44 protein-coding genes and 3 tRNA genes (2 of these 47 running past the window's edge) are annotated in these 57,671 nt (G+C 63.0%); 22 read left to right on the top strand and 25 right to left on the bottom strand.

Translation table 11 applies throughout. From position 1 onward, the window contains the following. From ABIB36_RS05620 to ABIB36_RS05570, 11 genes are all read left to right on the top strand, one after another. Positions 1-320 carry the 3' portion of a DUF721 family protein gene (locus ABIB36_RS05620; RefSeq protein ID WP_084348340.1) on the top strand. The gene continues 235 nt to the left of window position 1, outside the view, so only the last 320 of its 555 coding nucleotides appear in the window; its start codon lies beyond the left edge, outside the window; it ends in the stop codon at positions 318-320. 156 nt (positions 321-476) lie between these two features. Beyond that, complete coding sequence (locus ABIB36_RS05615; protein ID WP_502944903.1) at positions 477-1,421, top strand: metal-dependent hydrolase; 945 nt, start codon at positions 477-479, stop codon at positions 1,419-1,421. Positions 1,422-1,453: 32 nt separating this feature from the next. Beyond that, complete coding sequence (locus ABIB36_RS05610) at positions 1,454-2,551, top strand: PDR/VanB family oxidoreductase (protein ID WP_354560358.1); 1,098 nt, start codon at positions 1,454-1,456, stop codon at positions 2,549-2,551. Positions 2,552-2,860: 309 nt separating this feature from the next. Next, positions 2,861-4,900, top strand: coding sequence for a DNA topoisomerase (ATP-hydrolyzing) subunit B (gene gyrB / locus ABIB36_RS05605; protein ID WP_084348250.1), 2,040 nt, complete (start codon positions 2,861-2,863; stop codon positions 4,898-4,900). A gap of 69 nt (positions 4,901-4,969) precedes the next feature. Then, positions 4,970-7,513 (top strand): DNA gyrase subunit A, encoded by a 2,544-nt coding sequence (gene gyrA, locus ABIB36_RS05600; protein ID WP_084348249.1) that lies wholly within the window; start codon positions 4,970-4,972, stop codon positions 7,511-7,513. 485 nt (positions 7,514-7,998) lie between these two features. After that, positions 7,999-8,910 carry a DUF3566 domain-containing protein gene (locus ABIB36_RS05595; RefSeq protein ID WP_354560360.1) on the top strand — a complete coding sequence of 304 codons (912 nt, stop codon included), beginning with the start codon at positions 7,999-8,001 and terminating at the stop codon, positions 8,908-8,910. Between the two features lie 124 nt (positions 8,911-9,034). Next, positions 9,035-9,108 (top strand) — tRNA-Ile (locus ABIB36_RS05590). A 19-nt stretch (positions 9,109-9,127) separates the two neighbouring features. Further along, positions 9,128-9,247 carry a DLW-39 family protein gene (locus tag ABIB36_RS05585; RefSeq protein ID WP_354560361.1) on the top strand — a complete coding sequence of 40 codons (120 nt, stop codon included), beginning with the start codon at positions 9,128-9,130 and terminating at the stop codon, positions 9,245-9,247. 94 nt (positions 9,248-9,341) lie between these two features. Further along, a tRNA-Ala gene (locus ABIB36_RS05580) sits at positions 9,342-9,414 on the top strand. Positions 9,415-9,709: 295 nt separating this feature from the next. Beyond that, positions 9,710-10,711 carry a GGDEF domain-containing protein gene (locus ABIB36_RS05575; RefSeq protein ID WP_256895843.1) on the top strand — a complete coding sequence of 334 codons (1,002 nt, stop codon included), beginning with the start codon at positions 9,710-9,712 and terminating at the stop codon, positions 10,709-10,711. Between the two features lie 127 nt (positions 10,712-10,838). Further along, positions 10,839-12,479: an alpha/beta hydrolase gene (locus ABIB36_RS05570; RefSeq protein ID WP_084348247.1), complete on the top strand. Its 1,641-nt coding sequence runs from the start codon at positions 10,839-10,841 to the stop codon at positions 12,477-12,479. A 23-nt stretch (positions 12,480-12,502) separates the two neighbouring features. On the opposite strand, the gene ABIB36_RS05565 is transcribed toward ABIB36_RS05570, so the two are convergent. Further along, positions 12,503-12,892: a hypothetical protein gene (locus tag ABIB36_RS05565; protein WP_084348246.1), complete on the bottom strand. Its 390-nt coding sequence runs from the start codon at positions 12,890-12,892 to the stop codon at positions 12,503-12,505. 97 nt (positions 12,893-12,989) lie between these two features. Between ABIB36_RS05565 and ABIB36_RS05560 the strand changes: the two genes are divergently transcribed. Both ABIB36_RS05560 and ABIB36_RS05555 read left to right on the top strand, forming a co-directional pair. Continuing rightward, positions 12,990-13,517: a peptidylprolyl isomerase gene (locus tag ABIB36_RS05560; protein ID WP_084348245.1), complete on the top strand. Its 528-nt coding sequence runs from the start codon at positions 12,990-12,992 to the stop codon at positions 13,515-13,517. A gap of 73 nt (positions 13,518-13,590) precedes the next feature. Then, positions 13,591-14,490, top strand: a complete 900-nt coding sequence (locus ABIB36_RS05555; RefSeq protein WP_354560365.1) for a rhomboid family intramembrane serine protease — start codon at positions 13,591-13,593, stop codon at positions 14,488-14,490. A 38-nt stretch (positions 14,491-14,528) separates the two neighbouring features. On the opposite strand, the gene ABIB36_RS05550 is transcribed toward ABIB36_RS05555, so the two are convergent. Both ABIB36_RS05550 and crgA read right to left on the bottom strand, forming a co-directional pair. Then, positions 14,529-15,008 carry a PH domain-containing protein gene (locus tag ABIB36_RS05550; RefSeq protein ID WP_354560367.1) on the bottom strand — a complete coding sequence of 160 codons (480 nt, stop codon included), beginning with the start codon at positions 15,006-15,008 and terminating at the stop codon, positions 14,529-14,531. A 45-nt stretch (positions 15,009-15,053) separates the two neighbouring features. Next, positions 15,054-15,317, bottom strand: coding sequence for a cell division protein CrgA (gene crgA, locus ABIB36_RS05545; protein WP_084348242.1), 264 nt, complete (start codon positions 15,315-15,317; stop codon positions 15,054-15,056). A 250-nt stretch (positions 15,318-15,567) separates the two neighbouring features. Here crgA and ABIB36_RS05540 point away from each other — a divergent pair, with 250 nt between their 5' ends. The 3 genes from ABIB36_RS05540 (at position 15,568) to ABIB36_RS05530 (ending at position 18,315) form a co-directional block, all read left to right on the top strand. Continuing rightward, on the top strand, positions 15,568-16,326 hold the full coding sequence (locus tag ABIB36_RS05540; protein WP_354560369.1) for a DUF881 domain-containing protein: 759 nt from the start codon (positions 15,568-15,570) through the stop codon (positions 16,324-16,326). Positions 16,327-16,554: 228 nt separating this feature from the next. After that, complete coding sequence (locus ABIB36_RS05535) at positions 16,555-17,610, top strand: zinc-dependent alcohol dehydrogenase family protein (protein ID WP_354560371.1); 1,056 nt, start codon at positions 16,555-16,557, stop codon at positions 17,608-17,610. Positions 17,611-17,673: 63 nt separating this feature from the next. Then, the gene (locus ABIB36_RS05530) at positions 17,674-18,315 is read left to right on the top strand and encodes an aminodeoxychorismate/anthranilate synthase component II (protein WP_354560372.1); all 642 of its coding nucleotides are present in this window, start codon (positions 17,674-17,676) and stop codon (positions 18,313-18,315) included. 13 nt (positions 18,316-18,328) lie between these two features. Here the strand turns inward: ABIB36_RS05530 and pknB are convergent, their stop codons facing one another. The 7 genes from pknB to ABIB36_RS05495 form a co-directional block, all read right to left on the bottom strand. Then, on the bottom strand, positions 18,329-20,254 hold the full coding sequence (gene pknB / locus ABIB36_RS05525; RefSeq protein WP_084348238.1) for a Stk1 family PASTA domain-containing Ser/Thr kinase: 1,926 nt from the start codon (positions 20,252-20,254) through the stop codon (positions 18,329-18,331). Next, positions 20,251-21,705, bottom strand: a complete 1,455-nt coding sequence (locus ABIB36_RS05520; protein ID WP_084348237.1) for a protein kinase domain-containing protein — start codon at positions 21,703-21,705, stop codon at positions 20,251-20,253. The genes pknB and ABIB36_RS05520 overlap by 4 nt, the downstream gene beginning before the upstream one ends. Before the next feature lie 9 nt (positions 21,706-21,714). Further along, on the bottom strand, positions 21,715-23,202 hold the full coding sequence (locus ABIB36_RS05515; protein WP_084348236.1) for a peptidoglycan D,D-transpeptidase FtsI family protein: 1,488 nt from the start codon (positions 23,200-23,202) through the stop codon (positions 21,715-21,717). Continuing rightward, complete coding sequence (locus tag ABIB36_RS05510) at positions 23,199-24,656, bottom strand: FtsW/RodA/SpoVE family cell cycle protein (protein ID WP_084348235.1); 1,458 nt, start codon at positions 24,654-24,656, stop codon at positions 23,199-23,201. Before ABIB36_RS05510 ends, ABIB36_RS05515 begins: the two co-directional genes overlap by 4 nt. Then, entirely contained in the window at positions 24,656-26,083 is a 1,428-nt protein-coding gene (locus ABIB36_RS05505; RefSeq protein ID WP_354560376.1) for a PP2C family protein-serine/threonine phosphatase, read from the bottom strand. The genes ABIB36_RS05510 and ABIB36_RS05505 overlap by 1 nt, the downstream gene beginning before the upstream one ends. Continuing rightward, positions 26,080-26,544 carry an FHA domain-containing protein FhaB/FipA gene (locus ABIB36_RS05500; protein WP_084348233.1) on the bottom strand — a complete coding sequence of 155 codons (465 nt, stop codon included), beginning with the start codon at positions 26,542-26,544 and terminating at the stop codon, positions 26,080-26,082. Before ABIB36_RS05500 ends, ABIB36_RS05505 begins: the two co-directional genes overlap by 4 nt. Positions 26,545-26,693: 149 nt before the next feature. Further along, positions 26,694-28,103, bottom strand: coding sequence for an FhaA domain-containing protein (locus ABIB36_RS05495; protein WP_084348337.1), 1,410 nt, complete (start codon positions 28,101-28,103; stop codon positions 26,694-26,696). Positions 28,104-28,322: 219 nt separating this feature from the next. Between ABIB36_RS05495 and ABIB36_RS05490 the strand changes: the two genes are divergently transcribed. After that, positions 28,323-28,405 (top strand) — tRNA-Leu (locus ABIB36_RS05490). 123 nt (positions 28,406-28,528) lie between these two features. Here the strand turns inward: ABIB36_RS05490 and ABIB36_RS05485 are convergent. The 3 genes from ABIB36_RS05485 to betT are packed head-to-tail and all read right to left on the bottom strand — an operon-like array spanning position 28,529 to position 33,716. After that, positions 28,529-30,082 (bottom strand): GMC family oxidoreductase, encoded by a 1,554-nt coding sequence (locus ABIB36_RS05485; protein ID WP_084348232.1) that lies wholly within the window; start codon positions 30,080-30,082, stop codon positions 28,529-28,531. Positions 30,083-30,137: 55 nt separating this feature from the next. Further along, positions 30,138-31,610, bottom strand: a complete 1,473-nt coding sequence (locus tag ABIB36_RS05480; RefSeq protein ID WP_084348231.1) for an aldehyde dehydrogenase family protein — start codon at positions 31,608-31,610, stop codon at positions 30,138-30,140. A 60-nt stretch (positions 31,611-31,670) separates the two neighbouring features. Beyond that, positions 31,671-33,716, bottom strand: a complete 2,046-nt coding sequence (betT, locus tag ABIB36_RS05475) for a choline BCCT transporter BetT (protein WP_084348230.1) — start codon at positions 33,714-33,716, stop codon at positions 31,671-31,673. Between the two features lie 784 nt (positions 33,717-34,500). On the opposite strand from betT, the gene gltB reads away from it, so the two are divergent. The 3 genes from gltB to ABIB36_RS05460 all read left to right on the top strand — a co-directional run bounded on the left by gltB (position 34,501) and on the right by ABIB36_RS05460 (position 41,637). Further along, on the top strand, positions 34,501-39,090 hold the full coding sequence (gene gltB / locus ABIB36_RS05470; RefSeq protein ID WP_354560380.1) for a glutamate synthase large subunit: 4,590 nt from the start codon (positions 34,501-34,503) through the stop codon (positions 39,088-39,090). Then, the gene (locus tag ABIB36_RS05465; RefSeq protein ID WP_084348228.1) at positions 39,083-40,534 is read left to right on the top strand and encodes a glutamate synthase subunit beta; all 1,452 of its coding nucleotides are present in this window, start codon (positions 39,083-39,085) and stop codon (positions 40,532-40,534) included. The genes gltB and ABIB36_RS05465 overlap by 8 nt, the downstream gene beginning before the upstream one ends. 191 nt (positions 40,535-40,725) lie before the next feature. Continuing rightward, positions 40,726-41,637 (top strand): cutinase family protein, encoded by a 912-nt coding sequence (locus ABIB36_RS05460; protein WP_354560382.1) that lies wholly within the window; start codon positions 40,726-40,728, stop codon positions 41,635-41,637. Here the strand turns inward: ABIB36_RS05460 and ABIB36_RS05455 are convergent. Further along, positions 41,628-43,166, bottom strand: a complete 1,539-nt coding sequence (locus tag ABIB36_RS05455; protein ID WP_354560384.1) for an MFS transporter — start codon at positions 43,164-43,166, stop codon at positions 41,628-41,630. The genes ABIB36_RS05460 and ABIB36_RS05455 overlap by 10 nt on opposite strands. Before the next feature lie 121 nt (positions 43,167-43,287). Between ABIB36_RS05455 and ABIB36_RS05450 the strand changes: the two genes are divergently transcribed. Beyond that, on the top strand, positions 43,288-43,584 hold the full coding sequence (locus ABIB36_RS05450; protein WP_084348225.1) for a putative quinol monooxygenase: 297 nt from the start codon (positions 43,288-43,290) through the stop codon (positions 43,582-43,584). Here ABIB36_RS05450 and ABIB36_RS05445 read toward each other — a convergent pair. From ABIB36_RS05445 to ABIB36_RS05435, 3 genes are all read right to left on the bottom strand, one after another. Beyond that, complete coding sequence (locus tag ABIB36_RS05445; RefSeq protein ID WP_354560386.1) at positions 43,567-45,048, bottom strand: phage infection protein; 1,482 nt, start codon at positions 45,046-45,048, stop codon at positions 43,567-43,569. The genes ABIB36_RS05450 and ABIB36_RS05445 overlap by 18 nt on opposite strands. Positions 45,049-45,135: 87 nt before the next feature. Next, on the bottom strand, positions 45,136-45,762 hold the full coding sequence (locus ABIB36_RS05440) for a histidine phosphatase family protein (protein WP_354560388.1): 627 nt from the start codon (positions 45,760-45,762) through the stop codon (positions 45,136-45,138). 55 nt (positions 45,763-45,817) lie between these two features. Then, positions 45,818-46,720, bottom strand: a complete 903-nt coding sequence (locus ABIB36_RS05435; RefSeq protein ID WP_354560390.1) for a LysR family transcriptional regulator — start codon at positions 46,718-46,720, stop codon at positions 45,818-45,820. An 83-nt stretch (positions 46,721-46,803) separates the two neighbouring features. Between ABIB36_RS05435 and ABIB36_RS05430 the strand changes: the two genes are divergently transcribed. Next, complete coding sequence (locus ABIB36_RS05430; RefSeq protein WP_354560392.1) at positions 46,804-48,066, top strand: MFS transporter; 1,263 nt, start codon at positions 46,804-46,806, stop codon at positions 48,064-48,066. Here ABIB36_RS05430 and ABIB36_RS05425 read toward each other — a convergent pair. The 8 genes from ABIB36_RS05425 to ABIB36_RS05390 form a co-directional block, all read right to left on the bottom strand. Further along, positions 48,050-48,232, bottom strand: a complete 183-nt coding sequence (locus ABIB36_RS05425; RefSeq protein WP_084348221.1) for a hypothetical protein — start codon at positions 48,230-48,232, stop codon at positions 48,050-48,052. The two genes, ABIB36_RS05430 and ABIB36_RS05425, sit on opposite strands and share 17 nt — an antisense overlap. Positions 48,233-48,234: 2 nt before the next feature. Continuing rightward, positions 48,235-48,639, bottom strand: a complete 405-nt coding sequence (locus ABIB36_RS05420; RefSeq protein ID WP_084348220.1) for a PPOX class F420-dependent oxidoreductase — start codon at positions 48,637-48,639, stop codon at positions 48,235-48,237. Positions 48,640-48,715: 76 nt separating this feature from the next. After that, a complete protein-coding gene (locus ABIB36_RS05415; RefSeq protein ID WP_354560395.1) occupies positions 48,716-49,723 on the bottom strand; it encodes a beta-ketoacyl-ACP synthase III in 1,008 nt (335 codons plus the stop codon). Between the two features lie 98 nt (positions 49,724-49,821). Continuing rightward, positions 49,822-50,691 carry an alpha/beta fold hydrolase gene (locus ABIB36_RS05410; RefSeq protein ID WP_354560397.1) on the bottom strand — a complete coding sequence of 290 codons (870 nt, stop codon included), beginning with the start codon at positions 50,689-50,691 and terminating at the stop codon, positions 49,822-49,824. Between the two features lie 13 nt (positions 50,692-50,704). Beyond that, positions 50,705-53,944, bottom strand: coding sequence for a bifunctional lysylphosphatidylglycerol synthetase/lysine--tRNA ligase LysX (gene lysX / locus ABIB36_RS05405; RefSeq protein ID WP_256895882.1), 3,240 nt, complete (start codon positions 53,942-53,944; stop codon positions 50,705-50,707). Between the two features lie 197 nt (positions 53,945-54,141). Continuing rightward, positions 54,142-54,555 (bottom strand): TIGR03668 family PPOX class F420-dependent oxidoreductase, encoded by a 414-nt coding sequence (locus tag ABIB36_RS05400; protein ID WP_084348335.1) that lies wholly within the window; start codon positions 54,553-54,555, stop codon positions 54,142-54,144. 23 nt (positions 54,556-54,578) lie between these two features. Further along, a complete protein-coding gene (locus tag ABIB36_RS05395) occupies positions 54,579-56,660 on the bottom strand; it encodes a putative bifunctional diguanylate cyclase/phosphodiesterase (RefSeq protein ID WP_256895824.1) in 2,082 nt (693 codons plus the stop codon). A gap of 131 nt (positions 56,661-56,791) precedes the next feature. Next, positions 56,792-57,671, bottom strand: the 3' end of a protein-coding gene (locus tag ABIB36_RS05390) for an anthranilate synthase family protein (protein WP_354560400.1). Its footprint extends 971 nt past the window's final position; the window shows 880 of its 1,851 coding nt (coding positions 972-1,851); its start codon lies beyond the right edge, outside the window — the gene reads right to left on this strand; its stop codon occupies positions 56,792-56,794.

Genomic DNA, 57,671 nt, shown 5'->3' with positions numbered 1-57,671 from the left:
CGATTGCAAAGAACCGTGGATGGTCCGACAAAGTGGCAGAGGGCACGGTGATGGGGCGTTGGCCCACCGTCGTCGGCGAGGACATTGCGGCACACGCTGTCCCTGTCAAGCTCGAGGACAGCGTTTTGAGCATATCGGCGGAGTCGACGGCGTGGGCTACTCAACTTCGGTTGATGCAGGCACAGATTCTGGCCAAGATCGCCGCCGCAGTCGGCCACGGGATCGTGAAGTCGCTGAAGATCACCGGACCCACCACGAAAAGCTGGCGTAAGGGTGATCGCCACGTCAAGGGTAGGGGTCCCCGAGACACGTATGGGTAAATCCTCCTATTCGTGATATTTCTAGAGTGGGATTATCACAACTTCGCCGGTGATTCAAGGGTATTGTGGGTGATTGGCCGTTTTCGGATGCGTATCCACTCGGTTCCACCAAGGCTGTTGGCTCGGGGCAGCCGACGCAGTCGACGAAGGGATGCAGTGTTACCCAAGAATTTTCGATCTTCGGACCGTAACGGGCACTCGACCGTCGCGGTTACGCACAATGTCGACGCGCCTACGCCGGATGACAGGGTCATTCTGCAGGCCAGGAATGTCTCGTTCGACTGGGGCTCGTTGCCGCTGCATTATGTGGACGCCGACCCGCTGGCGACCCATCTGTTCAACGTGATGCATCTTCTTCTGCCCGAGGGCGAAGAGTGGTTCGTCCGTACTTTCAAAGAAGCTCTGCCTTTGATCCATGACGAGCAGCTCAAAGAGGACGTCATCGGATTCATCGGGCAGGAAGCAATGCACGCTCAGGCCCACACGCAGGTCCTCGACCAGCTCACCGCCTACGGGATCGATGTCGAGCCGTACGTCGAGCAAATGCGATTTCTGTTCGGCCGTGCGCTGGGAAACAGGTCCGGGCATACGCGCAACAGCCTGGTGGAGCGCATTGCGCTGATCGCAGCGGTCGAGCATTTGACGGCTTTTCTCGGGGACTGGGTTCTCAATGCCCGGCAGCTCGACGTCGTCGAGTTCGACCCGACCATGTTGGACCTGTTGAGGTGGCACGGGGCTGAAGAAGTCGAGCACCGATCGGTGGCTTTCGAGGTCATGCAGTACTTCGACGTACGACCGGCACGACGGCTGCGAACTTACATTGCCATCGCGCCGACCATGGTGTGGTTCTGGACGCGCGGGGTGCGGTTCTTGATGGATCAGGACCCGACGTTGGCAGCTTTGCCACCGAAAAAACGCCGCCCCTCCTTGCGTGACTATCGCCGGGTTGCTGCTCGAGGGCTCTTTCCGAGTCCGAAGTCGTTATGGAAAGCATCGCTGCGCTATCTGCGGTCCGACTACCACCCGTCACAGGAAGGATCCACCGCGCAGGCGGTGCAATATCTCGCCACTTCCCCTGCTGCACGCGCAGCTGCACGGTGAGTGCCTTGGGTTTTCGGCGCAAGTGGGCAAATATGACGCGATCGGTCGAGGCCTTCCGCGTGGGCCGAGTCATTCCGGGTGATCTGTACGGGCGGACCGCGTCGGACCAGACGGTGTCGATCGTCACCGATGCCCTGGACAAGTGGTTCGCCCTTCTCGACGACGGATCGTATTCCGGTGAGTACGCTGCGCCGGAAATGGTGCGTACCGTTTCACTCACTCTCGACCGAAGAGAGATCCTCTGCGTCGATCAGTGCGTGGCTCAGCTGACTTTCCGGTCTTCCGACGGGGCGCCGTTGCCGGCCTGGGCGCCGGGAATGCACCTGGACTTCCACTTGCCTTCGGGACGTCGTAGGCAGTACTCGTTGTGCGGTGATCCTGCCGACCTCGACAGTTACACCGTTGCGGTGCGGTACATCCCGGACGGCGGCGGTGGCTCACAGGAAATGCATGCCCTCGAGGAGGGAGCTGAACTTGTGGTTCGCGGACCACGCAACGGGTTTCCTTTCGTACCGAGCGGGCAGGCGGTGTTCGTTGCCGGTGGAATCGGGATCACTGCGATCATTCCGATGGTGCGTGCCGCTCGCGAAGTGGGTATGGATTGGCATCTCGTCTACTGCGGGCGTTCCCGCGAATCGATGCCGTTTCTCGACGAGATAGTGACGTGGGATTCCGACCGCGTGACGGTACGCACCGACGATGTCGAAGGTGTGCCGTCCGGCCCGACACTGCTCGAGCCCGTTGTCGGCGGTGCTGTCTATTGCTGCGGTCCACCGCCGATGATCGAGGGTGTGCGGACGGCGTTCGACGCGTTCCCTGCCACACACCTTTATTTCGAACGGTTCTCTGCGCCACCGGTGCGCGGCGGAGTGGAGTTCGAGATTCAGCTGGTGAATTCCGGAACAGTGGTCACCGTCCCGGCGGACAAGACTGTGCTGGAGGCGATTCGGGAGATTCGGCCCGATGTCAGCTACTCCTGCCAGCAGGGATTCTGTGGGACGTGCCGCGTGCGGGTTCTCAGTGGGAAGCCCGAACACCGCGAACACAGGCTGACCTCGGACGAGCAGGAGCAGGAAATGCTGATCTGCGTGTCCCGCTCGAGCGGCGACCGGATCGTGTTGGATCTCTGACCCTCGAGGGTGGATCTACCGTCCATCTTTGTCGTCGCACTCCGAGAAAATGCGTCTGTGAGCCATTCAGGGGCTAGTTTGGGGTGTCATTGGCCCCATGCCGGCAGGGTGTGCCAGTAGTATAGGGCGGTAACGTAAAGAAGCCCTTCGGATCGACTCTGCCGAACAAGGACGTCCACCGCGAAAGCGGCAGACGTCCATGACGGTGTGTCGCTTCCGTGCCGGAGCACCACGAGTGTGTTTTCGATGCGGCAGCACCGTGTGGTGCGAGGGGGAGTCGAAGATACGTAGAAGGAGAACAACCCAACCGTGACTGCCCAAAAGTCAGGTAAGAGCGATAACAAGGATTACGGCGCTTCGTCGATCACGGTTCTCGAGGGGCTCGAAGCAGTCCGTAAGAGACCCGGTATGTATATCGGTTCGACCGGTGAGCGAGGCCTGCACCACCTGATTTGGGAGGTTGTGGACAACTCCGTCGATGAAGCGATGGCCGGATACGCATCGACTGTCGACGTCACGATCCACGATGACGGCAGCGTCGAGGTCGCTGACGACGGTCGAGGAATGCCCGTCGACACCCACTCCTCCGGTGTTCCCGCCGTCGAGGTCGTCATGACCCAGCTGCATGCAGGCGGAAAATTCGATTCGGACTCGTACGCGGTCTCCGGTGGTCTGCACGGCGTCGGTATTTCCGTGGTCAACGCACTGTCCACGAAGGTCGAGCTCACGATCTCCCGCGACGGGCATCGCTACACCCAGACGTACGATTACGCCAAACCCGGTCCGCTCGAGACCGTCGGCGATACCAGCGACACCGGCACCAGGACGCGCTTCTGGCCGGACGGCAAAATATTCGAGACCCTCGATTTCAACTTCGAGACCGTGCATCGCCGTCTGCAGGAAATGGCCTTCCTCAACAAGGGTCTGACCATCAACTTCGCAGACGAGCGCATTGCCGTCGCCGAAGTAACCGAAGACGAGTTGGGCGAAACTGCGCTTGCCCCGAAGTCTGCTACCGAGGAACAGGCCGAAGCCGCCGTTGCCAAGCCCCCGAAGGCACGGAAGCGGACGTATCACTACCCGGATGGCCTGGTCGACTTCGTCAAGCACATCAATGCGAAGAAGACCCCGATCCATACCTCTGTCGTCGGATTCACCGGTAAGGGCACGGGCCACGAGGTCGAGGTCGCGATGCAGTGGAACGCCGGTTACTCAGAGTCGGTTCACACCTTCGCCAACACCATCAACACCCATGAGGGTGGAACCCACGAAGAAGGTTTTCGCACGGCGTTGACGGCGACGGTGAACAAGTACGCCAAAGAAAAGAAGCTCGTCAAGGAGAAGGACGGGAATCTCACCGGCGACGACATCCGTGAGGGATTGGCCGCTGTTCTCTCGGTTCGCGTGGCCGAGCCGCAGTTCGAGGGCCAGACGAAGACGAAACTCGGCAACACCGAGGTTCGCTCGTTCGTTCTCAAGGCCTGCAACGAGCATCTCTCGCACTGGTTCGAGTCGAACCCGGCCGACGCCAAAACCATCATCAACAAGGCTGTGTCTTCGGCGCAGGCTCGTATGGCTGCGCGCAAGGCGCGAGAAATGGTGCGGCGCAAGAGCGCAACCGATATCGGTGGACTGCCGGGCAAGCTAGCCGACTGCCGTTCCAACGACCCCAGCAAGTCCGAGATCTACATCGTGGAGGGCGACTCCGCCGGCGGCTCGGCCAAATCCGGCCGAGACTCGATGTTCCAGGCGATCCTGCCGCTTCGCGGAAAGATCATCAACGTCGAAAAAGCCCGCATCGACCGCGTGCTCAAGAACAACGAAGTCCAGGCGATCATCACCGCATTCGGTACCGGTATTCACGACGAGTTCGACATCACCAAGCTGCGGTACCACAAGATCGTGCTGATGGCCGACGCCGACGTCGACGGCCAGCACATCTCCACGCTGCTGATGACTTTGCTGTTCCGTTTCATGCGGCCCTTGATCGAGCATGGCCACGTCTACCTCGCGATGCCGCCGCTGTACAAACTCAAGTGGAGCCGCGGCGAACCCGATTTCGCGTACTCCGATCTCGAGCGAGACGGTTTGCTCGAGGCCGGTCTGGCCAACAAGCGCAAGATCAACGTCGAGGACGGTGTGCAGCGCTACAAAGGTCTCGGTGAGATGAATCCCAAGGAACTGTGGGAAACGACGATGGATCCGTCGGTGCGCGTCTTGCGTTTGATCACTCTCGACGACGCTGCAGCTGCAGACGAACTCTTCAGCGTTTTGATGGGCGAGGACGTGCCCGCTCGTCGCAGTTTCATCGCCCGCAACGCCAAAGATGTTCGCTTTCTTGACGTTTAGTTGATGTCCGTAGGTCAGCCCGGCTCTGTCGTGCTGACCTACGGTGACTTTCTCTAGGAGAAAAGCCTTATGTCCGATATCACCGAACCACCAGTAGGACCGCCTCCGGGTTCGACCACCAACGCCGAGGGTGGAGACCGGATCGATCCGGTCGACATTCAAGAGGAAATGCAGCGTAGTTACATCGACTACGCGATGAGCGTCATCGTCGGCCGTGCGCTACCCGAGGTCAGAGACGGCTTGAAGCCGGTCCACCGCCGGGTGCTCTACGCCATGTACGACTCGGGTTTCCGTCCCGACCGCAGCTACGTCAAATCCGCACGCCCCGTTGCCGAAACGATGGGTAACTACCATCCGCACGGCGACAGCTCGATCTACGACGCGTTGGTCCGTTTGGCTCAGCCATGGTCGATGCGATACCCGTTGGTCGACGGTCAGGGCAACTTCGGATCACGCGGCAACGACGGTGCCGCCGCAATGCGTTACACCGAGGCACGTCTGACCCCGCTCGCGATGGAGATGCTGCGCGACATCGACGAGGAAACCGTCGATTTCATTCCCAACTACGACGGCAAAACCCAAGAGCCGACGGTACTTCCGTCGCGGGTGCCCAACTTGTTGATGAACGGATCCAACGGAATCGCCGTCGGTATGGCCACGAACATTCCGCCGCACAACCTGCGCGAGCTCGGTGAAGCAGTGTTCTGGGCCCTCGACAATTTCGAGGCGGACGAGGAAGCCACCTTGGCCGCGTGCATGGAACGCGTCAAGGGCCCGGACTTCCCGACACACGGACTCATCGTCGGTGGCCAGGGAATCCAGGATGCTTACTCCACGGGCCGCGGATCCATCCGGATGCGCGGCGTCGTGGAGATCGAAGAAGATACCAACGGTCGCGCGACGATCGTGATCACCGAGCTGCCCTATCAGGTCAACCCGGACAACATGATCACTTCGATCGCCGAGCAGGTGCGCGACGGCAAGCTCGGTGGCATCTCGAAGATCGACGACGAGTCTTCGGACCGCGTCGGCCTGCGCATCGTCGTCACCATCAAGCGCGATGCCGTCGCGAAGGTGGTGCTGAACAACCTTTATAAGCACTCCCAGCTCCAGACGAGCTTCGGGGCGAACATGCTCTCGATCGTCGACGGCGTCCCGCGTACGTTGCGTCTCGACCAGATGATCCGCTATTACGTGGCTCACCAGCTCGAAGTGATCGTCCGTCGTACGCGATACCGACTGCGTAAGGCGGAGGAGCGCGCACACATCTTGCGTGGACTGGTCAAGGCGCTCGACGCGCTCGACGAGGTCATTGCTTTGATCCGCCGCTCTCCCGACGTCGATTCCGCCCGCACGGGCCTCATCGACTTGCTCGAGGTCGACACGATTCAGGCCGACGCGATCCTCGCGATGCAGCTCCGGCGGCTTGCTGCCCTCGAGCGTCAGAAGATCATCGACGAGTTGGCAGAGATCGAAATCGAGATCGCCGAGCTCGAGGACATCCTTGCCAAGCCCGAGCGTCAACGCCAGATCGTGCGCGACGAACTCGCCGAGATCGTCGAGAAATTCGGCGACGACCGGCGCACCCGGATCATCGCTTCCGACGGAGACGTCAACGACGAGGATCTGATCGCCCGTGAGAACGTCGTGGTCACCATCACCGAGACGGGCTACGCGAAACGCACCAGGACCGATCTCTACCGTTCGCAGAAGCGCGGCGGCAAGGGTGTTCAGGGTGCGGGGCTCAAGCAGGACGACATCGTCAGCAAGTTCTTCGTCTGCTCGACGCACGACTGGATTCTGTTTTTCACCACCAAGGGCCGCGTCTACCGCGCGAAGGCTTACGAGCTGCCGGAAGCCAACCGCACCGCGCGTGGTCAGCACGTTGCCAATCTGCTCGCCTTCCAGCCGGACGAGCGGATAGCTCAGGTCATTCAGATCCAGACCTACGAAGATGCGCCCTACCTGGTCCTCGCGACCAAGGGTGGTCTGGTCAAGAAGTCCAAGCTCACCGACTTCGACTCCAACCGAAGCGGCGGCATCGTGGCGGTCAACCTTCGTGGTGAAGACGAATTGGTCGGCGCAGTGTTGGCGTCCTCGGACGACGACCTGCTTCTCGTCTCCGCGCAGGGCCAGTCCATCCGTTTCTCGGCTACGGACGAAGTGCTGCGTCCGATGGGTCGGGCGACATCCGGTGTACAGGGCATGCGATTCAACGGTGAAGATCGGCTACTGTCCCTCAATGTCGTCCGCGAAGGCAAGTACCTTTTGGTCGCAACTTCGGGTGGCTACTCGAAGCGGACTGCGATGGAGGACTACCCGCAGCAGGGCCGAGGCGGAAAGGGCGTGCTGACGATTCAGTACGATCCGAAGCGTGGCACGCTGGTGGGGGCTCTTATCGTCGACGATGATGACGAGCTGTATGCCATCACATCCGGGGGCGGCGTCATTCGTACCGCGGCTAAGCAGGTCCGGAAAGCCGGCCGACAGACGAAGGGCGTTCGGTTGATGAATCTCGGTGAAGGCGACACACTGCTCGCTATTGCCCGCAATGCCGATGAGCCCGAGTTGGGCGCTGAGGGCACCGAAGAAGATGCACCGAAGGAGTCGTAGTGAGTACTCCCAACAGGCCCGGTAGCAGGCCGGCCCCGCAGGGCGAACAAGGCGATGCTGCCGCGCGACCGCAACCGGCCGCACGGCCTCCTTCCGCACCGGAGCCCGGACGTACCCCGCCGCAGCAGGCACCACTGAGGCCGGCCGCGGCAGGATCGCCGACGCCGCAGGGCGGTACACGCCCTCCGGCACGGCCGACGCAGGGGCCACAGACCCAGGCGCCAGGCCGCCCACCGCAAGGGCCGCCGGCTCAGAGCGCCCCACAGCAGGGACCCCCACAGCAGGGAGCTCCCGGTCAACGAACCGACCCTGCAGCTTCGGCTCCAACCGAACAGCGTGCACAGCAGCCCGCCCCGCAGCGGCCGCAGAATCCACCGGGGGCCCCAACTTCACCGGGTGTCCAGCCTCCGTCAGGGGTGCAGCCTGCACCTCGACCGACCGCGGCGGAGCCACCGCCCACTCAGGCTTCACCTACGGTGAAAAGTGTGCCCGAGCGTCCGCGTGAGAAGCCTTCGGCGGCGATGCCTGCTGCAGCGCCGGAATCGGCGTCGGCTCCACTGGATCCGCTGAGGGCCGGAAGTCAGCAACCTCCGACGACTGCTTTGCCGAAAGAGCGCACCGATTCTGCGGGTGCGCCGGACGGTGCGGGGGCCAACCGGTCTGCGCAGGGATCGCCACCGTGGCAACGGGGTCAGGTTCAGGGTCAGCACGAGACCGCGAATCGTGCGCAGAACCAGCCGCAGACCAATCTGTCGACTCGAACTGGCGCGTTGCCGGCCGGATCGCCTGCCGATGGGCCAGTCACTCCCACCGCGCAAGCTCGTGGCGAAAGTCCTCGTGGCGAAAGTCAGGGGGCGAAAGCTCAGCGGCGGGAAGATGCCAAGTCGAAAGCCGCCGTCATAGACGGTCCGACTCGTCATATCGAACGCAAGGATCTGGCGAAGGACATGCCGGACTTGTCCTCGGTTCGACATCCGGCGCCCAGTAGCGAGGCACAGAAGGCTCCTGCCCCGGTTGCGGTTGCTGCGCGGGTAGAGGGCGAGCCGCTCCGGGCCACGATTCAGATCCGGAAGATCGATCCGTGGTCGACGCTGAAGATCTCGTTGGTGATCGCGGTGTCCTTGTTCTTCGTCTGGATGGTGGCAGTCGGGCTTCTGTATGCCGTTCTGGACGGCATGGGTGTGTGGGACCGACTGAACAGCGCCTTCACCGAGATCGTCAACGAGGACGGCGGTGGCGGACTGGTGAGTGCAGGTCAGGTGTTCGGCTACGCAGCTGTCATCGGAATCCTCAATGTGGTGTTGTTCACTGCACTGACGACGATCGGATCGTTCATCTACAACTTGTCGTCGGACCTGGTCGGGGGCGTCGAAGTGACGCTCGCGGATCGGGACTGACACGGCGTAAGACGGCACCGCGTCGAGCCGTTTTGGAGTACAGCGGCTCGATGCGGTAACCTCACTCCTCGGTTCGAGGAGAATAATTTCCTCGAATTAAATGGTCCCTGTGACCGAGGTTCGAGGGCCTATAGCTCAGGCGGTTAGAGCGCTTCCCTGATAAGGAAGAGGTCGGAGGTTCAAGTCCTCCTAGGCCCACAACCAGAAGGCGGAGAGGATGAGATTCGTGAAGATTCTCGTCCTCGCCGGTGCGGTTGTGACAGTGATCCTGACAGTGATGAAGCTGCGAGCAGTGCGTAGCGGAGACGGTGTCTGGCACGAAGTCACCGCTGCCTGAACGTCCTATGGTGAGGTGAAACCGGTTGTCAGAGACCGGTTGTTGCAAAAGGTAAGTGAACATGTAACGTGTTGTTCGCTCGCCGGATAGACCCGGGGCCTTAGCTCAGTTGGTAGAGCGCTGCCTTTGCAAGGCAGATGTCAGGAGTTCGAATCTCCTAGGCTCCACAGTTTCACGAAGACACAAGATGACGCCCAGCACCAGCTGGGCGTCATCTTTTTTGTCTGCCGGTTCCGGTGGATATTCGAGCTGATCGCCTCGGCGCACCGATCTCGAGAGTGATTTCTCCGGCGACTCATCTACCGGATCGAGTGTCGTCTGTAAGTGTTAGGGTCCGGCACGTAGAGCGCGTCTGCCTACGTTCACATGACGCGACCATGGGAGGTGGGCCATGCCGAATCGAAGTCGACGGAACAGGCATCTGGGACGCCTCCGCGTGTACCCGTGCGGGGCCATTCGCGAGTGAGAAAACTCGAGCTCGATGAAGCGGCCCTGACACTGCTGGTTTTCGTCGTGGGAACGACGCTTCTTTCCATCGCTGGTGGAAGCGCATCGTGGGGCCAACTGGGGGTGACGGGTCGGCTCGCAGTTCTCGCGGCGTCGGCTCTCGGTATCGCGTCTGCGGTAGCGCTTCTGAGATCGAAGCAGCCGAGCCCGAAGCGCACCATCGGCAGTGTCACGTTCATGGCTACCCTCGCTCTGGCGTTGACGTCGTCTGTCAGTACCGCCCTGCCGACCCTTCTCGTCAGCGTGCAGTCCGCGATGTTCCTGGGCATGCACGTCGGCGCGTTCTGGTCCGAGCGTAATGCGGGCATATGGGCTGCGTTCGTCGCGCTTTCGACGGTAGCGGGTACCGCTGTGGCGCCATACGACGCGCCGTTCATCGCGTACATCCTCATTGCGCTCGGAGTAGTCGGCTCCACCGAAGTATTCGGTACCTTCGCCCGACGTATGCGCTATTCGGCGACACACGACGTCCTGACGGGGCTCCTCAACCGCTTCGGATTCGAATCCAAGATAGACAAGGTGCTCCCGGCCTGTGCTGCTCGCGGGCTGTCGGTCAGCGTGGCGGTGCTCGATCTGGACAACTTCAAGCAGATCAACGATGAGTACGGGCACATCGCAGGCGACGTGTTGCTCTCACGCCTGTCGAAGGCGTGGAAAGCCGAACTCACGCGGCGAGACGTGCTCGGCCGACTCGGGGGCGACGAGTTCGTCCTGTTCATGCCGGGCGTTCACGAGGCAGAGGCCTGGCACATCATCGAGCGGCTTCGGCGCGCACATCGTGCCGAGTGGAGTGTCGGACTGGTCTGCATGCCCGCTACGTGTCGCTGGGCGGAGATATACCGGGCGGCCGACGCCGATCTGTATCGCGCCAAGCGCAGCAGACCGATAGCGCAAAGGCAGCCTGGCGCTGCTGACACCGACTCCACCGGTGAACCGGACTGGAGAATACAGCGCTGAGTTCCCGCCCCCCGCATTCATCCACAGCCTGTGGATAGATTCGGCCCGGCGAGCTGAAAAAAGTGTTGACTGTGTTCTCACGTCGACCGACCGGACGGCGATCGGGTAGTCGACGGGGGATGGTTGCATGGTTACCTGGAGTGACGTTCGGCAATGGGACCCGGAAAAGATTGGGCTGCTTGCGCGCGCACTGGTCCGCACGTCGGACGGGTTGATGGACGATATGGCCACGCTCGAGCGATTGTCCGAGACCCTCGAGTGGACAGGGGTAGCCGCAGATGCAGCGCGCACAGAAATTCACAGCCTTCGTGACGGGTATGTGCGCGGCGCCGATCAGCTGATGTCGATCGGAACCTGTGTCGAGGATCTTGCGTATGCGATGTACCCGCTCGTGGCTTCGGTTCGCGACTGCGACCGCGAAGCCCAGGACAGTGATGTCGACATCACCGACGACGGCGGGGTTGTGGATCGAATGCCGCTGTACTCCAGCGCGTCCGAAGATGCATGGAGCCTCGGTCGCGATCGGCTCAGGCGAATACGCGACCTGCGGGAACGAGCTACCGAACTTCTGACGCGTGCTCGATACCTCGACTCGGAGGGCGCCGCGACTCTGCGGACACTCTCAGATTCGGTATCGGCGACAGGAGCGGACGTCTCCACGATCCCCGCTGCTGCAACAGAATTCAGAACAGCAGTTCCGACCGAGACAGCAGTATCTATGGGAAGGAGTGCGCCCGCAAACGCCGCATTCTGGGATTCGCTCACGATGGCTGAGCGGACCCGACTACTCGTAGATCGACCCGATCTGATCGGAAACCTGGACGGGATTCCGGCGATGGTCCGGGATTCGGCAAACCGTCGGATGCTCGTCCGCGAAAGAACCCGCCTCGATAAAGTTGCCGCCGACCTTCAGAATCGCTTGAACAACAACATCTTCGGTGGGATGTTGGACAATGCCGATGCTGGGTTGGCACAGACACGCAAGCGTTTGGCCGCGCTCGATGCGATCACGGCCACCCTCGATCAGGGGGATCGCCAATTGCTGGTCCTGGACAATCGGAGTGGCGAGGACACCCTGGCTGCGATCGCGGTGGGCAATGTCGACACCGCTACTCACGTGGCGGTGTTCGTGCCCGGCCTCGACTCGGATGTCCAAGGGGACTTGGGACGATACGACGGTGATATGGATTCATTGAAAATGACTGTCGAACAACTACTTCCAAAGAATCCGCCGGAGACCGCCGCGTGCGTGACATGGATGAACTACGAGGCTCCGCACCTCGGGTGGAACCTGTTGAACCCGGACCGCTCCGTCGTCTCCGGCTCAGCGGCGATCGCCGGCGGAGAGCGGTTGTCGACATTTCTCGACGGACTCGATGCCGCGCGTGCCGAGGACCCACATCTGTCTTTGCTCGGTCATTCCTACGGTTCGCTCACCGCCGCGTATGCGGTCCGCGGTGCCGACGACACGGGCGTCGACGACTTGGTTGTTCTCGGGTCGCCAGGACTGGGAACCGGGACCGTCGCGGAGCTGTCCATACCGCCAGGTCACGTATTCGTCGGTGAAGCGGCCGACGACAAGGTCGCGGACCTCGGGGCCTTCGGCACCGATCCGAGCCATCTCGACGGCACGGAAAAGCTCCATACCGAAGGTTCGGGATACCTACCGGCCGAGGGACATGGTGGGTATTTCACCGAGGGCACCACAGCGCAGCACAACAGCGCGCTGGTCGTTGCCGGGCGCGCCTCCGAATCAGGCGGAGGCTGACCGGCATCGACCGACGGTCCTCGCTAGGGGTGCTCGGGGGCGCCGGGCTGCCCGTCGGCAGCGTGGGAGACCTCCGACTCGTAGTCGGCGAGACTGGGCGGCGCGTCCGCGGGCGGCTGGAAGGTGTTGCGACGTCGAGTGGCGAGAACTGTGACGCCGGCGACTGCCCCGAACAACGCTCCGAATACCAAGATCCGCTTCGTACGAGGTGAGACGCGAGGCCCGCCTTTTCGCTGGGCTCCGCTCTGCTTACGTCGGGCAATTTCGCGTCGCGCAAGCTTCAGTCCCCGGGTGGAGAGCTGGAGTCCGACGCCCGCTGCACCGCCACCGAAAACTTTCGCAGCCTGCACGGCAGAGCCACCAGTGGTCACCGCAATTCCACGAATCCGACCGGATTTCGATGTGCTCGTCATGCCTTCACTGTTCCATATGCAGGCGTAGAGCCAGGAATGAACACATCGAAGGACCGTTGCCGACCGCTCGGTAGCGCGTCAATGGCACGATGGAGGGGTGACTTCACCAAACAAGACCTCCACTGCCACGTTGCACACCAACCACGGCGACATCATCATCGATCTTTTCGGCAACCATGCGCCGAAGACGGTCGAGAATTTCGTCGGGCTCGCGGACGGATCGAAGGACTACACCTCGACGAACGCGTCCGGCGGAAAGACCGGACCGTTCTACGACGGCGCCGTCTTCCACCGTGTCATCGACGGCTTCATGATCCAGGGCGGAGACCCGACCGGAACGGGTTCGGGTGGACCGGGCTACAAGTTCGGCGACGAGTTCCACCCCGAGCTCTCGTTCGACCGCCCCTACCTGCTGGCCATGGCCAACGCGGGTCCCGGAACGAACGGATCGCAGTTCTTCATCACCACCGGCAAGACCCCGCACCTGAACCGCAAGCACTCCATCTTCGGTGAAGTGACGGACGAGGCGTCGAAGAAGGTAGTCGATTCCATCTCCGGAACTGCTGTCGGCCGCGGCGATCGTCCCGTCGAGGATGTCGTCATCACCAGCGTCACCATTGCGTGATCGCTCTCTCCTGAGAATCGTTCACATCACCAATTTCAGTGCTCGAAAAAATTCACCGTAGAGGAACTACACCATGACCGACCCCGGCTGGGGTGGCGCGCCCGGCGATCAGCCAACCCCACCCCAGTCGAGGTGCGTCCGGCATCCCGACCGAGCTACCGGATTGGCGTGCTCGCGATGCGGACGCCCCGCGTGCCCCGAATGTCTACGACCCGCAGCAGTCGGACAGCACTGCGTCGACTGCGTGCGTGACGCCAACGCTTCGGTCAGGCCGATCCGTACGGTCGCCGGTGCGCGGGCGGGATCGACGTACGGACTCGTCACGTACATCCTCATGGCCCTCAACGTCCTCGTCTTCGCGGTGACGGCGATGCAATCCCGCGATGTGATGGGCAATACCGCCGCGTCGCCGCTGTTCGATGCCTGGGCGCTGGTTCCACCACTGGTAGCTACCGGTGACGTAGAGCGCCTCATCGGCAGCGGCTTCCTGCACATCGGGCCGATCCACCTACTCGTCAACATGTTCGCGTTGTACATCATCGGCCGCGAGGTCGAAATGATTCTCGGTCGAAGCCGGTACCTGGCGGTTTACTTCGTCTCGCTACTGGGCGGCAGTGCCTCGGTCATGGTCCTCGAGGCCCCGCTCAGCATCACCGCGGGAGCTTCGGGCGCGATCTTCGGACTGCTGGGCGCGCAAGCGGTCATTCTGCTGAAGCTTCGCCGCAGCCCTACGCCGATTCTTGTGGTGATCGGCCTCAATATCTTCATCAGTATCTCGATCCCCGGAATTTCGCTCTGGGGACACATGGGTGGCCTCGTCGCCGGTGCCGCCGCGACCGCCGGCATCGTGTTTCTGCCCAGCCGCCTGCGGACACCGAACATCGGGTGGATCTCCGTCGGTGCCGTCGCAGCCGTATGCGTCGCAGTCATCGCAGTTCGTGCGCTGTCGCTTCGCTCGATGATGGGTCTGTAAGAACCCTCCAGCACCGTTGGAACAACCCGCCCGGCTCGTCAGCCCGCGGGTACGAACCCGTGCCGGACGAGCTCGTCGAATACTGTCTCCGGGCTGGTTCCGAGATCCCAGCGACCGAAGATGATCAGCCGATCCTCGGTGTCTCCCGCGCGTTGGACGTCGATTTCGATCATCGGCACTCGCCGCCCGAGTCGGGGGTATCGAGCGAGCTTGATTCGCACGATCTCGCTCGGGGCGTATGCCTGCACTCCCGACAGGCGCTTCATCGACAGTGTTCCGTCGACGATCGCCAGTCTCGGCCGCTGCAGGGCAGCGAGTCCCGCGATCGTCCACAGGCCGATAGCCGCGATCGAGATGAGAAGTCGGCCCGTGGCGTCGGTACCGGTCAACAATGCCGCTCCGAACAGTGCGAATCCACCCAAGATCATGGCGATGACAGCCGAAAGAGGCGTCGCCCAGCTCAATCTATCCACAGGCTGTGGAGACTCGGAAAAGTTATCCACAGGCTTTATCCACATTGGGGATGAATAACACGCGTGTAACTAGGTGTCTACGGGACCTTGTCATCGCCACTTCATGGTCATGACGAGACCGACAACCATGAAGCCGAAACCGATCAGAAAGTTCCACGCACCGAGGTTGTTCATCCACGAGATATTGTCGGCAGCCAAGTAGTACACGATGAGCCATAGCAGCCCTACCAGCATGAACCCGAGCATCACCGCCACGAAAAGTGGGCTCGACGGGCCGGCCTTCAGCGCTCCGGCGGATCTGGTGCCGGGTGCGATGGTGTAGTCCTTCTTCTTCCGAACCTTCGATTTCGGCATGTTCAACCCTTCGTAGTGTGCTGACGCTCGTACAGGCGACTTACCGGTACACGACCCGTCGACCTGTGGATAACGGTTGTGGACAACCGCAACAGGTAGCGTCCTCGCTAGTAGAGTTTCGCACTGTTATCGCCCCAACACTGCTTTGCCTGGCGTTGTTATCCACAGGCCCGGTTTTTTTCGGACCGGTCACCATATGCCCATACACGCTAGCTCAGCGCAATCTCACGAGAGAGCATCGGATGAAACCATGATCGAGGAATCGACCACCAGAGAGCGCGTCGCGACGCGTGGCTGGCAGATCCTGGTTCTCGTCGTGTGCCTTGTTGTCGGGGTCCTCCTGGCGACCACCAGGGTCGTATCGCAAGGTGACGAAATCCGTCGAAGCGACACCACCAGGTTGTCGGATCTGGTCGGAGCTGCCCAGAGCAGCAGTGACGACGCCGAGTCGATCAGAAACGACCTGGCCCGCCAGGTCGACGACCTGCAGCGCACCGCGGGTTCCTCCGACGTCGAAGTGGGACGTGCGCTTGCCGCGGCTGATCCGCTCGCCGCCCAGGCGGGGGTCGAGCCGGCATCGGGATCAGGTGTGGTCGTTTCGTTGACCGATGCGGCCCGGGGTCCGGACGGGCGGTACGCATCGGACGCGTCGCCGGACGACCTCGTCGTGCATCAACAGGACGTGCAAAGTGTTCTCAATGCACTGTGGACCGGCGGCGCGTCGGCAATGGCCATGCAGGATCAACGGATCACGAGCCAGGTCGCGCCGCGGTGTATCGGTAACACGCTTCTGCTGGGTGGGCGTACGTACAGTCCGCCCTATGTGGTGACGGCCTTGGGAGACCCCGAGCGACTCTCTGCGGCCCTCGCCAACAATCCGGGGGTTCGAGTGTTTCGGCAGTATGCGCTTCGTTACGGGCTGGGTTTCGAAGAAACACGTTCCGACTCCCTGACCGTGCCCGGCTACACCGGACCGATACGGATTGGATTCGCACAGCCTGCTCGGTGAGCGCCTCGGCACAGCAAGGGAACCGAGCCCCATCGTCCCGGCTTCACGAATGCCTCCAGCTCGCGCCCTCCGAGCCGGAGGACAGCACCTGACAATAGGGCATTCACGCCCGGCCGGAATGTGACAGTGTGGTTCGGACCACGGCTACCACGGACACAAGGTGCTGGTCCCGGCCTATTTGCGTGGGTTGTCGATCGACAACGCGCCATTGACACCAGGAGTCCTACAGTGAAGGCACTCGTCTACCACGGTCCCGGCAAGAAGGTGTGGGAAGAGGTCCCGAATCCGCAGATCATCAACGCCACCGATGTCATAGTCCAGATCGATACGACCACCATCTGCGGTACCGACCTTCACATTCTCGCGGGGGACGTCCCAGCGGTGACAGAAGGCCGAATCCTCGGGCACGAAGGGGTCGGCACCATCACTGAGATCGGCTCTGCTGTAAGCAGACTCGCCGTCGGCGATCGGGTCGTCATCTCCTGCGTCTCGTCTTGTGGCTCCTGCTCGTACTGCCGTCAAAGGTTGCCTTCGCACTGTTTGGCCGCAGAGGGTGCAGAGGGTGTCGGCTGGATTTTCGGGCACCTGATCAACGGCACTCAAGCTGAGTACGTGCGTGTTCCTTTCGCCGAGAACTCGCTGCACCCATTGCCTGAGAGTGTGAGCGATGAGGCGGGCATCATGCTGTCCGACATCCTCCCGACCGGCTTTGAAATCGGGGTGCGCAACGGTCGCGTGAAACCTGGTGACGTCGTTGCAGTCATCGGCGCCGGCCCCGTGGGCCTGGCAGCGATAATGACCGCCGGCCTGTACGGCGCTTCCCGGGTTATCGCCATCGACTTGGACGACAACCGCCTCGAGCAGGCCAAACGCTTCGGCGCGACGGACTCCGTCAACAACGGCGCGGCAGACTGGAAGGAGCAAGTCCTGGCTATGACCGACGGTCTGGGTGTGGACACCTCGATGGAGGCTGTCGGCATTCCGGCGACGTTCACGGCTGCTCTCGACATCGTGCGTCCCGGCGGCACGATCGCGAACATCGGCGTGCACGGCGCCTCGGTCGAACTGGCCCTCCAGGACCTGTGGATCAAAGACATCACGATCACTACAGGTCTGGTCTCGGCGACGACCACACCGATGCTGCTCAAGCTTGTCGCGCAGGGCAAACTCGAGCCCGAGCACTTCGTCACGCACCGGTTCGAGCTCGATGACATCATGGCTGCGTACGACACATTCGAGCGTGCCGCGGAGACCAAGGCGATGAAGATCGCTATCAGCCGCTGAGCGCACGTCATAAGCACGACATCGGGCGTCCGAAGCTCGCGGGCGCTCACCTATCCTTGTCTCATGCGCATTCTGGTCGTCGACAACTACGACAGCTTCGTTTTCAACCTCGTCCAGTACCTGGGCCAACTGGGAGTGGACGCGACCGTCTGGCGTAACGACGACGACAGGTTGACCGACCGGGCCGCCGTCGTTGCGGACTTCGACGGCATTCTGCTCAGCCCAGGGCCGGGGACACCGCACCGAGCGGGAGCCACGATGGATCTCGTGACCGCAGCCGCTGCGTCCGGCACTCCACTGCTCGGGGTGTGTTTGGGACACCAGGCCATCGGTGCGGCCTTCGGTGCGACCGTCGACCGCGCGCCCGAACTGCTGCACGGAAAGACCAGCAGTATCCATCACACGGGCGTCGGCGTCCTCGAGGGACTACCCGAGCCGTTCACTGCCACTCGATACCACTCGCTCACCGTCGTCGAGGACACAATTCCCGATGAACTCGAGGTGACCGGACGCACCGACTCCGGCCTCGTGATGAGCATGCGCCATCGGACGTTGCCGATACACGGCGTCCAGTTCCACCCCGAGTCGATTCTCACTCAGGGTGGGCACCGGATGCTGTCCAACTGGCTCGCCGTCTGCGGACTCGAGCAGGACGAGCGCCTCGTGGTCGAGCTCGAGGCGCAGGTCGCACTCGCGTTCAGCTGACGCGACGCTCGGCTTACCGGGGCGGAATTCCCAACGTCCCCACGTTCACGTTGAGCGACTGGGACTTGGTGATTTCCGATCCGGCGGGTTCGGCCTGATTGACGATCCGCCCGACCAGGGTCGGGTCGAGCTGGCTCTGCGGGGTCGAGGTGATGTTGGCTGACGTACCCGTCCATCCGGCTGCCTCGAGTGCCGAGAGCGCTTGCGCAGGCGTCATCCCGACAAGATCGGGCATGGGGATCTTGTCGCCGTTCGAGACGCGCAGTGTCACGGTGTCACCTTCGGCGGCGTTCGATCCACCCGCCGGGCTCGTCGAGACAACCTCACCTACGGTCTGGCCCGAGTCGATGTTCTCGATCTGAACCTTGAATCCGGCCGCCTCGATGTTGAGACGCGCAACGTCGACCTGCTGGCCAGTGACGTCGGGAACACGGATCTGCGACGGGCCACTACCCAACGTGATCTTGACGGCCGAGCCGACGGTGATGCCGACACCGGTCGACGGATTCTGTTCGACCACCTTGTCGAGATTCTCCGGTGTCGAAGCCGCTCGTGCCACGGAAGTGTCGAGTTCGAGACCGATCGCGGACAATGCCTGAGTTGCCTGTTGAGCAGTCTTGCCGGCCAACGCCGGAACCTGCACCTGCTCCGGACCGGTCGAGATATCGAGGTCGACCGTGCTCGGCGAATCGACCTGCGTTCCGGCGGGCGGCTGCGACGCGATGACTCTGCCCGCGGCGATCGTGGGATCGGGCTTCTCGCGGGTCTGGACTCGAAGTCCGAGGTCTGCAAGAGCGGAAGTAGCCTCCGCGGTCGTGAGATTTGCGACGGTGGGGATGGCGACTCGTTCCGGTGAGGAATCGCTGCCGAGAGACAACAGGAACGCGGTGATGATGCCGACCACGACTACCGCTGCCAGCGCGATCACTGCTATCCGCAGTCCTCGCCGCTTCGAGGTGCTGTCTTCACCGCGCCCGGCCGGGGCCTGCTCGGCCGGGCGGTCGGCGTCGCCTGATCGGTACTGCGGTTCCCGCGAATCCATCGAGCCGAGGATCGTGGTGCGGTCCTCGTCGTTCATGACGGTGGGCGCCGAGGGGCGCTGCCCACCGAGCACTCGCACCAAATCGGTGCGCATGTCTGCGGCCGACTGGTAGCGGTTGGCCGGGTTCTTGGCCATGGCCTTGAGAATGATCGAGTCGAGTTCCCGCGGGATCGCAGAATTGACCGAGGACGGTAGTTGCGGATCTTCCCGCACATGCTGATACGCGACGGCCACGGGTGAGTCACCCTTGAACGGGGGTTCACCGGTCAGGACCTCGAACAGAACGCAACCGAGCGAATACACGTCCGAGCGGGCGTCCACCTGCTCGCCTCTGGCCTGTTCGGGGGACAGGTATTGAGCTGTGCCGATCACTGCGGCGGTCTGCGTCATCGGACTCGAGCTGTCGGCAATCGCGCGGGCGATACCGAAGTCCATCACCTTGACTGCACCGGCGTTGTTGATCATGACGTTCGCTGGTTTGACGTCGCGATGCACGATTCCGTTGCGATGACTGAAGTCGAGAGCCGCGCAGACGTCGGCGATGACCTCCATCGCGTGGCGCGGTGTCATCGGACCGTCGGCGCGGACGATGTCACGCAAGGTATTGCCGTCGACGTACTCCATGACGATGAACGGCAGCGGACCGGCTTCGGTCTCGGCCTCACCGGTGTCGTAGACCGCCACGATCGCTGGATGGTTGAGAGCCGCGGCGTTCTGCGCCTCACGTCGGAACCGAAGATAGAACGTGGGATCGCGAGCGAGATCCGCTCGCAACACCTTGATGGCTACATCACGGTCGAGTCGACTGTCGCGCGCAAGGTGGACCTCGGACATGCCACCGAAGCCGAGAATCTCACCCAACTCGTAGCGGGAGGAGAGATTGCGGGGAGTCGTCATGGTTGTCCTTGTCGATCAGGTCCGAGTTGAGGTTTGGAGGCGCCGCCGGGCGCGGTGTCACCGGAATCTTCTTCGTCACCGGCACCGGGCAGCGACGGGAGAGTCAACTGCGGCAAGGTGAACCCGCTGCTCGTCGTCGTCGCCGCTGGGGCCGTCGTCGTGGTCGTCGGCGGCGCGGTGGTCGTGGTCGGCGGTTCCGTCGTGGTGGTCGTCGGTGGCGGCGTGGTTGTGGTGGTCGTTTCTCGGGTGGTGGTCGGTTCCGTGGTGGTCGGTTCCGTGGTGGTGGTGGTCGTCGTGGTCGGGGCAGGCTTCGTCGTCGGCGGCGTGAACGGCGCCTGTGACCCCTGTCCTCCCGTCAGCAGCACGTAGCCACCGATGATGACCGCCAGCACCAGAAGACCAGCGCCACCCCAAGCAAGGGCCTTCTGGGCAGAAGTCATCCCCGTCGGTTCCGGCGTGGCGGGAACCGCAGCGCCCGTGGACGGCCCGGTGTATCGGTTCTGGGACGTCGGCATCATTTGAGTGCTGTTGGGATTGGTGCCGGCAGCAGCTACGACACCAGGCATCAGAACGCGGCCGGTACCCGGACCCCGACCGTTGCCGGGAGCTGGTGGTCGTCGACCGGCACGCACTGCGGCAACAGCGTCCGCGAACTCACCGCCGTTCGCGTACCGGGCCGCGGGATCCTTGGCCATCGTGATCTCGATGAGCTCGCGCACCGATGGCGGCAAATCTGCGGGCAACGGTGCAGGCATCTCGCGGACGTGTTTCATCGCGACGGTGAGCGCACCGTCGCCGACGAACGGCCGCGTGCCCGAGAGCACTTCGTAGCCCACGACACCGAGGGAGTAGACGTCGCTCGCCGAGGTAGCTTCGTCGCCGAGAGCCTGCTCGGGAGCGATGTACTGTGCGGTCCCCATGACCATGCCGGTCTTGGTTACCGGGGAGGCGTCGACGGCTTTGGCGATGCCGAAGTCGGTGATCTTCACCTGACCTGCGGGGGTGATCAGAATGTTGCCCGGCTTGACGTCGCGGTGAACGACACCTGCCGTGTGCGCGATCTGAAGCGATCGGCCGGTCTGCTCGAGCATGTCGAGGGCATGCCCGAGTGGCAGCTTCCCGATCCGTCCGAGCACAGCGTTGAGCGGTTCACCGTTGACGAGTTCCATGACGAGATAGGCCAGGGACTCGCCTGCTTCGTCGCGCGTCTCGCCGTAGTCGTAGACCCCGGCGATTCCGGGGTGGTTGAGCTGCGCTGTTGTTCGCGCCTCGAAACGGAAGCGCGCCAAGAACTCCGGATCCTCGGAGAACTCGGCTTTGAGAACCTTGACGGCAACCTTGCGGTCGAGGCGATTGTCCATCGCCTCCCACACCTGACCCATACCGCCCGTGGCGATCAGCCGTAGGAGGCGATAGCGCTGTGCGATGACGGCACCATTTTTCAGTGGCATGTTCTCAGGTCACCTCCCTTGCAATCCGGCAGCGATGACCGCGCGCCCGATCGGTGCGGCCACCGAACCACCGGTGGCTGCAAGTGCACGGTCGCCACCGTCCTCGACGAGTACGGCGATGGCAATCTTCGGTGCCTCGGCCGGTGCGAAAGCGATGTACCACGCGTGCGGTGGTGTGTTTCGAGGATCGGTCCCGTGTTCGGCCGTGCCGGTCTTCGACGCGATCTGCACGCCGGGAATCTTGCCCTGTGATCCGGCATTGTTCTCGGCACCGATCATCAAATCGGTCAGAGTCGAAGCGACCTCCGTGCTGATGGCCTGGCCTTCCGATTGTGGCTTGGTGGTCGACAGGTCCGACAGATCCGGTGCCTGCAGCTGACTGATCAAGTGCGGCGCCATCCGAACTCCGTTGTTCGCCACTGTTGCTGCGATCACGGCATTCTGTAGCGGCGTCAGCGCAACATCTCGCTGACCGATGCTCGTCTGGCCCAGCGCGGCGTCATCGGGGATGGATCCGATCGTGCTGTCGGCGACGGGGAGCTGCAAGGACGTCGTGTCTTCCCCGATGCCGAACGCGCTCGCGGTATCTCGGAGCGCATCGGCACCGGTCTTGATGCCGAGTTCGACGAAGGCGGTGTTACAGGATCGAGCGAACGCCTCACGTAACGACGCCGTCGCCCCGCCACCGCACGTGCTGCCGTTGTAGTTCTCGAGGGTGGTCTGGGTGCCGGGAAGGGTGATGTTCGACGCTGCCGTCAGCTGATCGTCGGGTGTGGCACCGTTCTCGAGGGCCGCTGCCGTGTCGAGGACCTTGAAGGTCGATCCCGGCGGGTAGGTCGCCGATATCGCGCGATTCAGCAACGGCTTGTCGGGATCGGCGTTCAGTGCATCCCACGCCTCGGTGGTCTGTTGTCCGTCGTGGCTCGCCAACGAATTGGGGTCGTAGCTCGGTGTACTCGCCATCGCCAGGATATTGCCCGTCGAGGGTTCGATCGCGACGACGGATCCGGTGTAGCCCTTGGACGTGAGCTGGTCGTATGCCACCTGCTGAACGACGGGGTCGATGGTGGTCACCACGTTGCCCCCGCGCGGGTCGCGTCCGGAAATCAGATCGAAGAGGCGACGACCGAACAGGCGATCGTCCGAACCGTTGAGCACCTGATCTTCGGTGCGCTCGAGGCCACTGCTCGAGTAGAGCATCGAGTAGAACCCGGTGACCGGCGCATTCGCCAACGGGCTCGACGTCGCCGCCGGATTCGACGGGTAGGTGCGTAGGTACTTGTATCGGTCGTCGGTGGCGAGTGATGCGGCAAGAACCTGGCCCCCTGCCGAAATCTGTCCGCGCTGGCGGGAGTACTCGTCGAGTAGTACACGCGAGTTACGCGGGTCGGTCCGCAGATCGTCCGCCTTGATCACCTGCAGGTAGGTCGCATTGGCGAGAAGGGCCACGATCATGACCATGACGGCGATGGAGACCCGTCGAAGTGGAGTGTTCACGGGCGTTTCACCATTTCGGTCGGCGCTTCCGCGATCGGCGTCGCCACCACAGGCTTCTTGTTCGGAACGGCGGGTTCACGCGCGGCGTCGGAGATCTTGATCAACAACGCCAGCAGTAGATAGTTCGCTAGCAGCGAGGACCCGCCGTACGACATGTACGGGGTGGTGAGTCCAGTGAGAGGAATCAGCTTGGTTACCCCACCCACCACGACGAACAACTGAATGGCGATGGTGAACGCGAGCCCGGCGGCGAGAAGTTTGCCGAAGCTGTCACGAACGGCGAGCGCGGTGCGCAGGCCTCGGATGATGAAGACCAGGTATAGGACCAGGACTGCGGTGAGTCCGATGAGTCCGAGCTCCTCACCGACCGTCGCAATGATGAAGTCGGTCTTTGCGAACGGGACCTGCGACGGACGCCCACTGCCCAGCCCGGTCCCCGCGAGGCCGCCTGTGGCGAAACTGAACATCGACTGGACGATCTGGTAACCGGTGTCGTTGTAGTCCTCGAACGGATGCAGCCAGGTATCGGTGCGAATCTTGACGTGTCCGAAGACTTGATAGGCGAACAGGAAGCCGATCAACAGCAGCGCGAATCCGATGATGAGCCAGCCGACGCGTTCGGTGGCGATGTAGATCATCACTAGCACGGTGCCGAAGATCAGCAGCGAAGTACCGAGGTCCTTCTCGAACACGAGAACAGCGACCGAGACGATCCACACCAGCAGAATCGGACCGAGATCGCGCGCACGGGGGAAGTCCATCCCGAGTACATGTTTGCCGGCAGTGGTGAACAGTTCACGCTTGGCGACAAGGAGTGAGGCGAAGAAGATCAGCAACAGGATCTTCGCGAACTCGCCGGGCTGAAGGCTGAAGCCGGGCAGCCGAATCCAGATCTTCGATCCGTTGACCTCGGAGAACGCCGACGGCAGCAGTGCGGGAATGGCGAGCAGCACCAGACCTGCAAGACCGACGGTGTAGCTGTAGCGCGCCAGCGTGCGGTAATCCCGCAACAGGACCAGCACTGCAATGAATCCGGCGATCGCAAGGGTCGTCCAGAGCACCTGCTGATTGGCGTCCGGCGACGGGATTTCCTGACCCAGGTATGCGGCCGACTGTTGGTCGGCGAGATCGAGACGATGGATCAGCACGAGGCCGAGACCGTTCAACAGCGCCACGATCGGCAGCAGCAGCGGGTCCGCGTGCGGGGCGAACCTGCGGACCGCGAGATGCGCCACCGTGACCAATGCCAGATACGCCAGCGAGTACTTGACGAGATCGAGGGTGATGGTTTGTTCTTGGCTGGCCTCTACCAACACCAAGGACATCGTGGTGATCACCACCGCTATCCCGAGCAACAACAACTCGACGTTACGTCGGTTCGACTGAACGGGTGCCGGAGCAAATCCTTCCGGCGGACTCGGAAAGGATGCCCCCGCAGACGAATTGGAGCTCATCAAATACCGGCCCTACAGTTCTGACCTGCTACTTGCGGTGCTGACGGTGCTGGGGTGGGCGTTGGTTCGGGCAGGACCGGTGGCGGGGCATCGGGCGCCGGAGGCAATGCCGGGGCACCTGGTGGCGGTGGCACCGGCGTCGTGATAGCCGGGGTCGCAGGCTCGGGTTCGCACAGCGGCAACAGATCACCGGAGGCGAGCTGCTTCATCTGTCCGTTCGCGTCGTCGAGCTTGCCCGACGGAAGTCCGGCTCGTACCTGTTCTCGAGCGGCGGGCACCAGATCGTCGACCTCGAAGACGTCACACGTGCTCGAGGCGGAATCCGGGCCGCGCAGGGTGAGCGTGCCGTCTGCGTCGAGGCAGCCGACGGAGTGGACCGTCTGAAGCGAGTAACCCAGGATCGAACCCGGAACTCCGCGCATGACGGCGACGCGGTTGTTCTCCTCGCCGACGTAGTAGTTGTTGCGGATCGCCGCGTTGGCAACGAAGGCGCCGCCGACCAGCAATGCGATGAGCGTCAGCGCGACCAGCGACCAGCGCAGCTTGTGCGACTTCTTCTCGGGTTCCGGTGCGGGAGTAGCGATTCGCTTCGGTGTCGACCTCGGCGGCCGCATTGCCGCAGCACGACCGGCGGCGGTGTTGAGCGGCGGTGAGTACTCTTCTTCCTCGGTACTTGCCGCGCCCCCGACAATCGGGTGACTCTGGCCGTAGTCGAGGTCGATGACGTCCGCGACGACGACGGTGACGTTGTCCGGTCCGCCGCTTCGCAGAGCAAGCTCGATGAGGCGGTCGGCGCTCTCTGCGCAGTCGCCCTCGTTCATGGTGTTCTCGATGGTTTCGTCGCTCACGACGTCGGACAGACCGTCCGAGCAGAGCAGGTAACGATCACCCGCACGAACCTCGCGGACGGTCAGCGTCGGTTCGATCTCGTTACCGGTCAATGCCCGCATGATGAGAGAGCGCTGGGGGTGGGTGTGCGCCTGTTCGGGTGTGATCCGGCCTTCGTCTACGAGCGACTGAACGAAGGTGTCGTCGCGAGTGATCTGCGAGAGCTTGGTGTCGCGAAGCATGTATGCCCGCGAATCGCCGATGTGAACGAGGCCGATCTTCTTGCCTGCGAAGAGAATTGCGGTGAGCGTCGTGCCCATCCCGTCGAGTTCGGGTTCGTCTTCGACCTGATCGGCGATGGAAGCATTGCCCTCGCGGGTCGCAGCTTCCAGCTTGCCGAGCAGGTCGTCACCGGGCTCGTCGTCATCGAGGTGCGCCAGGGCGGCGATCATCAACTGCGAAGCGACCTCGCCCGCGGCATGTCCGCCCATCCCGTCGGCGAGCGCGAGGAGTCGCGCTCCTGCGTAGACGGAGTCTTCGTTGTTCGATCGCACGAGTCCGCGGTCACTGCGGGCCGCATAACGCAGTACAAGAGTCACGGGCGCAACTCGATCACGGTTTTGCCCACACGCACCGGAGTGCCGAGCGGGACGCGGACGGCAGTGGTCACCTTGGCCCGGTCGAGGTAGGTGCCATTGGTCGAACCGAGATCTTCGACGTACCAGTCACCCCCGCGTGGGGAGATCCGTGCATGCCTGGTCGACGCGTAGTCGTCGGTCAGCACGAGTGTCGAGTCGTCGGCGCGGCCGATGAGAACCGGTTGCGTGCCGAGGGAGATGCGAGTTCCGGCGAGACCGCCCTGTGTTACCACTAGATTCTTGGCAACCTTCTGTTTGTTGAACGAGGGAAGAACCTTCGAGCCTCGGGAATAGCGTGCAGGCATACGCATGCCGGACGCGGCATATATGTCGCTACGTAGGGTTCGCAGGACGGCCCAGACGAAGAACCAGAGCAAGAGTAGAAAACCCGCTCGGGTCAGCTGCAGAATCAATCCCTGCACAGCCGTCCACCTCCTTTGCCACATCTGTGTCGACCAGCGTGGAGAACACGCCGGTTACTTCCCCCATGCACGCACCACGTGCAGACGTTTTCACACACAGCATCCTAGATAGAAGCTGTGTGTGTCGATCACCATACTGGCGGGGTGCGCTAAACGATGCGGACCAATATTTCGGAGTGTCCTGCGCGGATGACGTCGCCGTCTGCCAACTGCCAATCCTGAACGGATGCGCCGTTGACGGTGGTGCCGTTGGTCGAACCTAGATCAGACAACATCGCGACGCGTCCATCCCACCGAATTTCGACGTGTCGCCTCGATACTCCGGTGTCCGGGAGCCGGAACTGGGCATCTTGGCCACGGCCGATGATGTTCTGGCCTTCGCGAAGCTGGAAGTAGCGGCCGCTGCCGTCCTCGAGCTGCAATGTCGCGGCCAGACTCTGAGCGTCGTTGTACGCGGGCTCGGCGTAGCCGTAGTCGGGCTGTTGATACCCGGCTTGCTGGTAGCCGCCCTGCTGGGACTGATAGTCGTAGGCCGGCTGCTGATAGGACGCAGGCTGCTGATACGACGCAGGCTGTTGGGCGGGCTCGGCGTAGCGCTGGTCCCCGTAGGCCTGCTGGGGCTCCCCGTAGGCCTGCTGTTCGCCGTAAGCGGGCTCGGCGTACGCCTGCTGGCCATACGACTGCTGGTCCGAGTAGCCCTGCTGATCCCGATAGCCTTGCTGGTCCGAGTAGGCCTGTTCGGGTGGCGGCTGAGCCGAGTACCCCTGCGCGTAACCACCCTGCTCGTAACCCTGATCCGAATACGCTTGCTGGTCGTACCCTTGATCGCTGTAGGCCTGCTGTTCGTAGCCCTGGTTGTACTGATCGCCTCGGGGCTGACCCTGCTGCTGGGGAGCATCGGAATCGGCACCGTAAGCGCCGTTCGCATATGGAGCGCCGTTGCTACGCGCGTCATATCCGTTCTGGTCGCGGGCCTGCGCATAACGCGGATCTTGGCCGGGAGCCGGATACCCGTTGCGGGCGCGCGGATCGGGGCGAGAGCCGTCGGCGGGTTCGCGTTGCGGGTCGTAGCCTGGGTTCTGCGTCATGGGGCCGGCTCCTGATGTCGACTTAGGTGGGGCTGACGGTCGCGGGGGGCGTTGGCCGGCCGCCGAGGCGTTTCCGGTTGCAGTCGACGATCGTCCCACATCGGGATCGACCGAACCACTGGCCCGGAACTGACCGGTGTGCAAGGTGGGCGACGGTTCGAATCGAACCACGACATCCCCGTACGTCTGCCAGCCCTGATCACGAATGTAGTCACCGAGGTGGCGCGAAAAAGCCTTCACGGTCAGATCGTGATCTGCGGCGAGTCCGTCATGGTCGGAACTGTTGATGGTGATCACATAGCTGTTCGGTGCGAGGTAGTGGCCCCCGTCGAGCGGACGGACCAGATCCGACGCTTCCTGCTGAAGCGCTGCCTCGACTTCCTGCGGAACCACTCCGCCACCGAATACGCGGGCGAATACGTCACCGACCGCGCCTTGCAGCTTTCGCTCGAAACGCTGGACAATTCCCATGGTGACCTCTCCTCCCATCTAGTGCTCGGGTCTGCATTGTTCCTGCTCGAGGAACGAACTTCGAGTAGGAACCGAACGCGTGACCGCGAGCGCGTGTCGGCTCGAGGTCTTCGTCCATGCATGATATACGTTGCGGGTCGGTAAGCACCCGTGCGCTGAAGGGTCGACATCTCGATTTCTTCGTCGCCGGATGTGCATGTTAACGTTCACCGGTCACCCGGGCGGGTGGCGGAATGGCAGACGCGCTGGCTTCAGGTGCCAGTGTCCTTCGGGACGTGGGGGTTCAAGTCCCCCTCCGCCCACAACACTGGTCGCAGCTGATTCGTTCGCTGCGGCCAGTGGTTTATTTACGACCGAGATGTCGCGATGAGCACAAAGAAGGCCCGGCCGAATTCATTCGGCCGGGCCTTCTTTTGTGGGCCTGCTCAGATCCCCTTCTTGATCATCTCCGCGCACTTTTCACCGATCATCATCGTGGTGATGTTGGGGTTGACGGCCACGATCTTCGGCATGATGGACGCGTCTGCCACGCGCAAGTTGCGGACGCCCTTGACTCGTAATTGCGGATCCAGGGGTGCGTCGGGGTTATCGGCCGCGCCCATCGATACCGAGCCCGTGGGATGGTAGACGGTGTTGTGGGTGCGGGTGATGTAGTCGGCGATCTCGTCGTCGGTGCGCACTTGCTCACCGGGGAACAACTCCATTCCCGCCCATTCGGCCATAGCCGGTTTCCCGACGATCTCGCGGGCCAGCTTGATCCCGTAGGTCATGATCTGCATGTCGTACGGGTCCGAGAAGTACTTCGGATCGACACGCGGCTTGTCGCGGAAGTCTCGGCTGCGCAGACGGACCGTGCCGCGCGAACGTGCGTCCGTGACATTCGGGGTCAGACAGAACGCGTTCTCCGAGGTGGGATAGCCCTGGCGCAACGTGTGCATGTCGAACGGGGTGTTGCCGAAGTGGAACATCAGGTCCGGTCGGTCGCGTCCCTTGTCGATGCGAGTGAAGATGCCGATTTCCCACCACTGCAACGACTCGGTGACCATCGGCTTCTTCGCGTCCCACGAGATGACGCCCTCTGGGTGATCCTGCATGTGCGAGCCGACGCCGGGTGAGTCCACCACTACCTCGACGCCGATGTCGCGCAGGTGGTCGGCGGGCCCGATACCGGAGAGCATGAGCAACTTGGGGGAGTCGATCGCGCCGGCCGAGACGATGACCTCGCGATCGGCGTGGATGGTGTCGGTGTGTACCAAGTCCGGGTTCAAAACCTGTACGCCCGTGCATCGTTTGTCCGCGTCGATGATCAGCTTCTTGACCCAGAGTCCGGTGAGGACCTCGAGGTTGGTGCGCGTATTCATGATCGGGTGTAGATAGGACACCGACGACGAGGACCGAACGCCGTCCTCCAGGGCGTTCACCTGGAAGAACCCTGCGCCCTCGACAACCGTGCCGTTGTTGAACTGCACGGTAGGGATACCGGCTTGCTCACACGCTTCGAGAATCGCCACCCCTGCCGGGTCCACAGCTTCGATGTTCCGGATGCGTACCGGCCCGTCGTGACCGTGGTGCGTGCCCGGCTGGTCGTTGTTCTCGAGCTTTCGAAGCAGCGGCAGCATCTGCTCGGAATCCCAGCCGACGGCGCCGTACTTGCCGGCCCACTCGTCGAGATCCTCGGCAGGCGGCCAGAAAGCGATGCACGAGTTGTGTGAGGAACAACCGCCCAGCACCTTCGCCCGAGACTGGCGCATGAACGAGTTACCGTGCTCCTGCGGTTCGATCAGATAGTCCCAGTCGAAACCTGATCCGAGCAGTGCAGGCCAGCGGGTGAGCTGGAGGACGGCGTCGACGCCGACGTCGCTGGGGCCGGCCTCGATCAACGCGACGGTGACGGACGAGTCCTCACTGAGACGTGCCGCCACGGCAGCGCCGGCGCTGCCGCCGCCGACGACCACGTAATCGAATCGCTTTTCGGACATGTTCTTGCGCCTCTCCTCGAACCGAACCGAACCGAACAGACAATCGGTGGTGTGTTCAGTGCTGCGGGAACCAGCCGGTGACTGCGGGCCGGAGGTTCTGGTAGATGTGCTTGATCTCCTGGTATTCGGCCAGACCGGTCGGACCCAGTTCGCGGCCGTTGCCCGACATGCCGAATCCACCCCACTCGGCCTGTGGCAGGTAGGGGTGGAAGTCGTTGATCCAGACGGTGCCGTGGCGTAACCGCGCAGCCACGCGCTCGGTCTTTCCGGCGTCCTGGCTCCAAACGCCCGCGGCGAGCCCGTACCGAGTGTCGTTGCCGATGGCGACGGCCTCTTCTTCCGTGCGGAAGGTCTCCACGGTGACGACGGGACCGAAGCCCTCTTCCTGCACCACCGACATTGCGGTGTTGCAGCCGTCGAGGACCGTCGGCAGATAGTAGAAGCCCGCCTCGAGTTCACCGGTGCCCCATTCGGCGCCGCAGCCGACGACGGCCCCTTCCGCGATGCCTGCGTCGACGTAGGCGGTGACCTTGTCACGATGGTCGGCGGAGATGAGCGGACCTGTCTCGGCCGCTTCGTCGAACGGCCCGCCCAAGCGAATCTGCTTGGCGCGACGGATCAACTCCTGAACGAAGCGGTCATGGATGGACTCCTCGACGATGAGACGCGCTCCTGCCGAGCACACCTGGCCGCTGTGTACGAAGGCTGCGTTGAGGGCATTGTCGACGGCCGCATCGAAGTCGGCGTCGGCGAAGACGACGTTGGGGTTCTTCCCGCCGAGTTCGAGTGCCACTTTTTTGACCGTCTGCACTGCCGCTGCGGCGACCACGCGGCCCGTCGCGAGTCCGCCGGTGAACGAGACCATGTCGACATCGGGATGTTCCGACAGCGGCGCGCCCGCGGTGGCACCGGCGCCGAGCACGAGGTTCGCCACGCCCGCCGGTAGTCCGAGCCCATCGAGTACATCCATCAGAAGCATCGCAGTGTGCGGGGTGAGTTCGCTGGGCTTGAGCACGAAGGTGTTGCCCGCTGCGAGAGCAGGCGCCACCTTCCACGCCACCTGCAGCAGCGGGTAGTTCCAGGGGGTGATCATTCCGCAGACACCGATGGGCTCGTAGACGACCTTGCTCACGACGTCGGGCATGCCCGGGTCCACCACCCGACCTGCCTGCTGCCCGGCGAGCACGCCGAAATAGCGGAAGCTGGCAGTGATGTCGTCCATGTCGATTTCGCTCTCCACGAGGCGCTTGCCCGTATCGAGTGACTCGGCGCGGGCGAACTCGTCCTTACGTTGTTGGATCGCATCAGCGACCCGTAACAACAACGCGCCCCGTTCGGTCGCCGGAGTGGAACTCCATACTCCTGCGTCGAATGCACGTCGGGCGGCGGCGATGGCCGCTGCGGTATCGGCACCATCTGCCTCGTCGACGGTGCCGACGAGCTCGCCGTTCGCCGGGCAGTGGATCTCTCGAGTTCCGCCGTTGACCGCGGAGGTCCACTCACCATCGATAAACAACGTCTTGGGCATGAGGCTGGTCTCCTAGCTGCGTGGGTTGTGCTGTTTGGGCTGTCCGTGCGGGTGGAGCGGTCAGGAACCGCCGCTGTTCTCCTCGAGCTGGAGGAAAGTCAGGTGCCCTTCGTAATGGTCCAGGATATCTTCGATGACCTGGTCTTTCGTATATCCCATGATGTCGTATCCCTGACCGGAACCACCGTCCAGATAGACCTCCATCCGGTAGTACTCGTCCTCGGTGCGAGGCAGTGTCAGCCCGAAGGACGGGACGGCGACCTTGCGTCGCCACACCTGATATCGGAACGGATGAGCGTGGTCTGCACCGACCTCGAGTTCGTACATGTCCTCGGTGTCGTCGACGGGACCGCATCGGGCATCGATCCCTTGCGCCCGCATTTCTTCGACGACCTCGTTGAAACTCGGCAACACCACCTCGCGTCCGAACTCTCGCACTCGGTCCTCGCCGGGGAATCTGAGAACCCGACTGAGTCGGTGGCGCCAGGACCAGTCGACTCCGCGGTTTCCTCCGGTGCGGACCGAGAGCGAGCCCGGCAAACTCTGCTCGACGCTTTCGATTCGGAACGTCTCCACTCTCAGCGACCGGTAGAGCCCGATCATGACGAGGATGATGACGAAGGCGAAGGGCAAGCCCATGATGACCGCAGCATTCTGCAAAGCTCCGACGCCGCCTACGACGAGCATGGCCACGGTCAGACCGCCTGTCGCCAGCGCCCAGAAGATGCGAAGCGGCGCGTTCCCGTCGTGTTGCGGGCTCGGCAGGTGCGAGGAGAGGTTGGCCATCACCAGCGCGGCCGAGTCCGCGGACGTGACGTAGAAGAGAAGAGCGGTGAAGGTGGCGAGGGCGGCGATGAAGATGAATGCCGGGTAGTCCCTCAGGAGTTCGTAGAACGCGCCCTCCGGGTTGAGGATTGCTTGTTCGCCGAATTCGTTGTCACCGCCGCGAACCCGCTGGAGGGCAGAGTTTCCGTAGACCGAGGCCCACATGAGTATGTAGAGAAAGGGGATCGTCAAGGTCCCGAGTACGAACTGGCGGATGGTGCGGCCTCGGGATATCCGCGCGAGGAACAGGCCGACGAACGAGGCCCACGCGATCCACCAGGCCCAGAAGAACAGTGTCCAGTCGGTCATCCACGTGCCGGTGTCCTCGAACGCGAAGGTCTGACCGACCATGTTGGGGAACAGTCGAACGAAGTCGCTGACATTCAGAACGAGGGCGTCGAGTAGGAACTGGGTTTGGCCCATGACGAGCACCCAGATCGACAGTGCGAACGCCAGAAACACGTTGAGAAGCGAGAGAATTTTGATTCCCTTGTCCACGCCCGAGGTGGCCGAAAGTGTGGCAATGGCAACACCGACGGCGACGATGCCGATTTCGACACCGGTGCTGACCTCCAGCCCGAAAACTATGTTCAGTCCCACGTTGATCATCACCACGCCGATTCCCAGCGAGGTTGCTACGCCGAAGATCGTCCCGAGTAGTGCAGCGAAGTCGACTGTGTCGCCCAGCACACCCTTGACGCGTTTGCCGAAGATGGGCGCGAGTGCCGAGCGGATCGCCAACGGCTGGTTCTTCCGATATGCGAAGTACGCCAACGCAATCCCCATCAGGGCGTAGAGGCCCCATCCACTGATTCCGTAGTGGAAGAGCGTCCATACGGTCGCCTCACGGGCAGCTTCCACCGAACCGGCTTCGGTGCTCGGCGGTTGGAGGTACTGCGTCACCGGCTCGGAGACGGCGAAGTACATCAGGTCGGTGCTGATTCCGGCGGCGAAGAGCATGGACGCCCATGACAGCAACCCGAACTCGGGTTGTGAGTGAGCCGGCCCGAGCTTGATATTGCCGAATCCCGAGAATGCCAGGTAAACAACGAAGACGAGCACGATCGCGACCAGCGCAACGTAGAACCACCCGAACCAGTCCGACGTCCACATCACTGCGCTGCCGAGCACACTCTCTGCGTTCTCCGGTGCGATCAGCGCCCAGATCGTAATCGCAAGAGTGAACAGCGCAGCGGGTACGAAGACCCGCCAGTTCACTCGCGATCGAGCCTCCGGTTCGTCGGCCACATCAGGCTTGGATTCCTCGACCGAAGAACTCACAAATCTGTTCCCTTCTGTTACCTGCACCCGGATGGCGGCGTCAGCACTGTGCTCACAAACACAGCAAGACACTGGAGGTGACGCTTCCGTCGTCCTCACCCTAGTCCCGCAGACGCCTGGCTTTGGGCCCTTCGAGCTGCGAAAATTCGACTTGGCAGAGTTGGTCGGCCCGGTTCGAGGCGCACGGTTTCGGTCGACTGCAGCATCGCGGTCGACTCACTGCGAGGGACGGATCCGCCGCTGCCGGGTCGGACCGTCGATGCCCAATGCACTGTTCGCCGAGTGCAATCCGGCTTTCGACCGGACTGTGATCAACCGTCCTGCGCTTAGCGGGCGCACGTCCGGCAAGCGCAGGTGGCGAATTACGCCGATGTTGTTTCCCGATGTCCTTCGGTGACACCCGGATTGTGAGCCCGACGTGAATTCTGGGCATTGCCTCTCTCGAGTTGCTTCTCGCGTGCAAAAGCGGAGCGCAGGGGTCGATATGGTCTCGTAAAATTTTTTGTGAACCCCCAGCTCGAGGGCGTTAATAGGTTAACCTTATTTGCAGTGTTACCTGGGTACTGATTTATCGTTTGTCATTGGACCGGCGTACAAACGGCCGATCCACCCGAACGAGGCTTGCGTGTGCCCCCGAGCTGATCTGCTCGACGGTAGGCAAGGCCCGACGCTCGGGGGTGCTGCTTCAACGGCGAACGGCACCCAACAGCCGTCCGCGACGGCCGGCGATCTGTGCCGAGCCGCTCTGGCGTATTTGAAAGCTGGACTTATCCGAAGGCTAGGTATGAAGCACACTCCGGGCCCGCAAGGCCTCTACGATCCCCGTAACGAGCATGACTCCTGTGGAGTGGCGTTCGTGGTGGACATTCACGGTCGCCGTAGCCGTGACATCGTCGAAAAGGCCATCACTGCGCTGGTCAATCTCGAGCATCGGGGCGCCGCCGGCTCCGAACCCAACACCGGTGACGGCGCTGGAATCCTCATCCAGGTACCGGACGCATTCTTCCGAGCCGTTGTCGATTTCGAACTGCCCGCCGCGGGGGCGTATGCCACCGGAATCGCTTTTCTGCCGCAAGGCAAAGTCGATGCCGCTCGTGCGTGCGAGGACGTCGAAAAGATCGTCGAGAACGAGGGCCTGACCGTCCTGGGCTGGCGTGATGTTCCCACCGACGACTCCTCTCTCGGGGCGCTCGCGCGGGATGCGATGCCCACGTTCCGTCAGTTGTTCTTCGGCTCTTCCGATTCCTCCGTTACGGATATGGATCTCGAGCGCCGCGCATTCGTCATCCGCAAGCGCGTCGAGCACGAGCTCGGCGAACAGGGACCCGGCAAGGGCGGCCCCGGCCGCGAGACCGTGTACTTCCCGTCCCTTTCCTCGCAGACTTTCGTCTACAAGGGCATGTTGACGACCCCTCAGCTCAAGGGCTTCTACATCGATCTGCAGGATGAACGTGTCGAAAGCGCACTCGGGCTCGTGCACTCACGATTCTCGACCAACACGTTCCCGTCGTGGCCGCTGGCGCACCCGTTCCGTCGCGTCGCGCACAACGGCGAGATCAACACCGCGACCGGCAACGAGAACTGGATGCGTGCCCGCGAGGCTCTCATCACCTCCGACGTCTTCGGTGGTCCCGACGCGCTGAAGAAGATCTTCCCCGTCGTCACCCACGGTGCAAGTGACACCGCTCGTTTCGACGAAGTACTCGAACTGTTGCACCTCGGCGGCCGCAGTCTTCCGCATGCTGTGCTCATGATGATCCCGGAGGCATGGGAGCGTCACGAGAGCATGGACCCCGCCCGTCGTGCGTTCTACCAGTACCACTCTTCGCTGATGGAGCCCTGGGACGGACCGGCCTCGGTGTGCTTCACCGACGGCACCCTCATCGGAGCAGTGCTGGACCGCAACGGTCTGCGCCCGAGCCGGCTGTGGGTCACCGACGACGGCCTCGTCATCATGGCGTCCGAGGTCGGCGTGCTCGACATCGATCCGGCGAAGGTCATCAGCAAGGTTCGGCTCCAGCCCGGACGGATGTTTCTCGTGGACACCGCTCAGGGTCGCATCGTCTCCGACGACGAGATCAAGGACGAGCTCGCTGCCGAGCACCCGTACCAGCAATGGCTCGACGACGGTCTCACCGAGATCGACGATCTGCCCGACCGCCCGCATGTGCACATGCCGCACGATCGCGTTCTGATCCGTCAGCAGATCTTCGGGTACACCACCGAGGAGCTGAGCGTTCTGCTCTCGCCGATGGCGAAGAGCGGAGCCGAGGCCATCGGCTCGATGGGTACCGACACTCCGATCGCGGTTCTCTCTGCCCGCCCGCGGATGCTGTTCGACTACTTCTCGCAGCTGTTCGCGCAGGTCACCAACCCGCCGCTCGACGCGATCCGCGAAGAGATCGTCACGAGCCTCGGCGGCACCATCGGACCCGAGGGCGACCTGCTCGACCCGGGCGCCGACGCGTGCAAGCAGATCGTGCTCCCGACGCCGATCCTGCACAACGACGACCTGTCCAAGCTGATCCACATCAACGACGACGGGACGCAGGAAGGCCTGCGTTCGGTGGTCGTGCGCGGTCTGTATCCGGTGGCCGAGGGCGGCGAGGGGCTTCGACACTCGCTCGAGGCCATTCGGGCACAGGTGTCTGCGGCGATTTCCGGTGGAGCGCGCATCGTCGTGCTCTCCGATCGTGAATCCAGTGAGAAGCTCGCGCCGATCCCGTCGCTGCTACTGACCTCCGCGGTTCATCAGCACTTGGTCCGCGAGAAGACCCGCACCAAGGTCGGCCTGATCATCGAGTCCGGTGATGCCCGCGAGGTGCACCACATGGCGCTTCTCGTCGGTTTCGGTGCGGCAGCGGTCAATCCGTACATGGCGTTCGAGTCCATCGAGGACATGATCGAGCGCGGTGCTCTCGCCGATATCGAGCTCGACAAGGCCGTCGCCAACTACATCAAGGCGGCAGGCAAAGGTGTCCTGAAGGTGATGTCCAAGATGGGCATCTCGACGTTGGCGTCGTACACCGGTGCGCAACTGTTCCAGGTGATCGGCCTTTCGCAGGCCGTGGTGGACGAGTACTTCACCGGACTGAACAGCCAGCTCGGTGGTATCGATCTCGACCAGATCGCCGCTGATGTGCAGACGCGTCACGGCATCGCTTATCTCACCAACCGGCACGAGCGCGCGCATCGTGAGCTCGAGACGGGCGGCGAGTACCAGTGGCGTCGTGAAGGGGAGTACCACCTCTTCAACCCGGACACCGTGTTCAAGTTGCAGCACTCCACTCGCACCGGCCAGTACGACGTCTTCAAGGAATACACGAAGATGGTCGACGACCAGTCGGAGCGCCTGGCCTCGCTGCGTGGACTCTTCCGCTTCAAAACCGAAGACCGGCAGTCCATTTCGATCGACGAGGTCGAACCGGCCTCGGAGATCGTCAAGCGCTTCTCGACGGGCGCGATGAGCTACGGCTCCATCTCCGCCGAGGCGCACGAAACGCTGGCGATCGCGATGAACCGCCTCGGTGCCCGCTCCAATTCGGGTGAAGGCGGAGAAGACGTCTCGCGTTTCGAGCCCGACGAGAACGGTGACTGGCGACGCAGTGCGATCAAGCAGGTCGCGTCGGGACGCTTCGGTGTCACCTCGCACTACTTGACCAACTGCACCGACATCCAGATCAAAATGGCCCAGGGCGCCAAACCTGGTGAGGGTGGCCAGCTTCCGGCACACAAGGTGTATCCGTGGGTTGCCGAGGTTCGGCACTCGACGCCGGGTGTCGGCTTGATTTCGCCTCCGCCGCACCACGATATCTATTCGATCGAGGACCTGGCGCAGCTGATCCATGATCTGAAGAACGCCAACCCGCAGGCGCGCATTCACGTCAAGCTCGTCTCTGAACTCGGCGTCGGCACGGTCGCAGCGGGTGTCTCCAAGGCGCACGCCGATGTGGTCCTCATCTCGGGTCACGACGGCGGTACCGGCGCAACGCCGCTGACATCGGTCAAGCACGCAGGCGGGCCGTGGGAACTCGGTTTGGCCGAGACACAGCAGACGTTGCTGCTCAACGGTCTTCGTGATCGCATCGTCGTTCAGGTCGACGGACAGCTCAAGACCGGGCGCGATGTGATGGTTGCAGCTCTGCTCGGTGGCGAGGAATTCGGTTTCGCAACCGCGCCTCTCGTCGTGACGGGATGCATCATGATGCGCGTGTGCCACCTCGATACGTGCCCGGTCGGTGTTGCCACGCAGAACCCGCTGTTGCGCAAGCGTTTTGCCGGCCAGCCGGAGTTCGTGGAAAACTTCTTCATGTTCATCGCCGAAGAGGTTCGCGAGCTGATGGCCGAGCTCGGATTCCGCACCCTCAACGAGGCCGTCGGCCAGGTGGCGCTGCTGGACACCACCGCAGCCAAGGACGCGTGGAAGGCATCCAAGCTCGATTTGTCCCCGATTCTCGACGAGGTCGAGTCGGCATTCATGAACCAGGACCTCTACAACACCGGTACCCAGGATCATGGCCTCGACAAGGCACTCGACCAGCAGCTCATCGTGCAGAGTCGAAATGCGCTGGACAGGGGCGAGAAGGTGTCGTTCGCCTCGAAGATCACCAACGTCAACCGCACGGTCGGCACCATGCTGGGCCATGAGGTGACCAAGGCGTACGGCGGCGTCGGCCTGCCCGAGAACACCATCGACATCACTTTCACCGGCTCGGCGGGTAACAGCTTCGGCGCCTTCGTGCCTGCCGGCATGACACTTCGCCTCCACGGTGACGCCAACGACTTCGTCGGCAAGGGTCTTTCCGGTGGACGTATCGTCATGCGGCCCTCGCTCGATGCCCCCAAGGGCTTCGTCGCCGAGGACAACATCATCGGCGGCAACGTCTTCCTGTTCGGTGCCACCAACGGTCAGGCCCTCATCCGAGGCGTCGTCGGTGAGCGTTTCGCAGTGCGTAACTCCGGTGCGGTGGCCGTCGTCGAAGGTGTCGGCGACCACGGTTGCGAGTACATGACCGGTGGCAAGGTCGTCGTCCTCGGCGAGACGGGGCGGAACTTCGGTGCCGGCATGTCCGGCGGCGTCGCATTCATCTTCGACCCGGCCAAGACGTTCGAGGCGAACCTGAATACCGAGCTCGTCGATATCGAGGACATCGAAGGCGACGAGTTCGTCTGGTTGAAAGACATCGTCACCCGTCACCACGAGGAAACGGGATCCGAAGTTGCAGAGCGAATCCTCAACGATTGGTCACAGCAGGTGAACCATTTCGTGAAGGTCATGCCGCGCGATTACAAGAAGGTACTGCTGGCCATCTCCGAAGCCGAGAAGAACGGCGCGGACGTGGACGAAGCGATCATGGAGGCAGCTCGTGGGTGACCCACAAGGATTTTTGAAGCACACGGTTCGTGAACTGCCGAAGCGTCGACCCGTCGACCTGCGGCTGATGGACTGGAAAGAGGTCTACGAGGACTTCCCCAAGGAAGCCTTGCAGACGCAGGCGAGCCGTTGCATGGACTGTGGTGTTCCGTTCTGCCACAACGGCTGCCCGCTGGGGAACCTGATTCCCGAGTGGAACGACCTGGTGTTCAAGGATCGCTGGCGCGAGAGTATCGACCGCTTGCATGCCACGAACAACTTCCCGGAGTTCACCGGACGACTGTGCCCTGCTCCGTGCGAGGCGTCGTGCGTACTGGGAATCAACCAGGACCCCGTGACGATCAAGCAGGTCGAGGTCGAGATCATCGACAAGGCGTTCGAAGAGGGCTGGGTCACTCCCGTCTACCCGACGTTCCTGACGGGCAAGAGCATCGCCGTCGTCGGTTCGGGGCCTGCGGGATTGGCTGCCGCCCAACAGCTCACGCGTGCCGGCCACACCGTCACCGTGTTCGAGCGGGCAGACCGCATCGGCGGACTGCTGCGCTACGGCATCCCCGAGTTCAAGATGGAGAAGCGCCACATCGACCGTCGTCTGGCACAGATGGAGGCCGAGGGCACGGTGTTCCGTACAGGTGTCGATGTCGGAGTGGACATCTCGGCCGAGGAACTGCGCACAGAGTTCGACGCCGTCGTTCTGTCCGGTGGTGCTACCGCGTGGCGCGATCTGCCGATCGAGGGACGCGAACTCGAGGGCATCTATCAGGCGATGGAGTTCCTTCCCGGAGCAAATCATGTGCAGCAGGGCGATTACGACGCTCCGCCCGTCACAGCGAAGGGCAAGAAGGTCGTGATCATCGGTGGCGGTGACACCGGTGCAGACTGCCTCGGCACCTCGCATCGTCAGGGCGCCGAGAGCGTTCACCAGTTCGAGATCATGGCTCGCCCGCCGGAGGAGCGTGCGACGTCCACTCCTTGGCCGTTGTACCCGTTGATGTTCCGCGTCGCGTCGGCTCACGAAGAGGGTGGCGAGCGAGTGTTCTCGGTCAACACCGAGCGTTTCGTCGGTGCCGACGGCAAGGTCACCGGACTCGAAGCGCACGAGGTCGAGTTCAAGGCAGGCAAGTTCGAGAAGGTCGAGGGCAGTGAGTTCACCCTCGAGGCCGATCTGGTGCTTCTTGCCATGGGCTTCGTCGGTCCCGAGAAGCCGGGGTTGCTGACCGATCTCGGCGTGGACCTGAACGAGCGCGGCAACGTCAAGCGCTCGAACGAGTGGGTCACCAACGTGCCCGGTGTGTTCGTTGCCGGTGACATGGGTCGTGGCCAGTCGCTCATCGTGTGGGCCATCGCCGAAGGCCGTTCGTGTGCGGCTGCCGTCGATACGTTCCTCGAGGGTGTGACGGCCCTCCCGTCGCCTATCGTCCCCACCCAGGCGCCGCAACGCTGATCGGTTGCACCAGAACGAGGTTATGGACGGAAAGCAGGTTTTTCCGCTCCATAACCTCGTTTTCGTTACCGATGGTGAGATGTCCTGGTTTTAGGTAACCTCCGTTTACCGATTGGGCATCAATTCGACATCAGGGACTGGCATCCTCACCCTCGAAGTCGAAAGTCCGCTACTGCAGTGAGGCCGCAACCATGCGCGTGAAGAAACTTGTCGCCACCGTCGGAGCAGTCATTGCCGTCGCTGCTGGGACGTCGGTCCTGTCGACGGCGCCGGCGGCGGCCGATCCAGGTAGTTGCCCGGATCTGTATGTGGTCGCGATCCCGGGGACGTGGGAGACGAGTTCGGGCGCTGCGCCCAAGCCTGGCATGCTCACTGCCGTCACCGACCGCATCGCGAGTTCCTCCGTTCGCACCGATTACGTGTCGTACCCGGCCACGGCGTTTCCTTGGGAGGGTGGGATCTACGGGGAGTCTCGCGCGATCGCCACGGCGAATGCGGGCGGAATGCTCGAAGCGATGGCCGCGCAGTGCGGTGCAACGAAGTTCGGCATCATCGGTTACAGCCAGGGTGCCGACGCTGCAGGCGATCTCGCTGCGTCGATCGGAACGGGTCTCGGCGTCGTGCCCGCGAATCGGGTCGTCGCGGTCGGCCTCATCTCCGATCCGAAGCGTTCGGACGCCGATGCATTGGTCGGCCCCGAGGTCGTCGGTACCGGTGTCGGTGGCCCGCGCGTCGGTGGGTTCGGTTTCGTCAGCCCGGTGGTGAAGACCTTCTGCGCGATCGGCGATCTGTACTGCTCGACGCCCAAGGACGACTACATTTCACGGTTGGCCGGCTTCCTCGCGGTCTCTTCCGATCCGAACCCCGATGTGGTCGCGAAGGCGCAGCAGGAAGCGCAGATTCTCATCGGCGATCTGTCGGCAGCGGGTGGGCTTCCGGTCCTACAAGGTCAGCTGACCGATCAGGCGAACGAGCAGCGTCGTCGTGAAATCGAGGCGTTCTATCGTTCCGGGATTCATCAGGAATACGGCAGCTACGCGGTCGACAGCAGTGGAACGAGTGCCACGTCGTGGTTGGCGAACTACCTGCTCGATCAGGCCTGAGAAGGTCCGACCTCGACACCGGTCGGTCGGGTCCGTAATAGGAGATAGACCACGATCGCCGCTGCACCCATCCCTAGTGCGCTCCATGTGGCGGCGAGAGTGAGCCCGTCGACGAACGCGGCTGCCGCGATCTCTCGCAGTGCCGAATCCAGCGGTGGCGGAAGGTAGTCGGCAACGGTCATGCCGCCGCCGACGGTCTCGGATGCCGGCCCGGCTATGTCCGGCGGGGTATTCGGTGGCAGGGCGTCCTCGAGTCGGTGGCGGTAGACGGTCGATCCGATTGTTCCGAGGATGGCGATGCCGACGGCGCCACCGAGTTCGGCGCCGGTCTCCGACAGTGCCGAGGCGGCACCTGCTTTCTCCGGTGCCGCAGCTGTGAGCACGATGTCGGAGTTGAGCGTCGAAGATGCACCGACTCCGAGCGCCAGCAGGGACATGCCCACCACCAGTAGCGGCAGTCCGGAATCGGGTTGGATGAACGCCATCGCAGTGGCGCCGACGGCAATCAGGGCAAGTCCGCCGGCGATGATCGCTCCGGTCGAGACGATCTTGCTCAGGCTCGGTGCGAGTACCGCCCCGGTCCCGGCTGCGATCGCGGGGATCAGCAGCCACAGACCCGCCTCCAGTGGACCGAGCCCCACGATCAGCTGCAGATACTGCGAGGCGAACAGACTGAATCCGGTGAGCGCGAAGATCACCAGGAATTGAACGAGTACTGCTGCGCTGAAGGCACGTTCGGCGAACAGGGTGATGTCGATGAGTGGGTCGCGCCCTCGCCTTTGCCTTCGCAGGAACAACAAGCCCAGAACAATTCCGGCGGTAGCCGTGGCGGTAGTCGTGGCGTCGACCCCGTCCTGTGCGCCGTGCTTGATTGCGTAGACGATCCCGAGCATCGACGCGATCGACAGTACGACGCTGAGCGGGTCGAAGCGGCCCGGGTCGGGATCCTTGAACTCCGACACCAGCAGCGGCGCCGAGATGAGCAGGACGACCATGATCGGAATGTTGATCAGAAACACCGAGCCCCACCAGAAGTGCTCGAGCAACGCCCCACCGATGACGGGACCGAGGGCGCCGCCTCCGGCGAACCCGGCGGTCCACAGTCCGATCGCTTCCTTACGTTGGCCCGGATCGTGAAACATGTTGCGTATCAGAGACAATGTGCTCGGCGCGATGGTGGCTCCGCCGATGCCCAGAAGTGCTCGCGCGAGAAGGAGCATCTCGGAGGACGTCGAGAAGGCTGCGAGCAACGATGCGGCGCCGAACACGACGGCGCCGATCATCAGAAGTCTGCGACGGCCGATCCGGTCACCGACAGAACCCATCGTGATGAGCAGACCAGCCAGAAGGAAGCCGTACAGGTCGAGAATCCACAGTGTTTGATTGCTGCTCGGTTCCAGGTCCGCGGTCATGAAAGGAAGCGCCAGGTAGAGCACCGACATGTCCATCGAGACCAGCAGGATCGGGATCACGAGAATACTCAGTCCGAGCCAATCCTTGCGGGTTGCCTTCGGGGGGTCGCCGGTCATGGATCTCTTCTTCCGCCGCAATTACTCTTTTGTTCGCCAACGCCGATGCGGATGACCCACATGACGGTACCGTCGAATTCGGTGGTTGCCTCTCAGGTGGCCACATACGAGAGGACGCAGTATGCCCAGTGAGCTGAAGGTTGTCGCCACCATCACCGCCAAGCCGGAGTCGGTCGATGCCATACGGACAGGTCTGGCGACGCTGGCCGCGGAGTCGGCGAAGGAGAGCGGAAACGTCTCCTATGAACTGTTCGAGTCAGCTTCCGAGCCGGGCACTTTCGTCACCATCGAGGTGTGGGGATCGCAAGAGGACCTCGACGCGCACATGCAGACACCCCACCTGCAGAAGGCGCTGGGCGAGTTCGGTGCACACCTCGCCAGTGCACCGTCGATTCACCCGCTACGCGTAGTCGGCTAGTTCTCTGTTCGCTTCGCTGTCGCCGGGTTCGGTATCGAGAGTTCGGTAGACGATCCCGGAGACAGCGAGGAGAACGACGGTCAGACCGATTGCCAACCATCCCGTCGAGGTCATCTGCCCGTATCCGATCTCGCGGGCGCCCGCCGCGGTGTAACTCATCGGCATGAACGCCGACAGGTGGCCCCAGATCGCGGCACTGCTCGCGTAGGCAGCTCCGCACACCACGACCTGGACGAGGAGCAAGCCGACGTTGACCGCTTGGCCGACGGCGGCGCCGAGCAGACGCTGGAGCGCGCCGCCCGCAGCCAGATATGCAGCTGCGGAGACGACGAGAAAGAAACCGGCCCCGACAAGTGCACCGATGTCGGCCCCTGGGGCGGTGAACGCGAACGCACAGGCCGCGCATACGCCGATGGCAAGGGTGGCGACGGCGGCGACGCTCCAACCGAGGCGAGAATCGCCACTCAGGACCCGTACCAGGCTCACCGCGCCGATAGCACCGACCGCCACCAATGCTGCGATTAGATACGGCGCCACCGGCGTGCTCGACGCGGCGGCCTGCGTCACCTCGGCCTCCGAAGCTGGGGTAGGTGAGCCGGCGTTCAGCTCCTTGGCCGTCGGGAGTCCGGTGGTTGCTTCTTGGACGTTGGTCGCGATACCGCTGACGATTCCGGAGACCGGGCCGACGGCCGTCACCAACTGGTCGGTTCCGGCTCGGAGTTGTCCGCCGCCGGCGTCGAGCTGGCCTAGTCCGTCTCGAAGTTGGACGGTAGCGTCACCGAGCTGTCCGGTGGCAGTGAGGAATTGGCCGGACGGATCGTTCAGCTCACCGGACAGTTGCCGCGCACCGCCTTTGAGGGTCTGCAGCTGATCGAGCGTCGATGGGCCGAATCCCTGGGTGTTCAGGGTGTCGATCACCGAGCGAATCTGGCCGGAGATGGCGTCGGATCCAGGGTGCGGGAAGCTGTCGATTTGTTGTGCAGTGGCTTCGAGCTTCGCCGTGAACTCACCCTGCTGAGTGCCGAATCCAGCGAGCTGGTCGACGAGTTGATCGACTCCGCCACTGATCTGGGCGGCACCGTCACCGAGTTGCCCGATGCCGTCACGGTATTGGCCGAATCCGTCGGCGAGCTGGATCGTGCCGTCGTGAGCTTGGGTTATTCCGTCGGCGAGGACGATGACGCCGTCGTTGAGTTGCTTACCGCCGTCGGTCAGCTGGGAGACGCCCCCGGACAGGAAGCTGATGGGTAACCCCACTTGCTGCAGGCTCTTCCTCGAGGTGGCCAGGGGATCGCCGGTGGAGGCGCTGGGTGAGCCCGCTACCGTGTCCGCGGTGGCCGGCGCCGTGTCTTCGGGGCTCAGGTCGTAGCCCGCACCGAGCGCGAACGCTCCGGCTGCTACCAGCGGAAAGGCGAGAGCAACGAGAGCGGCGGTCGGTTGCCGAAGGATTCGAAATTTACCCATAGTGGTTTCGAGGCTAACCGGCCCCTGACGGCACTATGACCACGCGAAGCCGTGATGTGGACTGAAACACCGCCCTGAGCAGGCACTTTAAGAGCTCTCTGTGGAGTTGGTGGATCGGTCCCTGTTGCGTGGCAGCAGATCCCACACGTGCTGCGTCTCGTTCACCGCTGCGACCGATCGACTACCGTTGCGGGAGTAGAGGATTCGAGTGATCGAACAGTAGTCGATCGGGAATCCGAGTACCGTGGGGGTGTGCAGGATGTCCTGCAGCAGCATGTTGACGACCCCGCCATGCGCGAACACCACCACCGTGTCGGTGTGTTCGACTCCCGAGACCGCTGCGTCGACGCCGGCGAGTACTCGCGCACGAAACGCGTCCTCGTCGACCTCCTCGGGTAGGTGTCCGGCCTTGATCCGGTCGAACGCATCGCGGAACTCGGTCCGCGCAAGTTCGATCGGAACGTAACCGCCGAAATCTCGGTCGTATTCGGTGAGGCGCTCGTCGGACTCCAGCGTCGACCCCAGTTCGGCGGCCAACACCGATCCGGTCTGCTGGGCGCGGAGTTGAGTGCTCGCGACGGTCTTGGCGATCGCAAATCGAGCCAGCGCGGCAGGTACGCGGGCGGCTTGTTCGTGGCCGAGTTCGGCAAGCGGGGGATCGGCGGTGTCTTCGGAGCGCTGCGGTAGCGCATGGCGAACCAGTATGAGCTGCACGTGCCTACTTAACCATCGTGCCTACCTGACCACCACGCCTACCTGACCATCGTGCCTACCTGACCACGAGACTGCGGCCGTTGCGGATCGTCAGTGCGCGGAAGGCCTGCACGTGGCTCGCCGGCATGCGCTCGGACCAGACCATGCCGATGCGTCGCCGGGCGGTCGGATCGGCCAGGGGTACTTCCACGGTTTCGTATTGTGGCCCGCGAATTTTGGGAAGAATACTGACGCCCAGACCGGCTCCGACCAGTCCTCGGATCGTGTGGATGTCCTGTCCTTCGAACGCAATGTGCGGGGACATGCCTGCCTCGGCCCACAGGCCTTCACAGATCGAGCGCATGCCGAACCCGTGGCCCATGGCGATATAGCGCTCCTCGGCAGTGTCGATGACGTGCACGGCGCGGCGACCGGCCAGACGATGTCCGGTGGGTACGACCAGGACCAGTCGCTCGTCGTAGAGCTGGAAGGAATTGGCGTCGGTGTGCTCGGTGCTGAGCGAGACGAAGGCGAGGTCCGCGGAGCCGTCGTCGAGGCGGTCGAGGCAGCGCGAGCGTGCACCCTGATCGAGATCGAAGGTCACGGCCGGGTGACCGGTTCCGAACGCCTTGATCAGCGCCGGCACGATGTCTTCACCGAGCGTGTTCTGGAATGCGATGGAAATTCTGCCGCGGGCCTTCGCGTCATGCTCGCTCATCGCGTCGAGGCCGGCCTCCAGATCGACCAGGGCCCGTTGCAAATAGGGAATCAGGATTCGGCCCGCGGCTGTCATCGCGATACCGCGTCCGTGACGTTCGACGACCGCAACCCCGAGGATTGCTGTTGCCCGCGCGATCTGTCGGCTCACGGTCGGTTGTGGGATCCCGAGCAGGTGGGCGGCTTCGGTGATGTGTTCGGTTTCCGCGACGGCGACGAGCGTCGGGATGAGGGGGAGTAGTTCTTTCGATTCCGCGCGCACCTACGCAATGATATCGCTGGAGTATCGATTGCCGGGTGCGTATGCATTGGACGCATGTACACCGCAAAGATAGCGTCGAGGAAATGAGTTCATCGATGACCGATGCGGACGCCGACCGCCTCTGGGAGGGTCATCCTCGCGGGTCGCGCGAATACAAGCGCCTGGTTGCGGCCTTGTTGTTCGCGGGTATCGCGACTTTCGCACAGCTCTACTCGGTGCAGGGAATTCTCCCGCTCATCGCGGCCGGCCTCGACATCACGCCGTCGCAGTCCTCTCTGGCGGTCGGAGCGGCCACGGTCGGGGTCGCCGCCGCGGTCCTGCCCTGGTCGGTGGTCGCCGATCGCATCGGACGAGTACGCGCGATGGCCATCTCGGTGATCGCCGCAACGATTCTGGGACTGATGGTTCCGCTGTCCGCTTCACTACCGATGCTGCTGTCGATTCGCTTCTTCGAAGGTGCAGCCCTCGGCGGACTGCCCGCGATTGCCATCGCCTACCTGAGCGAGGAAGTGCACGGCAAACACACCGCGCTCGCCGCAGCAACGTACGTCTCCGGTACCTCCATGGGCGGTCTGCTGGGTCGGATCGTCGCCGGACCTGTTGCGGAGTACACCAACTGGCGCATCGGGACCTTGACGGTGTCGGTACTCGCCGCGGCAGCGGCGGCCCTTTTCGTCTGGCTGGCACCGACGCCGCGCAGATCTCCCACCATCTCCCGCGACGGTCCCTCACTGCCGAGACGTCTGTGGGCGAACCTCCGCGAGCCCGGCATGCTGACCCTGTACGGCCAAGGCTTCCTGCTCATGGGCGGATTCGTCGCGATTTACAACTACCTCGGCTTCCGCCTCGAAGCCGGCCCGTTCGGGCTCCCTCAGTCCCTCATCAGCCTCATCTTCGTGGCGTATCTCAGCGGGACCGTGTCCTCGCGCATCGCCGGACAAATGGCGGTCCGCCACGGCAGAAGCGTCGTCCTCGCCGGTTCGACGGCCACCATGGCCGTCGGTGTCGCACTGACGATCAGCACGAACCTGATCGTCATCCTGACCGGATTGGTCGTACTGACCATCGGATTCTTCGCCGCCCACGCCATCGCGTCGGGGTGGACGGGTCAGCGTGCGGTGGTCGGACGCACCCAAGCGACGTCGCTGTACAACCTCTTCTACTACGGCGGATCCAGCGTTCTCGGCTGGCTAGGAGGAGTGGTATTTCAGACGTACGGCTGGACCGCGATGGCGCTGTTCGTCATAGGTCTGACCGTGACCGCCGGTGGATGGGCACTGCTGCAGGGCACACGACTGAAAACCACGCTTCCAGCCCCGACGCCCCAGGTCACACCGCAGCGCTGAGGGCGACCGTGAGCGGGACGACGCTCAGACAGCAAATCGCCAGTATCAACATCGCGATGACGCCTCGGCGATCCCATTTCTGCTGAGCTCCAGCGGCCGCCGAAACGAAGAGGACGAATCCGATGCAGACCGAACCGATGGTGATGGCGACGGGAGTGGACAGCACGACTAGCTGGTCTTCATGCTGCCCCAGCCGACATACGCATCGACCGAGAGGTAACCGGTGACCCGGGGCTGGTCGCGCACCGGGTACTTGTCGCCGGTGTAGTGGGTCGAGATGCGGTCGATGTCGACCAGATCAGGATCGTCAGCCAGCGTGATGGTGCCGTGAATGGTGATGTGGGTGTACCAGCTGGCCTCGTCGAGCACCGAGATCGACACCCTGGGGTTGCCGCGGATGTGCTCGAGGCGCTTACGTCCGGCCTCGAAGTTCAAGACGATCCGACCGTCCTCCCACAGGTACCAGGTGGGGGCGGTGATGGGTGTGCCATCTGCTCGTACCACCGCCATGACTGCGGGGTTCGGCTTCTTCAGCAGCTCGACGGCTTCCGGCGGCAACGGTGGTTTCGGCATGACGCCACTCTACTTCCGGCCGAGAACGAGCGAGGTCGGTCTCGGCCGGAAGAGATGAACTACAGGAAGAGAAAAACTACAGCGTGGGGAGCTTGACGACCTGCCCGGCGTAGGACAAGCCGGCTCCGAACGCGAGGAGCAGGGCGGTGTCGCCCGCCTTGGCCTTGTCGGTGCGGAGCAATTCCTCCATCGCCAACGGAATCGACGCGGCCGAAGTATTGCCGGTCTCCTCGATATCGTTGGCGACGACGGTGTCGTCGCCGAGGTGCAGGCTCTTGGCGAGCAATTCGGTGATGCGGCTGTTGGCCTGATGCGGGATGAACGCGTGCAGCTCTTCGGTCTGGATACCCGCCGCGTCGATCACTCTCTGTGCTGCCTTACCCATCTCGAACGCGGCCCAGCGGAACACCGAGATGCCGTTCATCTTGATCCAGGGACGCTCGGCGCCCTCGGTCGTGATGTAGTCGTACCAGTCGATCGTCTGGTAGATGGCGTCCGCCTGCGAACCGTCGGAGCCCCAGACGACGGGCCCGATCTCGGTTTCGTCACTCTGGCCGACCACTACCGCGCCCGCGCCGTCGGCGAAGATGAATCGCGTCGTGCGGTCGTACGGGTCGGTGGTCTCGCTCAGCTGCTCTGCGCCGATGACGAGGACGTACTTGCAGGTTCCGGCTTTGACCAGATCGGACGCGACGGCGAGGGCGTAGCAGAATCCTGCGCAGCCGGCGCCGATGTCGAATGCGGCAGGGCCCTTGGTGCCGAGTGCGTGCGCAACCTTGGCGGCAGCCTGCGGGGTCTGCTCGAGGTGCGTCGACGTCGCGACGATGACGGTATCGATGTCCTCGGCCGAGACGCCGCTTGCCGCGAGAGCCTTCTTGCCGGCCTCGATGGCCATGAATACGACATTTTCTTCGGGCTTGGTGAAGCGACGATTCTTGATGCCCGTCCGCGTCTGGATCCACTCGTCGCTCGAGTCGATGGTTTCGCAGATTTCGTCGTTGGTCACCACCCTCTCGGGGCGGTGGACACCCAAGCCGAGAAGCTTGGACTGTCGGCCGGAAGTTGTGCTTATCGATGCACCCATCTGTGTTCCTCTCGTGCTACCGCGCCATCGCCGAACTGTGGATCGGGTCTTGGGCTACGGGCTCGAGAGGACACGTTACGTGCGCGGAGTTCGGTACGTCACACCAGTTCGGCGATCAGGCCCGCCACCTCGGCGGGTTGGTCGATCATCGCGTGATGATGGGCGTTCGTGATGACGGAGAACTTCGCGTCCAGACACTGAGCCAGTCGCCGCTGTTTGGCAATCCAGTGACGTCCCCACGGTGTAGGTCGACCGGTGTGGGCGGCGACGACGGTCGCCGGCACATCCGGCATCGGATGGCTGCGTCTGATTCGGTTGAGTTCGAGTGCCATGTCCGGGTAGACGAAGTCCTCCACCAGCGCCGCCTCGAGGTACGACGGCGTCCGATAGATCTGTGCGATCCAGTCGTAGGTCTCGATCGGAATGCCGTCGGGAGGGATGGACTGATTGAGAATGCGTCGGACCGTAGTTCCCAGTAGTCGCTGCAGTCCGAGTGTTGTCAGTGTCCGCGAGAGGGCATATGCCGCGGAAATACGACAACGCCTCGGAATCAGATGCCACGGATCTCGCTCCGCGCTCGAGTCGAGCAGCAGCACTCCCGCGGTGCGCGACGGGTACAGCCGAGCGAACGCCTCCGCGTAGAACCCTGCGATCGAGTGCCCGACGACCACGGCAGGGTCTGGCAGCTCGAGGGCGTCGAGAACGCCGACGATGCGAGCTGCCTCGGCCTCGACGGTGGGGGTGTGGCCGCGCGGAAACGATTCGCTGAGCCCGAACCCGGGTCGGTCGAACACGACGACGGTATGAAATGCCGACAGAATCGCGGCCGCGTCGTCCCAGTCGAACCAATTGCCTCCGAGTCCGCCGCACAGGACGATCGGCGGACCACCACCGGTCACCACGACGTGTGTGCGCAGTCCGTCGACTACGACGAACCTGCCGGGAGGTGATTGTTTCATGTGAAACATTGCAAATTTTTCGTTACTGTCGCGGCTTCGCGAGGGGGAAGGCCAAGGTCTCGCGGATGCTGCCACCGGTGATCAACATGACGACGCGATCGACACCCATGCCGAGACCGCCTGTCGGCGGCATGCCGTACTCGAGGGCCTGCAGGAAGTCCTCGTCGAGCGACATCGCTTCCTCGTCACCACCCGCCGCGAGAAGAGATTGTTCGGTCAGTCGGCGACGCTGATCGACGGGGTCGGTGAGCTCGCTGTACGCAGTGCCCAGTTCGACACCCCACGCGACGAGATCCCACTTCTCGGCAACACCCGGAATCGACCGATGCGGACGGGTCAACGGCGACATCGACGTCGGGAAGTCTGTGTAGAAGGTGGGGAACTCGGTGTAGTCCTCGACCAGATGCTCGTACATGCCCTGTGCGACGGCGCCTGCATCCCAACTCTTTTCGTATGGAACGTCGTTCTCCTCGCAGAGTCTTCGAAGTTCGGCGAGTGAGGTGTCGGGGGCGACCGGGACGCCGAGCTTCTCTGCGACGGCCCCGTGCAGTGTTTTGACGGGCCATTCACCGGAGATGTCGATTTCGATCATCTCGCCGTTCGGGCCGTCGGGTCGAAGGACGATTTCGCGACCGTGTGCGGCGATAGCGGCCTGCTGAATGAGCTCGCGGCACAACACCATCGCCTGCTCGTAGTCACTGTGTGCCTCGTACGCCTCGAGGATGGTGAACTCCGGGTTGTGCTTGAAGTCGGCGCCTTCGTTGCGGAACACTCGGCCGATCTCGAACACCTTGTCCATCCCGCCGACGCACAGCCGCTTCAAGTACAGCTCGGGTGCGATCCGCAGATACAGATCGAGGTTGTAGGCGTTTATGTGGGTGATGAACGGGGCCGCGTTCGCTCCGCCGTGAACCTGCTGCAGGATCGGCGTCTCCACCTCCATGTATCCGCGGCCGGACAGTGAATCCCGCATCGATTTGACCACGTTGCTGCGAGCGATCATCAAATCCCTTGTGCTGCGGTTGATCGCAAGATCGACGTAGCGTTGACGCACCCGAGATTCGGGGTCCTTGAGGCCCTTCCACTTGTCCGGCAGTGGGTGCAGGCATTTGGCATTCATCCGCCAGTCGCCGGCGAGCAGTGAGAACTCGCCCTTGTTGCTTCGTCCGATCACTCCGCTGACCTCGATGAGATCGCCCAGGTCGAAGTCGGCATCGAATTCGTCCAGCTTGTCCCCGACGCGGGCCCGGTCGAACAACACCTGGATGTCGTCGGTCCAGTCCCGCACGATCGCGAAGGCGACCCCGCCGTAGTCTCGAATTCGTAGTAGACGACCGGCAATCCGAACCGTCGTTCCCTGGGGCGCCGCCAATGCCTCGGCGACGGAATGCGTCGGTGGATGTGCGACGGGGTAGCCCTCGGTTCCCTCGCTCTCGAGGCGCTCGAGCTTGGAGATCCGGACGCGAACCTGGTCGGGGCGCCGAGGCCCCTGCGGCTGCTCGACCTCCTCCGCTACATTTTCCGGTCCGCTTCCGTCACTGTGGATATCGGTATTGTCGGCGAGAGCTGCCGGCACGGACACGTGGCTACCGGTGTGCTTGCGTGCGCGCCGGAAACTCGGGAGCGTCAAGAAGCCCTCGGCGATCGCAGATGCGATGCCGACCTTCGGTAGTACGCGACTGTCGGCGAAGCACAGATAGCGCGGTTCCCAGTCGGGTTGATACTTCAGATTCGAGCGGTACAGCGCCTCGAGTTGCCACCACCGCGAGAAGAACACGAGCATCGAACGCCAGATCCGCAGCACCGGCCCAGCTCCGATTCGGCTGCCCTCCTCGAACACGGCTCGGAACACCGCAAAGTTCAACGAAATCTTGCTGACCCCGAATTGGTCTGCACCGGTTGCCAGTTCGGTGACCAGAAGTTCGATCACCCCGTTGGGGGACTGGGGATCGCGTCGCATCAGATCCAGCGAAACGCCAGTACGACCCCACGGCGCCAACGACAGAATGCCGACGGTCTTCTCGCCCGCTCTGGCTTGAACCAGCATGCAATCGCCGTCGAGCGGATCGCCGAGGCGTCCGAGAGCCATCGAGAATCCACGTTCGGTCTCGGTGTCGCGCCACGCGTCGGCGCAGTCGATGATCTCGGCCATCTCGGGTGCTGGAATGTTGCGGTGACGACGTATTTCCACCGTCACGCCCGCCTTGCGTGCACGGGTGACAGCTTGGCGGACCGGACGCATCTCACGGCCGTTGAGGTTGAACGTCTTGGTGTACAGGATGGCCTCGTCGCCGAGTTCGAGGACGTTCAGGCCGGCCCGCTTGTACGCCGTGGCACCGATTTCGCTGGCCCCCATCACCGCAGGCGACCAGCCGTACTTTGCGGCCAACTCGAGCCACGCGTCGATGGCGTGCGGCCACGCCTCGGGATTGCCGATGGGATCTCCGCTGGCCAAACACACCCCGACCTCGACGCGATAGGTGACCGCAGCCTTACCGCTCGGGGCGAACACGACACCCTTGTCACGCCGGGTGGCGAAATAACCGAGGGAGTCGTCCGCTCCCCATTTGTCGAGGAGGCCGCGCAGTGCCGACTCGTCGCTGCCCGTCAGGGCATTGGTCGAGCGCTGCGACCGGAACAGGGTGACGACGGCCGCGAGCAATGCGAGTGCGCCGAACAGACCGAGCAGAGTGTTGACGAAACCGTGTGGGCGACCGCTGAATTGCTCGTTGTCCACCGTCGCCAATGCCGTGACGCGGTTGAAGGCCCACAGGAACGTTTCGTTCTCCGGGAGAGTGCCGGGGAACAGTGCGACCAGAGCCCATCCGAGCAGGGTGCCGATGATCGCGCCCAGGACCAGAACTCCGAGAGCTTTCCACACCGCGCCGCGTCGTACGCGGGTGTAGAACTCCTTACGCGCCGCCACCAGAATGCCGATGACGACGACGTGGACGCCAAGGGCGACCCAGGCACTGGCGTTCTTCTCCTGGATCCCCTCAGCGAGATTGGTGAGCGCGAACAGCGCGAGATAGAGCGTCAGGAACCACCAGGCGATGCGCTTACGGCTTGCCAAGGCTGCCGCAGTGAGACCGACTACGAGCGCCCATGCCAGTGAGGTATCCGGGGCATCGATGTAGAAGTTGTCGACGTACTCTCGCGGTACTCGCACGGCTTCTCGCAGCGCCGGGGAGATACTCCACAGAAACACCAGCACAGCAAAAGTGCCGAGAATCAGCCCGGCGATGTGTGGAACCTTCGCCAGCCGGCCATGTTCGGGTGGAGCGAAGGCCCGCGCTGGCCTCTCCTCGCCGCCCCCGCGAGCGGACTTCTCCGGTGACACCGATGTGCTCGTCAATGCCCACTCCTGCCGTCGGCGTTACCAACTACCCAGGGCCAACGGTAACGCCGACGACAGGTTCAAGGGGGATCATTCCACAGTCGAGGGTCTGTGGGCGCTGGTTAGGAGGCTTTCCAGGACCGCCAGGTCAACTTTTCGACGATGATTGCCGGACCCTCCGGCCGGGCAGAAGCGTATTGCTCGTACTTCTCCACGAGAGCGTCGATTGCAGTTCTGCCCTCGTCGGAGTGAGCGTCGACGACACGGGCCGATCCACTGGCGCGAACCCACCAGAGGTTGTCCCACTCGTCTTCGTAATTGTCGACGATGAGGCCGACAGCCGGGTCGGCGCGGATGTTGTCCAGCCGCTGGAGTTTACGGGTGGATTTCGGTTTCCAATCGATGGCGGTGACGATGCGATCGTCGACGACGGCGAAGACGACAGGCACGAGATGTGGTGTGCCGTCGGGATTGATCGTCGACAGGATTGCTCGGCGCGCGGCGGAAAAGCGGATGGTGTCGTCGGCGATCTTCACAGTTGATTCCTTCTGACGCGCGGTCATGCAGAGGCGCTGTGCGCGCCGTCTTGACATAGGACGCTCTCGAGCTGGACGGCTGACATCGGACGACCGAGAAGGTGGCCTTGTCCGAAGGTCACTCCCATGTCAGCGCAGGAAGCCATTTGCTCGGGCGTTTCGATTCCTTCGACAACAGTGTCCTTGCCCAGGTCGTGCGAGACGTCGACGACAGCTTTGCACAGCGCGGAGATGGCGCGCCTGCGTTGAAGGTTCTTGCTGTCGAGGTGCTGGGTGAGTGATCTGTCGATCTTGAGGATGTCGACGGGCAGGGTTGCGAGGCGTTCGAGCGAGGAGAAGCCGGAGCCGAAGTCGTCGATCGCGACGAGAACCCCGTGCCGGCGCACGTCGAGTAGTTGGTACTGCACGGCGTCGACGTCGTGCAGCGATTTCGATTCTGCCAGTTCGAGTACGACGCGTCCGGGCTCGATGCCGAGTGAGTCGATGACGTCGATGACGTCGGTGGCGAGTGTTCCTGCGGCGAAGTGCAGCGGGCTGACGTTGATGCCGATCTGCGCCGCGATGCCACGATTCTGCCAGGAGGCGATGGTCCGGCCGACCTCGTTGAGAATCCAGTTGCTGAGCGGGATGATGAGGCCGGCGTCTTCGGCGAGGGGGATGAAGCTGTCGGGCATCAGTAGACCCAGGTCGGGGTGATTCCATCGAATGAGTGCTTCGGCGCCGATGACAATGCCGGAGGATATTTCGACGATGGGCTGGTAGAGCATCTCCAGTTCGTGTTCGGCCATGGCCACCCCACGCAAGCGTTCGAGAACTTCCAGCCGAGTGCGGTTGCTGTCGCGCAGGTCGGTCGAGAACACCTGGTGGCTGCTGCGTCCTAGTGATTTGGCTGCGTGCATCGCCGTGGTCGCGTCGTGAATGAGTTGGACCGCGTCGGTGTTCTTCGCGTCGGAGGTGGCTACGCCCACACTGGCAGTGATGGTCAGCTGGCGAGTGCCGAGCTCGAACGACGGCTCGAGGACGCTCACGAACCCGGCGGCGAGTGCGCGTGCCGCGATGGATTGACATCCGCGGGCGATGACCACGAACTCGTCGCCGGTGAGTCGGCCGAGAGTGTCACTGGGACGCGTCGACGCATCGATTCGGTGCGCGACGAGCCGGAGCAGTTGGTCACCCTGCGTGGGCCCGAGGGCGTCGTTGAACTCTTTGAATCCGTCGATGTCGACGAGCAGGACGCTGACCTCGTTGTCGTCGGTGCGCCGCTGCAGTTCGCCGCGCAACAGCGTTTCGATCTCGTCCCGGCTGGCCAGGCCCGTCAGCGGGTCCTGCCGCGAGGGCTCACCCAGCTCCGCCGCAAGCGCGGTGATATCGGTGTGGGTGATGTAGAGGCCGTTACCGTCGGTGAGTAGCGCGGCTCGCATGCGGTACCAGTAGTTGTTTTCGAGTGTGGACCATCGGAAGTCGAAGGTGTGCATCGCCGAGTCACCGCCCACGAGCCCCTGGAGTCCGGTCAGGACGATCGCGGCGTCCTGATTGCCGGACTCGGCCTCAGTACGCCACATATCGAAGTAGTTTTCACCCGGAACGTAGCGCGAACCACCCGGCCAACTGCCCCAGAACTGATCCCACTGTTGGTTGACCAGCACAATGGTGCCGTTGGTGTCGAGTACAACGGTCCCAGCGGGGACTGCGTCGAGCATGGTTTGGGCGAGCTCGTCGGTCCATTCGTTTCGACCGTTGCCGAGCCGCTCGGTCGTGACATCCAGGGCCCAGATTGCGTAGCCACCCGAGCCTGGGTTGACCTTGTACGACAGCCACTTCTGCAGTGTGTACGAGAAATCTTCGACTACGCCGGACCAGCCGGGGACGCTGCACTTGGCAAGGAACTCTGCCCGAGCGGCTTCGTTGAACCACGCTTCGAGTTCGCGTCCGAGGAGGCGATCGCGCGTCGTGCCGAGCAGTTGCGCAGCGGCAGGGTTGGCGTAGGTGATGACAAGTGAGGCGTTGATCAGCAGGAGGGCTTCGGGGATCGACTCCAGCGCGTCGCGTGGCGCTGAATGAGGATCGTCGATTCGGGGTAGGGGCATGGAAGGATCTCGGTTCATCTTCCCCCCCTGTGACCGGTCGGCCAAAAGCAAGAATAGCCCGAAAGTCTGCTTTCGCGCTAGAAACAGGATGTTTACCTTGTTTTGGTGGACGCTTGAACGACTTCTGCTGACCTAGGTCCGAAAGGCGCTCATGCCGATACGACGCCGACCGGCTCCAACAACCGCTGAACCATGCAGCGGAGAACATCGAGCCCGTCGGTCGACAGCACGGACTCCGGATGGAACTGAACCGACGCGAATCCGGCGCCCCGCAGCGCGTTGACGCCCTGAGAATCCACTGACACGCCCACCCCTGAAATCTCTCCCGGCAGCGCGGCGAATGCATTGTAGAAACCGAGTGTCCGACGCTCTCCGAAGAGCTCGACCTCTCGCTGGACTCCCTGCTGCGGACGAGAAAGCGCGACGACGTCCAACCCGAGAATCCGTGCGAGAACCTGGTGGCTCAGGCAGATCGCGAGTAGCGGTGCGCCGGCGTCGAGTCGAGCGCGGACGGCCCGCTCGACAGCACGAATTCGGTTGTCGAGAACAAGGTTCGGATCTCCGGGCCCGGGTCCGCACACCAGCAGGTCGGCGTCCGTGTCGGAGTACTCTTCCCACCGAAGAACCGACACGTCCATGCCGAGGTGGCGGAGCTGATGGGCGATCATCGCCGTCCACTGATCCTCGAAATCGACGACGACTGCAGTACGGCCCAGCAGCTCGGGCAGTACGACGAGCGGCTGCTGGTCGATCCAGAACGACGCCAGCTTGTCGTTGCGCAACGCCAACGCGTCGGCGACGCCAGGGTAGGTGCCGAGACGGACGGCGTCCGTTCCACGTGGGCGTGGCGGTTCGACACCGAGGGCGGCGAGTACGCCGCCGAGCTTCGAACGTGTCTCGGCCACTTCGTGTTCGGGTACGGAGTTGCGTACGAGGGTGGCGCCTGCCGAGATCTTCAGCTCACCGGCAGGCGAGATCTCACACGTGCGGATCAGGATCGGCGCGTCGAGTGTGCTCACCCCGTCGGTG

It is taken from the genome of Rhodococcus sp. UYP9 (genome assembly GCF_040547235.1).
In the GTDB taxonomy this organism is placed as follows: Bacteria; Actinomycetota; Actinomycetes; order Mycobacteriales; family Mycobacteriaceae; genus Rhodococcoides.
Note: the sequence above shows the minus strand (reverse complement) of the source record. Positions and strands in the feature narration are given on the sequence as shown.

Excerpts from the sequence above, each read along its gene's own strand:
- ABIB36_RS05610 (WP_354560358.1), top strand. The coding sequence starts at position 1,454 with ATGACGCGATCGGTCGAGGCCTTCCGCGTGGGCCGAGTCATTCCGGGT.
- gyrA (WP_084348249.1), top strand. The coding sequence starts at position 4,970 with ATGTCCGATATCACCGAACCACCAGTAGGACCGCCTCCGGGTTCGACC.
- ABIB36_RS05585 (WP_354560361.1), top strand. The coding sequence starts at position 9,128 with ATGAGATTCGTGAAGATTCTCGTCCTCGCCGGTGCGGTTGTGACAGTG.
- ABIB36_RS05570 (WP_084348247.1), top strand. The coding sequence starts at position 10,839 with ATGGTTACCTGGAGTGACGTTCGGCAATGGGACCCGGAAAAGATTGGG.
- ABIB36_RS05565 (WP_084348246.1), bottom strand. The coding sequence starts at position 12,892 with ATGACGAGCACATCGAAATCCGGTCGGATTCGTGGAATTGCGGTGACC.
- ABIB36_RS05555 (WP_354560365.1), top strand. The coding sequence starts at position 13,591 with ATGACCGACCCCGGCTGGGGTGGCGCGCCCGGCGATCAGCCAACCCCA.
- ABIB36_RS05550 (WP_354560367.1), bottom strand. The coding sequence starts at position 15,008 with ATGTGGATAAAGCCTGTGGATAACTTTTCCGAGTCTCCACAGCCTGTG.
- crgA (WP_084348242.1), bottom strand. The coding sequence starts at position 15,317 with ATGCCGAAATCGAAGGTTCGGAAGAAGAAGGACTACACCATCGCACCC.
- ABIB36_RS05540 (WP_354560369.1), top strand. The coding sequence starts at position 15,568 with ATGATCGAGGAATCGACCACCAGAGAGCGCGTCGCGACGCGTGGCTGG.
- ABIB36_RS05530 (WP_354560372.1), top strand. The coding sequence starts at position 17,674 with ATGCGCATTCTGGTCGTCGACAACTACGACAGCTTCGTTTTCAACCTC.
- pknB (WP_084348238.1), bottom strand. The coding sequence starts at position 20,254 with ATGACGACTCCCCGCAATCTCTCCTCCCGCTACGAGTTGGGTGAGATT.
- ABIB36_RS05520 (WP_084348237.1), bottom strand. The coding sequence starts at position 21,705 with ATGCCACTGAAAAATGGTGCCGTCATCGCACAGCGCTATCGCCTCCTA.
- ABIB36_RS05510 (WP_084348235.1), bottom strand. The coding sequence starts at position 24,656 with ATGAGCTCCAATTCGTCTGCGGGGGCATCCTTTCCGAGTCCGCCGGAA.
- ABIB36_RS05495 (WP_084348337.1), bottom strand. The coding sequence starts at position 28,103 with ATGGGAATTGTCCAGCGTTTCGAGCGAAAGCTGCAAGGCGCGGTCGGT.
- ABIB36_RS05485 (WP_084348232.1), bottom strand. The coding sequence starts at position 30,082 with ATGTCCGAAAAGCGATTCGATTACGTGGTCGTCGGCGGCGGCAGCGCC.
- ABIB36_RS05480 (WP_084348231.1), bottom strand. The coding sequence starts at position 31,610 with ATGCCCAAGACGTTGTTTATCGATGGTGAGTGGACCTCCGCGGTCAAC.
- gltB (WP_354560380.1), top strand. The coding sequence starts at position 34,501 with ATGAAGCACACTCCGGGCCCGCAAGGCCTCTACGATCCCCGTAACGAG.
- ABIB36_RS05460 (WP_354560382.1), top strand. The coding sequence starts at position 40,726 with ATGCGCGTGAAGAAACTTGTCGCCACCGTCGGAGCAGTCATTGCCGTC.
- ABIB36_RS05455 (WP_354560384.1), bottom strand. The coding sequence starts at position 43,166 with ATGACCGGCGACCCCCCGAAGGCAACCCGCAAGGATTGGCTCGGACTG.
- ABIB36_RS05450 (WP_084348225.1), top strand. The coding sequence starts at position 43,288 with ATGCCCAGTGAGCTGAAGGTTGTCGCCACCATCACCGCCAAGCCGGAG.
- ABIB36_RS05445 (WP_354560386.1), bottom strand. The coding sequence starts at position 45,048 with ATGGGTAAATTTCGAATCCTTCGGCAACCGACCGCCGCTCTCGTTGCT.
- ABIB36_RS05430 (WP_354560392.1), top strand. The coding sequence starts at position 46,804 with ATGAGTTCATCGATGACCGATGCGGACGCCGACCGCCTCTGGGAGGGT.
- ABIB36_RS05420 (WP_084348220.1), bottom strand. The coding sequence starts at position 48,639 with ATGCCGAAACCACCGTTGCCGCCGGAAGCCGTCGAGCTGCTGAAGAAG.
- ABIB36_RS05415 (WP_354560395.1), bottom strand. The coding sequence starts at position 49,723 with ATGGGTGCATCGATAAGCACAACTTCCGGCCGACAGTCCAAGCTTCTC.
- ABIB36_RS05410 (WP_354560397.1), bottom strand. The coding sequence starts at position 50,691 with ATGTTTCACATGAAACAATCACCTCCCGGCAGGTTCGTCGTAGTCGAC.
- ABIB36_RS05395 (WP_256895824.1), bottom strand. The coding sequence starts at position 56,660 with ATGAACCGAGATCCTTCCATGCCCCTACCCCGAATCGACGATCCTCAT.